The sequence below is a fragment of the Trueperaceae bacterium genome (assembly GCA_036381035.1).
In the GTDB taxonomy this organism is placed as follows: domain Bacteria; phylum Deinococcota; class Deinococci; order Deinococcales; family Trueperaceae; genus DASRWD01.
The window spans coordinates 1-57,671 of record DASVDQ010000130.1 but is presented as its reverse complement, the minus strand read 5'-3'; the positions used below and the strand labels follow the sequence as shown (position 1 = coordinate 57,671).

At 71.8% G+C, this 57,671-nt stretch carries 46 protein-coding genes and 1 pseudogene (1 of these 47 running past the window's edge); 26 read left to right on the top strand and 21 right to left on the bottom strand.

The genetic code is table 11. The annotated features are described in order from the left end of the window. Positions 1-23 carry the start of a hypothetical protein gene (locus VF202_14625; protein ID HEX7041348.1) on the bottom strand. Its footprint begins 676 nt before the window's first position, so the window shows 23 of its 699 coding nt (coding positions 1-23); its start codon is at positions 21-23; the stop codon falls past the left edge of the window. Positions 24-170: 147 nt separating this feature from the next. On the opposite strand from VF202_14625, the gene VF202_14620 reads away from it, so the two are divergent. From VF202_14620 to VF202_14605, 4 genes are all read left to right on the top strand, one after another. Then, positions 171-617 carry a helix-turn-helix transcriptional regulator gene (locus VF202_14620; protein ID HEX7041347.1) on the top strand — a complete coding sequence of 149 codons (447 nt, stop codon included), beginning with the start codon at positions 171-173 and terminating at the stop codon, positions 615-617. A gap of 8 nt (positions 618-625) precedes the next feature. Continuing rightward, positions 626-1,036, top strand: a complete 411-nt coding sequence (locus VF202_14615; protein ID HEX7041346.1) for a VOC family protein — start codon at positions 626-628, stop codon at positions 1,034-1,036. Between the two features lie 115 nt (positions 1,037-1,151). After that, positions 1,152-1,640, top strand: coding sequence for a DUF1801 domain-containing protein (locus VF202_14610; GenBank protein ID HEX7041345.1), 489 nt, complete (start codon positions 1,152-1,154; stop codon positions 1,638-1,640). 97 nt (positions 1,641-1,737) lie between these two features. Then, positions 1,738-4,152 carry an excinuclease ABC subunit UvrA gene (locus VF202_14605; GenBank protein ID HEX7041344.1) on the top strand — a complete coding sequence of 805 codons (2,415 nt, stop codon included), beginning with the start codon at positions 1,738-1,740 and terminating at the stop codon, positions 4,150-4,152. Positions 4,153-4,199: 47 nt separating this feature from the next. Here VF202_14605 and VF202_14600 read toward each other — a convergent pair whose 3' ends face one another. From VF202_14600 to VF202_14580, 5 genes are all read right to left on the bottom strand, one after another. Further along, positions 4,200-5,369, bottom strand: coding sequence for an ABC transporter permease (locus VF202_14600; protein HEX7041343.1), 1,170 nt, complete (start codon positions 5,367-5,369; stop codon positions 4,200-4,202). Further along, positions 5,369-6,541, bottom strand: coding sequence for an ABC transporter permease (locus tag VF202_14595; GenBank protein HEX7041342.1), 1,173 nt, complete (start codon positions 6,539-6,541; stop codon positions 5,369-5,371). Before VF202_14595 ends, VF202_14600 begins: the two co-directional genes overlap by 1 nt. After that, on the bottom strand, positions 6,541-7,482 hold the full coding sequence (locus VF202_14590) for an ABC transporter ATP-binding protein (protein HEX7041341.1): 942 nt from the start codon (positions 7,480-7,482) through the stop codon (positions 6,541-6,543). The genes VF202_14595 and VF202_14590 overlap by 1 nt, the downstream gene beginning before the upstream one ends. 30 nt (positions 7,483-7,512) lie before the next feature. Next, the gene (locus tag VF202_14585; GenBank protein HEX7041340.1) at positions 7,513-8,544 is read right to left on the bottom strand and encodes a hypothetical protein; all 1,032 of its coding nucleotides are present in this window, start codon (positions 8,542-8,544) and stop codon (positions 7,513-7,515) included. Positions 8,545-8,763: 219 nt separating this feature from the next. Continuing rightward, complete coding sequence (locus VF202_14580; GenBank protein ID HEX7041339.1) at positions 8,764-9,504, bottom strand: bacterial transcriptional activator domain-containing protein; 741 nt, start codon at positions 9,502-9,504, stop codon at positions 8,764-8,766. A 1,157-nt stretch (positions 9,505-10,661) separates the two neighbouring features. On the opposite strand from VF202_14580, the gene legP reads away from it, so the two are divergent. From legP to VF202_14565, 3 genes are read left to right on the top strand one after another with little or no spacing between them, the layout of a single operon-like run. Then, positions 10,662-12,089 (top strand): Dot/Icm T4SS effector Zinc-dependent metalloprotease LegP, encoded by a 1,428-nt coding sequence (gene legP / locus VF202_14575; protein HEX7041338.1) that lies wholly within the window; start codon positions 10,662-10,664, stop codon positions 12,087-12,089. Positions 12,090-12,103: 14 nt separating this feature from the next. Beyond that, positions 12,104-13,072, top strand: a complete 969-nt coding sequence (locus tag VF202_14570; GenBank protein ID HEX7041337.1) for a hypothetical protein — start codon at positions 12,104-12,106, stop codon at positions 13,070-13,072. After that, positions 13,069-13,410, top strand: coding sequence for a YbaY family lipoprotein (locus VF202_14565; protein HEX7041336.1), 342 nt, complete (start codon positions 13,069-13,071; stop codon positions 13,408-13,410). Before VF202_14570 ends, VF202_14565 begins: the two co-directional genes overlap by 4 nt. 305 nt (positions 13,411-13,715) lie before the next feature. Here the strand turns inward: VF202_14565 and VF202_14560 are convergent, their stop codons facing one another. Next, positions 13,716-14,621 (bottom strand): c-type cytochrome, encoded by a 906-nt coding sequence (locus tag VF202_14560; GenBank protein HEX7041335.1) that lies wholly within the window; start codon positions 14,619-14,621, stop codon positions 13,716-13,718. Positions 14,622-14,688: 67 nt separating this feature from the next. On the opposite strand from VF202_14560, the pseudogene VF202_14555 reads away from it, so the two are divergent. Further along, positions 14,689-14,886, top strand: a pseudogene (locus VF202_14555) (Gfo/Idh/MocA family oxidoreductase). A 62-nt stretch (positions 14,887-14,948) separates the two neighbouring features. Then, positions 14,949-15,311 (top strand): Gfo/Idh/MocA family oxidoreductase, encoded by a 363-nt coding sequence (locus tag VF202_14550; protein HEX7041334.1) that lies wholly within the window; start codon positions 14,949-14,951, stop codon positions 15,309-15,311. 73 nt (positions 15,312-15,384) lie between these two features. Here the strand turns inward: VF202_14550 and VF202_14545 are convergent, their stop codons facing one another. From VF202_14545 to VF202_14520, 6 genes are all read right to left on the bottom strand, one after another. Further along, positions 15,385-17,556 carry a S8 family serine peptidase gene (locus tag VF202_14545; protein HEX7041333.1) on the bottom strand — a complete coding sequence of 724 codons (2,172 nt, stop codon included), beginning with the start codon at positions 17,554-17,556 and terminating at the stop codon, positions 15,385-15,387. Positions 17,557-17,748: 192 nt separating this feature from the next. Beyond that, positions 17,749-19,392: a PDZ domain-containing protein gene (locus tag VF202_14540; GenBank protein ID HEX7041332.1), complete on the bottom strand. Its 1,644-nt coding sequence runs from the start codon at positions 19,390-19,392 to the stop codon at positions 17,749-17,751. Between the two features lie 169 nt (positions 19,393-19,561). Further along, positions 19,562-21,307, bottom strand: coding sequence for a M28 family peptidase (locus VF202_14535; GenBank protein HEX7041331.1), 1,746 nt, complete (start codon positions 21,305-21,307; stop codon positions 19,562-19,564). A gap of 19 nt (positions 21,308-21,326) precedes the next feature. Continuing rightward, a complete protein-coding gene (locus VF202_14530) occupies positions 21,327-22,214 on the bottom strand; it encodes an ABC transporter permease (GenBank protein HEX7041330.1) in 888 nt (295 codons plus the stop codon). Continuing rightward, positions 22,211-23,128, bottom strand: coding sequence for an ABC transporter permease (locus tag VF202_14525; GenBank protein ID HEX7041329.1), 918 nt, complete (start codon positions 23,126-23,128; stop codon positions 22,211-22,213). The genes VF202_14530 and VF202_14525 overlap by 4 nt, the downstream gene beginning before the upstream one ends. A 79-nt stretch (positions 23,129-23,207) precedes the next feature. Beyond that, a complete protein-coding gene (locus VF202_14520; protein HEX7041328.1) occupies positions 23,208-24,770 on the bottom strand; it encodes an ABC transporter substrate-binding protein in 1,563 nt (520 codons plus the stop codon). A 311-nt stretch (positions 24,771-25,081) separates the two neighbouring features. Between VF202_14520 and VF202_14515 the strand changes: the two genes are divergently transcribed. Continuing rightward, positions 25,082-25,513 (top strand): hypothetical protein, encoded by a 432-nt coding sequence (locus tag VF202_14515; GenBank protein HEX7041327.1) that lies wholly within the window; start codon positions 25,082-25,084, stop codon positions 25,511-25,513. A 28-nt stretch (positions 25,514-25,541) separates the two neighbouring features. On the opposite strand, the gene VF202_14510 is transcribed toward VF202_14515, so the two are convergent. The 7 genes from VF202_14510 to VF202_14480 form a co-directional block, all read right to left on the bottom strand. Beyond that, positions 25,542-26,453 (bottom strand): glycosidase, encoded by a 912-nt coding sequence (locus VF202_14510; GenBank protein ID HEX7041326.1) that lies wholly within the window; start codon positions 26,451-26,453, stop codon positions 25,542-25,544. A gap of 5 nt (positions 26,454-26,458) precedes the next feature. Then, a complete protein-coding gene (locus tag VF202_14505) occupies positions 26,459-29,035 on the bottom strand; it encodes a hypothetical protein (GenBank protein ID HEX7041325.1) in 2,577 nt (858 codons plus the stop codon). Beyond that, positions 29,035-30,360 (bottom strand): hypothetical protein, encoded by a 1,326-nt coding sequence (locus tag VF202_14500; GenBank protein ID HEX7041324.1) that lies wholly within the window; start codon positions 30,358-30,360, stop codon positions 29,035-29,037. Before VF202_14500 ends, VF202_14505 begins: the two co-directional genes overlap by 1 nt. Before the next feature lie 67 nt (positions 30,361-30,427). Then, complete coding sequence (locus tag VF202_14495; GenBank protein ID HEX7041323.1) at positions 30,428-31,753, bottom strand: sugar ABC transporter substrate-binding protein; 1,326 nt, start codon at positions 31,751-31,753, stop codon at positions 30,428-30,430. Between the two features lie 107 nt (positions 31,754-31,860). Further along, positions 31,861-32,715, bottom strand: a complete 855-nt coding sequence (locus VF202_14490) for a carbohydrate ABC transporter permease (GenBank protein HEX7041322.1) — start codon at positions 32,713-32,715, stop codon at positions 31,861-31,863. After that, a complete protein-coding gene (locus VF202_14485) occupies positions 32,715-33,668 on the bottom strand; it encodes a sugar ABC transporter permease (protein ID HEX7041321.1) in 954 nt (317 codons plus the stop codon). Before VF202_14485 ends, VF202_14490 begins: the two co-directional genes overlap by 1 nt. A 49-nt stretch (positions 33,669-33,717) precedes the next feature. Further along, positions 33,718-34,782, bottom strand: coding sequence for a LacI family DNA-binding transcriptional regulator (locus VF202_14480; GenBank protein ID HEX7041320.1), 1,065 nt, complete (start codon positions 34,780-34,782; stop codon positions 33,718-33,720). A 276-nt stretch (positions 34,783-35,058) separates the two neighbouring features. Between VF202_14480 and VF202_14475 the strand changes: the two genes are divergently transcribed. From VF202_14475 to VF202_14420, 12 genes are all read left to right on the top strand, one after another. Beyond that, complete coding sequence (locus VF202_14475; GenBank protein HEX7041319.1) at positions 35,059-35,637, top strand: hypothetical protein; 579 nt, start codon at positions 35,059-35,061, stop codon at positions 35,635-35,637. Between the two features lie 198 nt (positions 35,638-35,835). Continuing rightward, positions 35,836-36,453, top strand: coding sequence for a hypothetical protein (locus VF202_14470; protein HEX7041318.1), 618 nt, complete (start codon positions 35,836-35,838; stop codon positions 36,451-36,453). 91 nt (positions 36,454-36,544) lie between these two features. Beyond that, a complete protein-coding gene (locus VF202_14465; GenBank protein HEX7041317.1) occupies positions 36,545-37,468 on the top strand; it encodes a metallophosphoesterase in 924 nt (307 codons plus the stop codon). Positions 37,469-37,477: 9 nt separating this feature from the next. After that, on the top strand, positions 37,478-38,740 hold the full coding sequence (locus VF202_14460; protein ID HEX7041316.1) for an ABC transporter substrate-binding protein: 1,263 nt from the start codon (positions 37,478-37,480) through the stop codon (positions 38,738-38,740). Positions 38,741-38,822: 82 nt separating this feature from the next. Further along, on the top strand, positions 38,823-39,680 hold the full coding sequence (locus tag VF202_14455) for a sugar ABC transporter permease (GenBank protein ID HEX7041315.1): 858 nt from the start codon (positions 38,823-38,825) through the stop codon (positions 39,678-39,680). A 3-nt stretch (positions 39,681-39,683) separates the two neighbouring features. Further along, positions 39,684-40,526, top strand: a complete 843-nt coding sequence (locus tag VF202_14450) for a carbohydrate ABC transporter permease (protein HEX7041314.1) — start codon at positions 39,684-39,686, stop codon at positions 40,524-40,526. A gap of 15 nt (positions 40,527-40,541) precedes the next feature. Beyond that, positions 40,542-42,839 carry a hypothetical protein gene (locus tag VF202_14445; protein ID HEX7041313.1) on the top strand — a complete coding sequence of 766 codons (2,298 nt, stop codon included), beginning with the start codon at positions 40,542-40,544 and terminating at the stop codon, positions 42,837-42,839. Positions 42,840-42,922: 83 nt separating this feature from the next. Then, entirely contained in the window at positions 42,923-43,933 is a 1,011-nt protein-coding gene (locus VF202_14440) for an ROK family protein (GenBank protein ID HEX7041312.1), read from the top strand. Between the two features lie 126 nt (positions 43,934-44,059). Further along, entirely contained in the window at positions 44,060-45,154 is a 1,095-nt protein-coding gene (locus VF202_14435) for a hypothetical protein (GenBank protein ID HEX7041311.1), read from the top strand. Further along, positions 45,151-46,923 (top strand): class I mannose-6-phosphate isomerase, encoded by a 1,773-nt coding sequence (locus VF202_14430; protein ID HEX7041310.1) that lies wholly within the window; start codon positions 45,151-45,153, stop codon positions 46,921-46,923. Before VF202_14435 ends, VF202_14430 begins: the two co-directional genes overlap by 4 nt. Before the next feature lie 67 nt (positions 46,924-46,990). Then, positions 46,991-47,791 carry an alpha/beta hydrolase gene (locus VF202_14425; protein ID HEX7041309.1) on the top strand — a complete coding sequence of 267 codons (801 nt, stop codon included), beginning with the start codon at positions 46,991-46,993 and terminating at the stop codon, positions 47,789-47,791. Positions 47,792-47,850: 59 nt separating this feature from the next. Further along, entirely contained in the window at positions 47,851-51,297 is a 3,447-nt protein-coding gene (locus VF202_14420; GenBank protein ID HEX7041308.1) for a choice-of-anchor Q domain-containing protein, read from the top strand. A 134-nt stretch (positions 51,298-51,431) separates the two neighbouring features. On the opposite strand, the gene VF202_14415 is transcribed toward VF202_14420, so the two are convergent. Beyond that, a complete protein-coding gene (locus VF202_14415; GenBank protein ID HEX7041307.1) occupies positions 51,432-52,022 on the bottom strand; it encodes a peroxidase-related enzyme in 591 nt (196 codons plus the stop codon). 364 nt (positions 52,023-52,386) lie between these two features. Here VF202_14415 and VF202_14410 point away from each other — a divergent pair, with 364 nt between their 5' ends. The 4 genes from VF202_14410 to VF202_14395 form a co-directional block, all read left to right on the top strand. Then, complete coding sequence (locus VF202_14410; GenBank protein ID HEX7041306.1) at positions 52,387-53,889, top strand: hypothetical protein; 1,503 nt, start codon at positions 52,387-52,389, stop codon at positions 53,887-53,889. Positions 53,890-54,208: 319 nt separating this feature from the next. Beyond that, complete coding sequence (locus VF202_14405; protein HEX7041305.1) at positions 54,209-55,738, top strand: hypothetical protein; 1,530 nt, start codon at positions 54,209-54,211, stop codon at positions 55,736-55,738. Positions 55,739-55,897: 159 nt separating this feature from the next. Continuing rightward, positions 55,898-57,367, top strand: a complete 1,470-nt coding sequence (locus tag VF202_14400) for a hypothetical protein (protein ID HEX7041304.1) — start codon at positions 55,898-55,900, stop codon at positions 57,365-57,367. An 18-nt stretch (positions 57,368-57,385) separates the two neighbouring features. Continuing rightward, the coding region (locus VF202_14395) for a hypothetical protein (protein HEX7041303.1) at positions 57,386-57,671 on the top strand (286 nt) is incomplete at its 3' end.

Here is a 57,671-nt window from a genome sequence, read left to right as displayed (position 1 = left end):
ATGACGATGCGAGGCAGGTTCATGCAGCCCCATCCCCTCTCCCCGAGGCCGTGGGCGAGACGCGGTGCAGGTTGGCGGGGTGGGAGGAGCCTAGAGCCTCGGCGTCACGATCTGCTGTGCCGGCGGTCGCTGCGCTGGACTTGGCTGGCGGTCCGTGGCACCATCGCCGCATGGCACGGAGCCCGGCCGAGGCCGACCGCCTGCGCGAGCTCGTCGTGCTGCGCCGCGTGCGCGACCGCATCGACAGGGAGTACGCCCGGCCCCTCAACGTCGAGACGCTCGCCCGCGACGCGAGCATGTCCGCCGGCCACCTGAGCCGGCGGTTCAAGGCGGCGTTCGGCGAGTCGCCCTACTCCTACCTGATGACGCGGCGCATCGAGCGGGCGATGGCCCTGCTCCGCCGCGGCGACATGAGCGTGACCGACGTCTGCTTCGAGGTCGGCTGCTCGTCCCTCGGCACCTTCAGCACGCGCTTCACCGAGCTCGTCGGCGTGCCGCCCAGCGTGTACAGGCAGCGCTTCGCCGGGCAGATGCACGGCGTGCCGCCCTGCGTGGCGAAGCAGGTCACGCGGCCGATCAGGAATCGAGAAGCGCGGGAGGCGACCCCGACCCTATAGTCGCGGGCATGGACATAACCATCCACTCCGCGATGCTCCCGCAAGACGACCCAGAGGCCGCCCTGAGGTTCTACCGCGACGGGCTGGGCTTCGAGGTCCGCAACGACGTCGAGTACCAGGGCATGCACTGGATCACGGTGGGGCCGGCGGGCCAGCCCGAGACCTCGATAGTCCTCTACCCGCCCGAGGCGACGCCCGGGCTCACCGAGGACGAGCGACGCGTCGTGGCCGAGATGATGGCCAAGGGCACCTACGCCAGCATCAACCTGGCGGCGCGCGACCTCGACGCCGTGTTCGCGCGGCTCGAAGCCAGCGGCGCCGAGGTCGTGCAGGAGCCCACGAACCAGCCCTACGGCGTGCGAGACTGCGCCTTCCGCGACCCCGCCGGCAACCTGGTGAGGATCCAGGAGCGCCGGTAGGGGCCGGCGCGAGCCCTAAGGGAGAGGCCCCGACGAGGCGCGTCCCCCGCGGCCCCAGCCGGGCGCCACGCGGGTCGCACCGCGCCCGCGCCGAGAGGTGAGCGAGGAGGACGACATGGCCGCCAAGGACGCTGTCAAGACCGCCCCGAAGCGGAGCGCCGACAAGAGGATCCAGCGCGGTGCCGGCACCGGCTTCACCGCCGAGGAGAAGGCCGCGATGAGGGAGCGCGCCGCCGAGCTGAGGGCCGAAGCGCGCCGCGACGGGAAGAGGGCCGACGGCGAGCAGGACCTGCTGGCCAAGGTCGCCGAGCTGCCGCAGCCCGACCGCGCGATGGCCGAGAGGCTCCACGCCGCCGTCATGAAGGCGGCGCCGGAGCTGGAGCCGAGGACCTGGTACGGCATGCCGGCCTGGGCCAAGGACGGCAAGGTCCTCTGCTTCCTGCAGCCGGCGGCCAAGTTCGGCACCAGGTACGCGACGTTCGGGTTCAACGACATCGCCAGGCTCGACGACGGGCCGATGTGGCCCGCCTCCTACGCCGTCACGGAGCTGACGCCGGAGGTCGAGGAGAGGCTCGCGGCGCTGGTGAAGCGGGCGGTGAGCTGAGTCCCGACCCGGGCCTCCGGGTTATGATGGCTGGTTCGCCTGGCCAAGGCGACAGGTAGCAGAGAGCGAGCCGACGACCGCGGACCACGGAGGCCAGATGACCACCGCCACGAGGACCGAGCCGGAGCGCCGTGCCGAGGACCGCCACCCGGCCGACAGGCACGACCTGATCCGCGTGCAGGGCGCGCGGGAGAACAACCTCAAGGACGTCAGCGTCGCCATACCCAAGCGCCGGCTGACCGTGTTCACCGGCGTCTCGGGTTCCGGCAAGAGCTCGCTGGTGTTCGACACCATCGCCGCCGAGTCGCAGCGGATGATCAACGAGACCTACTCGGCGTTCGTGCAGGGCTTCATGCCCGCCCTCGCCCGGCCGGACGTCGACGTCCTCGAGGGCCTCACCACGGCGATCATCGTCGACCAGGAGCGCATGGGCGCGAACGCCCGCTCCACGGTGGGCACGGCCACCGACGCGAACGCGCTGCTGCGCATCCTGTTCAGCCGCCTGGGCGAGCCGCACATCGGGCCCGCGCAGGCCTTCTCGTTCAACATCGCCTCGGCCTCGGGCGGCGGCTCCATCACCGTGGAGAAGGGCGGCGGCAAGGTCACGGAGAGCCGCACCTTCACCGTCACCGGCGGGATGTGCCCGCGCTGCGAGGGCCTCGGGCGCGTCACCGACATCGACCTCACGCAGCTCTTCGACGCCTCGAAGTCGCTCAACGAGGGCGCGCTCAAGGTCCCCGGCTACACCATGGACGGCTGGTACGGGCGCATCTACCGCGCCGCCGGCTTCCTCGACCCGGACAAGCCCATCCGCGACTACAGCGAGCGCGAGCTCCACGACCTGCTCTACAAGGAGCCGACGAAGGTCAAGGTCGAGGGCATCAACGTCACCTACGAGGGCCTGATCTCGCGCCTGCACAAGTCGACGTTCTCCAAGGACCCCGAGTCGCTGCAGCCGCACGTGCGGGCCTTCGTGGAGCGCGCCGTGACGTTCGTGCCCTGCCCGGACTGCGGCGGCACCAGGCTGAACGAGGCGGCGCGCTCGTCGAAGATCCGCGGGGTCAGCATCGCCGACGCCTGCGCGATGCAGGTCAGCGACCTCGCCGAGTGGGTCCGCGGCCTGGACGAGCCGTCGGTGGCGCCGCTGTTGGCCAAGCTGCAGGACGTCCTCGACGCGTTCGTGGCGATCGGCCTCAGCTACCTCTCGCTCGACCGCGCGGCCGGCACCCTGTCGGGCGGCGAGGCGCAGCGGACGAAGATGATCAGGCACCTGGGCTCGGCGCTGACCGACGTCACCTACGTCTTCGACGAGCCGACCGTGGGCCTCCACCCGCACGACGTCCAGCGGATGAACGAGCTGCTCCTGTCCCTGCGCGACAAGGGCAACACGGTGCTCGTCGTCGAGCACAAGCCGGAGGTCATCGCCATCGCCGACCACGTCGTCGACCTCGGCCCCGGCGCCGGCTCGGCCGGCGGCGAGGTCGTCTACGAGGGCAGCGTCAAGGGCCTGCGCGCGAGCGGCACGCTCACGGGCCGCCACCTCGAGTACCGCGCCGCGCTCAAGGAGGAGGTGCGGCGGCCCAAGGGCGCGCTCGAGGTGCGCGGCGCGAACACGAACAACCTCAAGGACGTCGACGTCGACATACCCCTCGGGGTGCTGGTCGTCGTCACCGGCGTGGCCGGCTCTGGCAAGAGCTCCCTGATCCACGGCTCGGTCGCCGGCAGGGACGGCGTGGTCGTCGTCGACCAGGGCGCGATCAAGGGCTCGCGGCGCAGCAACCCCGCCACCTACACGGGCCTCCTCGACCCCATCCGCAAGGCGTTCGCGAAGGCGAACGGCGTGAAGCCCTCCCTCTTCAGCCCGAACTCGGAGGGGGCCTGCCCGAACTGCAACGGCGCCGGAGTGGTCTACATGGACCTGGCGATGATGGCGGGCGTGGTGACGACCTGCGAGGTCTGCGAGGGCAGGAGGTTCCAGGCCGAGGTGCTCGAGTACCGGCTCGGCGGCCGGGACATCAGCCAGGTACTCGAGATGCCCGTGGCCGAGGCGCTGGAGTTCTTCGGCGCCGGCGAGGCGCGCACGCCGGCCGCGCACGCGGTCCTCGAGCGCCTCGCGGACGTCGGCCTCGGCTACCTGGCGCTCGGCCAGCCCCTCACCACGCTCTCAGGCGGCGAGCGCCAGCGCCTGAAGCTGGCCACGCACATGGGCGAGAAGGGCGGCGTCTACGTCCTCGACGAGCCCACCAGCGGCCTGCACCTCGCCGACGTCGAGCAGCTCCTCAGGCTCCTCGACAGGCTCGTCGACTCCGGCAAGTCGGTGATCGTCATCGAGCACCACCAGGCCGTCATGGCGCACGCCGACTGGATCATCGACCTCGGCCCCGGCGCCGGCCACGACGGCGGACGCGTGGTGTTCGAGGGCACGCCGGCCGACCTCGTCGCCCAGCGCTCGACGCTCACGGGCCGGCACCTGGCCGCGTACGTGGGGGCGGTGGCCGGCGAACGGCCCTAGGAGCCGGGGCTCTCGGGTACGGCCGAGGGCTCGACGCCGAGGCGCCCTCACCCCTCCAGCAGCCGCGCGCGGAAGCGCCACGCCGCCAGGGCGAACAGGACGACGGCGAACGCAGCGAGCACGCCGAGGTGCGGCAGGACGTCGAGGAGCCCGCCGCCGTGGCGCAGCAGCGCGGCGTAGCCCTCCACCGCCCAGGAGTGGGGCACGACCTTGGCCACGCTGCGCATCGTCGGGCCGAAGATCTCGAGGGGCACCATCGCGCCGCCGAGCGCGGCCAGGCCCAGGCCGAGCATGATCGAGACGCCCGAGGCGGCCTGGTCGTTCGCGAACGTCGACCCCACGAGCATGGCGGCGCCGGCCGCCACGGCGGCGAAGACGGCGAGCAGCGCCACGGCCGCCGCGAGGTCGCCCCACTCGACGCCGAACAGGAGCCGCGTGGCCGCCATGATGTAAACGCCCTGGAACAGGGCGGTCGCGTAGCGGCCCAGCGCCTCGCCGACCACGATCGTCGCCGGGGACGTCGGCGAGCCGAGCATGCGCCGGCTCACGCCGAGCTGGCGGCTCTGGATCAGGGGCGCGGCGCCGGTGAGGCCGGTGAGGAACACGAAGAGGACGAGCTGGGAGCCGGCGGCGACGTCGAAGGTCTGGACGTCGTCGCCGAACGAGCTCTCGCCGACCCACTCACGGGCGACCCTCAGCGCCGGCCCCCGGGCGGCGGCGTCGTCGACGCGCGCGAGGGCCTCCTCCAGGGGCAGTCCCGCTCGGTCGGCCACGAACCGGGCGGCCCTGAGGCGCTCGGCGACGTCGCTCACGGCGGCCGCCACGACCACCTGGTACTGGCCGCCGGCGGCGCCCGCCAGGAACGTCAGCTCGGGCCCCTCGCCCGCCGCCAGGCTCTCCGCCAGGCCCGCGGGCACCACCACGCCGGCCGTCAGCCCGCCGCGCTCGACGCGCTCCCTCAGCTCGGCCTGGTCGTCCACGCGCACCACGGCCACGTCAGGACGCGCCTCGAGCGCGGTCACGAAACGCTGCGCCAGCGGCTCTCGGCCGGCGCTGACGCCGATGACCACGCCCTCGTCGCCGCCGAACGTGAGGCCGAAGATCAGGATCAGGCCGATGGGGAAGAGGAAGACGAAGAAGTAGTTCGAGCGGTCGCGCAGGAACCGCGTGAGGTTCGCTCGCGCGATCGCGAGGGCCTTGGCCACGCCCCCTGGCATCAGCGGTTCAGCCGCCTCTCGAGGGCGACCCAGCCGACGCCGCCGGCGACCAGCGCGAACGCGGCCAGGGCGAGCAGCTCGGTGCCGAGCGCGCCCACCCCGCCGCCCCCCGCGAGGTCGCCCAGGCCCTGCAGGAACCAGTGGTGCGGCGCGGCGCCCTGCAGCCAGCGCAGCAGGCCCTCCCGGGCCGGCAGCTGGAAGAACGACCCGCCCACGCTGCCCAGCGTGATCGCGATGATCGACTGGAGGTTGCCCGCCGCGTCGGCCGTGCGCGCCAGGCCCGCCACGAGCATCAGCACGCCGGCCGCGGCGGCCACGAGCGCGAGGATGAGCAGCGCCACGCCGAGCGGGTCGCCCCACTCGGCTCCCATGACCAGGGTGCTCGCCGCGGCCAGGACCGCCATGCTGAGCACGCCGATGGCGACGCTCGCGAGGACCTTGCCGAGCAGCACGGCGCGGCGCGGGACCGGGGCGGCCAGCAGCCGCGCCAGGGTGCCGTCGCGCTCCTCGTCGAGGAGCCCGGCGACGCCGAGCTGGACGATGAAGAACACGAAGAACGCGGCCAGGCCCGCGGCGTAGTAGGTCGTGACGTCGAGCTGCCGCGGCGAGGTGGGCGCGGCCGTGAGCGTCAGGGGGTCGGGCGCGGCGGCGACCTGCGCGAGGACGAGGCCCGGGACGGCCGTGACGCCCGCGTCGGCCAGCGCCGCGCTGGCCAGCCCGGCGGCGCTCAGGCGGCCGACGTACGCGGCGGCGACGCCCTCTGCCACCTGGGCGGCGATGCCCTCGTCGGGGTCGCCGATCACAGTGACCTCGGAGGGCGAGCCCGACAGCACCGCGGCGCCGAAGCCGGCCGGCACGACGATAGCGGCACCCAGGTCCCCGGCGCCGACGCGGTCGCGGGCCGCCCCTGGATCGGGCAGCTCCTCCCACGTGACGACGCCGGCCTCGGCGGCGGCGTCCAGGGCGGTGCGCATCCCGCGCGACACCAGGGAGCCGTCGAGGTCGACGAGCCCCAGGTGGGCCGTGAAGGGCGCGTCGCCGGTGACGGGGCCGAGCAGAAGGTCGAAGATGAAGGTCAGCACGAAGGGCACGAGGGCGCCGAAGATGAACAGCGAGCGGTCGCGCAGCCGCTGGCGCAGGTCCTTGGCGGCCACGAGGAGGGCGGCGCGCATCAGTCCCTCAGGGCCTTGCCGGTGAGGTGCAGGAACACCGACTCGAGGTCCGGCTCGCTGACCTCGACGCGCGCGACGCTGGCCCCGGCGTCGGCGACGGTGCGCACGATGCCTGGCAGCAGGCGCCCGGCGCCCGCCGCCATCACCTGCAGGGCGCCGCCCTTGACGTCGACCCTCTTCACCCCGTCGAGCTCCTGCAGCGCCGCCGCGGCCGCGTCGAGCTCGCCCGCGGCCTCGAGCCGCACGACGTCCTCGCCGCCGACGAGGTCGACGAGCTCGCGCCGGGTGCCCTCGGCCTTCAGCTCGCCCTCGTCGATGATGCCCACGCGGTCACAGAGCCTCTCGGCCTCCTCCATGTAGTGCGTCGTGTAGAGCACGGCCACGCCCTCGCCCGCGAGCAGCTCGACGCTCTCCAGGATCGCGTTGCGCGACTGCGGGTCGACGCCCACGGTCGGCTCGTCGAGGATCAGCAGCTTGGGCCGGTGCAGCAGCCCCACGGCGATGTTGAGGCGCCGCTTCATGCCGCCCGAGTAGGTGCGCGCCAGCGACCGTCCGCGGTCGGCGAGGCCGACGAGGTCGAGGACCTCGTCCACGCGCCGGGCCAGCTCGGCGCCCGCCAGGCCGTAGAGGCGCCCGAAGAAGGCGAGGTTCTCGCGGCCCGTGAGGTCGGGGTAGATCGCCAGGTCCTGCGGCACCAGGCCTATGGCGGCGCGCCCGGCGGTGTCCGTCGCCCGCACGGGCACCCCGTCCAGCCTGACCTCGCCGGCGTCGCGGCGCAGCACGCCGGACACCATCGAGATCGTCGTCGTCTTGCCAGCGCCGTTGGGACCGAGCAGCCCGTACGTCTCGCCCTCGTGGATCGTGAACGAGACGTCCTTGACGGCCTTCAGTTCCCCGAAGCTGCGGCTCAGGTGTGAGACCTCGAGCAGCGGCCGAGCCATGGCGACCTCCCCACGCACTCAGCGAGCACGTTATCGCGTCGCCAGCGCCTCCGCTCGGGCCAGGACCGCGCCCTCGGCGCCCAGGTCCACCGAACCTCGTGTGGCGCCCCGGTGTTCGCCGAGCAGCACCGCCGCCCGCTTGCGCGTCGGCGCCGTTGCGGCCGGGCTCTCGGCGACTAGGCGCAGCAGGGGCCACAGCTCGTCGGTAGGCTCGAGCAGGGAGGCGGTCACGAAGGCGTCGAGCGCCACCGGGACGAACCTGTGCCGGTGCGATATGCGCAGGGTCTCGACCAGGTGACCGCGCGCCGTCGTCGGCTCGTCCGCCATCGCCTCCGCCAGGAGCAGCCTGGCCCCGCCCCCGAAGTTGAGCCTGTCCTTGACCGCGATGCCCGCGTGCGCACTCTGCAGGGCGGCGTGCGCCAGACGGCGGGGAGCCCGCGTGTCGGACCCGTCCAGCGCCAGCCTGGCGCGCAGGTCTGCGCCGCCCGCCTCGTCGAGCTCGCAGAGGCTCGCGAGCGCCGCCGTTGCGCCGGCCACGTCGTCGCGCAGGTAGTGGAGCAGCGCCCGGTTCTCGAGCAGCTCGAGGCGGTAGCCGTGGACCGCCCTATGGTCCTGCCCCTCCAGCAGCGGGTGCTGGGCGAACAGGCCGGACGCGTCCAGAGCCAGGTACGACGTGTTCCGCAGGACGAGCAGCAGGGGCAGTCCGGCGCCGGCGACCTCGTTTGCGGTCTCGCGCGTGAAGCCGCCTCGGAACACCGAGAGCGCGCGCAGAGCGCGGCTCTCGGCACCGCAGAGACACTCCCAGGACCCTCGGGAGGTGGCCCTCACGCTGCGATGCCTGGCCTTGCCGGGCGTATCCGTCGTCTCCAGCAGCTCGATGCCGCGGTCCAGCTCGTCGGCGACCTGCGAGACGGTCAGCACCCGCAGCCAGCTCGTCGCCAGCTCCAGCGCCGGGAGCAGACCACCCGTCAGCCGGCAGACGCGGGCGACGCTGGAGGCGTTCGCCGCGGTGAGCGCGAAGGCATCGTGGGCCCGTGTCGCGGTATCGACGAACAGCGCCACGGAGTCGTAGTCGGCGACGTCGCCGCCCCTGAGGCGGGATTGACAGGCCCTCGACGTCGTGGAGGTTCTCGGCCGGCAGGCCGAGCCTCTCGCGGCTCGTGCCGAGCAACGTCACGCGGGGCGCCCTGTATATGAGCGCGGCGAGTACCGCCGGCACGCCCGCGAGGTGCTCGAGGTCGTCGAGGACCAGCAGCAGCTCCCGGTCCTCGAGGTGCGACGTCACCTGTCCGAGCGGGTCGCCCTGGGGACCGACGAGCATCCCCAGCGCACCGGCGAGGGCGGGAGTGACATCGTCGACCGTCCCACCCCCGCCCGCGGCGCGTATGCGACGCCCCCGGGGAACGCGTCCTGCAGCCGGGACACCAGCTCGAGCGCCGGCCGCGTCTTGCCCATCCCGCCCGGTCCGAGCAGCGTGAAGACGCGGCAGGTCGCCGTCCGCAGGCGCGCCGCCAGGAGCTCGAGCTCCGTGGCGCGGCCCACGAAGGGCGTGGGATGGGCCGGTGGACGCGGCTGCTGCCGGCCTCGGGACGGGCGCGCCGCCGCGGTCGCCGGGGCCATCGAGACCTCCCCGTTGCGCACGGCCTCCAACAGCTCGAGGGTGCGTTCCTCGGGCTCCCCGTCCATCTCCTCGGCCAGTCGGGCGCGGAAGCGCTCGAAGCTGGCCAGGGCCTCGCCTGGACCGTGGGCGGCGGCCAGCGCGCGCAGCCGGGAGCGCACGACCTCCTCGTCGAACTGGTCCGCGCGCAGCACCGGCCCGAGCAGGTCGGCGGCCTTCGCGGGGCGGCCCTCGCCGAGCCGCTCCTCCGCGAGCTCGAGCGCGGCCCGACGCCAGCGTCCGTGCAGGCTCTCGCGCTCCAGCTCGAGCCAGCTCTCGAACTCCGGCGCCTCGGGGGCGCGGAACCCGGAGAGCAGCGGACCTACGTAGCGAGCGACGGCCGCGGCGTGGTCACCTCGCGACAAGGCGTCCTGGAATGCGCGGACGTCGGTGGAGATGTCCGACCTCAGTCGGGTGGGCTCGGCGGCGAGGACGGCCGCGTGTGACAGGCGCCGCAGACTGGCGATGAGCTGACGGAGGCTGCTGCGAGCGTGGTTCTAGCCCTTGTCGGGCCACAGAGGCAGCAGGAGGTCCTCGCGCCCCACCCAGTCCCATTGTGGTGGGCGAGGTAGCAGAGAACTGCCGTGCACTTGCCGGGTGGGAGCGAGGTGGCCTCGACGCCGTCGACGACGGCCGGCGGGCCCAGGAGCCTCGCTCGGTCTACCACGGCGCAGTATATGGGTGGACTCTCGTGTCGGTACGGTCTCGCTTCGGCGAAGGCAGCTAGTTGGCACAACGACTGGAGGTATCCAGGCACGGCCAGCTTGAGTCCTCACCACACCTTCGCTGGCGGGCAGTCCTCAGGCAGGGCTGTGGACTCCTAGCCTTCTCGAAAGGTCAGTCACGCGCCCGACGGCTGGCCGGCGGTTCGCCCCAGCGCAGCACCTCTTCACCAGCTTCCGACCATCTGGGCGACATTGCCCGGGCCGACCGTGACAGACGCCGCTCGATCACCTCAATGGGCCGGCAGTTCGCGAGAGCACCAGTAATGATTGCGAGAACCTCTTCAAGCACCTCCGTACAGGCTGTCCCCGTGATGGGTGGACCTCTTCAGCGATCTCATCGTTCACGGGGCACTCGCGGTTTCGGATCGGTTCAGCGGAAGTCTTAGGTGGAGCTGTATCGCACTGACAGCTAGGCTGGCTCAGGCGACTGGCACTTGACCTTAGCTATCTTACCGACAGCACATTGGGTCGGCATCCGAGTGCCTCGGGCCCCAGCGCGACCCTGGCCATCGCGCGCATCGGTATTGATTGCACGTAGTAGATGTGCTAACGTCCCAGTAGGCATTCGCATACTGCACTAGAGCCATCGCGATCTTGCCAACCGTTCTTTAGACAATCTTTTTTGCGTCCTGATGAGCCTTCGGGTGCCCTGCGTTGCTCTCTGGCAGGGGGGAGGACCTCAAGGATTGGCCCGCGTGTAGCCAGATAGCGCTTCTGCAGCTATAGCTTCGACACTAGCCATAGCACTTTGCAACTCTGTTGTGGTGCTAGTAGTCCAGTCCGTTAGGGGGTTGGAGATGGCCCAGGGTTCGGGAAAGCGAAGCACCAAGCGGACGACGGCGCAAGACCGGGGCGAAGCGATGGGCGGTGGCGAGTTCAGGTCCGGCCCCGTTGCCGGCACCGCCTTGATCCAGGGCGTGACGTTTGCCCGCAAAGCCCTGCAGTACGCGAACGTCGACGGGTTAGCGATCTTCGAGGGCGACATCGTCTTGGGCACCGTTGAGGAAGTGGAGTCGGACGCAGGGGCCGCATTGCGTTCGATCGGGATTACCGGCCAACAGTTCCGTTGGCCCAATGCCACGATTCCATACGAGATCGATCCTGCACTTCCAAACCCCAAACGTGTGACTGACGCGATCGCACACTGGGTGGCGAACACGCGTATCAACTTCGTCGAGCGTACGCCAGCAAATTCGAACCAATACAGCGATTTCGTTCGCTTCGTTCCGGGTGCTGGTTGCTCATCTAAAGTCGGCCGGCGCGGAGGGCCACAGGACATCACTTTGGAGAGCGGATGCGGTACTGGCAACGTGATTCATGAGATCGGCCATGCCGTGGGTTTGTGGCATGAGCACAGCCGCGAAGACAGAGATGTCTTCGTAGAGATTCGGTGGGAGAACATCGAACCGGCTATGCAGCACAACTTCGCGCAGCACATAGCCGATGGGGACGACCTCGGTCCGTACGACTACGGATCGATCATGCATTATCCCCCAGACGCCTTCTCCATGAACGGCCAACCGACTATCGTTCCGCGGCAGCCGATTCCGGTCGGGGTGACGATGGGCCAAAGGTCTGGCCTGTCGCAAGGCGACATCCAAGGCGTCCATATGATGTATCCGCTTGGTCCGAGTTGGAAGGCTCTCCCGAAGGAGCCGGTGAAAGAACCCATCCAGGAACCAGTCAAGGGGCTCCCGAAGGACCCACTGGGGGAAACCATTAAGGAGATCCGAAAGGACCCGATTCCGGAGACGATCAAGGAGCTCCCCAAAGACCCGATACCTGAGACGATCAAAGAGCTCCCCAAAGACCCGATACCTGAGACGATCAAGGAGCTAACCAAGGACCCGATTCAGGACACGTTCAAGGAGGTCTATTACGACCCGACTTTGAAGGAGGCCGGTAGGGATCCGATCGAGCCGGTCAAGGGCCTGGGCTCTGACCCCCTGCCGATTACGATCCCAGGACTGGAGATCATCCTCGGCCAAATACAGCAGGGGTTGTCTCCCTTCGTCGTTGGAGCCCCCAGTCGAGCGCCCGCGGCGCTTGCCATGGCCGGCTCCGGGCTCCCCATGAACGCGATGCCTACCTACGCTGCGTCAGCGCTGGAGGGGCAGGTCCAGCAGATGGCCGAAGCACTTGCCCTTCTAGACCAGCAGAGATCGCAGCTGGCCTCGACCTACGAGAACGCGCTTGCTCAGCTGGCGATGCTAAGGCGAGGCTAGGGTTAAGTGCCCAAGTGATCCTGGTCATCTCATATCCAGAAGAGGACCACACGGTCGAAGTAGTGCGCCGGCTGGAGGCTAGAGGGCGGGACGTTGCCATACTTGATCTCGGGACCTTGCCGGCGTCGGGAATGCAGCTGACGTGGTCGGTCGACGAACGTCCCGAGTTCCTCGTCGGGGACCTGCCGGTCCAACGGGAGCTTCTCGAGGCCAAAGTGTGCTGGTGGCGACGAGTGCGTCCGTTCGTCGTCGAGCCTAGGATGCCCTCACCGCACGACAGGGCGTTTGCGGAGAGCGAGACGTCTCAGGCTGTGAACGGCATGCTCGATTCCCTACGCAGTACTTGGGTAAATGACCGGTCTGCCGATGCGGCTGCGCACCACAAGCCGTTGCAGTGGACCAGGGCCCTGGAACTAGGGTTCAAGATTCCTCGCACGCTGGTAACCAACCGTCCGGACGCGGCACGGATGTTCATCGCGTCCAATGGAGGGAGAAGGACGGTATTCAAGGCCTTCCTCGCATCGTATGAAGCGTGGCGCGAGACGCGGCTCGTCGAGAAAGAGGACCTGGAGCGACTGGAGAGTGTCCGCCTGGCCCCGGTGATCTTCCAGGAATACATACCAGGGGTCGATTTGCGTATTACTGTCGTCGGCGAGTCGATCTTTGCCGCTGAGATCGATGCCAGGAGCGCGTCCTACCCTGTAGACATGCGGATGGTGATCGGTGAGGCCGACGTCCGGCCCATAAGACTCCCACACAGCCTGGAGCAAGCCATCCTATTGCTTCAGCGCCGGCTGGGATTGACCTATGGCGCGATCGATATGCGCCGCACTAGTGATGGTGAGTACTACTTCTTCGAAGTCAACCCAGCCGGGCAGTGGCTCTTCGTCGAGCACCGAACCGGCCTGCCTATCAGCGACGCCGTGGCCGAACTCCTTGCCAAACTGGACGAATCCGGTTCGTCAATTGGCGCTTCGGCATGAGGCGAGTCTTCGGTGAACTGCTTCTGCCGGGCAATGTTCCAACCACCACGGCCAAGCTCGTGCTCGTCGAAGTCAGGGACACCACGCTCATGGACGTCGCCTCGGAAGTGGTCGCGGAGCAACGGATACAGAACGTAACGCTGGTGCCGAACGGGCGCATACGGTTCGATCTGGAGGTGCCTGAGGTGGACCCGTCCCAGATTCTGACGCTACGCGCTCACGTGGACATCGCGGGCGAGGGCCGAGTCAGTTCCGGTGACCTTCTCACCGTCACGCTAGACGAGGTACCGAGCCGAGGCGACTTCGGGCCCGTTGAGCTCTCTTTGGGAACCATCTAGCGGGTAACGCTCGACCAATGTGATGCACGCAGGGACGTCCGCGGAGCAGCGGACTCTGTGCGACTAACCATGACCAAAGGGTCGAAACGCCCTCAGCAATGCGCTGCGAGCTACCCGACCAGAACGCAGCAGCCCGCTAGCAGCTTGACTTCTGGTAGGCGAGACCAACTGGGACGGAATCGGGACTGCTCTCTCGCCCTGACTCTCGCCCAAGGCTGGCTCTTAGCTGAACAACAAGCTCCTCGAGAAGTGGAGCCTCGGCCTGGCGGCCGTTCGTGAGGGCGGACGCGAGTACACGGGCGCCCTCAGAAGCCGTTGCCGAAGCTGGACCTCACGTGGTCGACGACGGCCTCGATCTCCTCCTGCGAGAGCGAGCGCCGGAACGCCGGCATGATGCCCTCGCCCTCGCTGACGCGGCGCAGCACGAAGCCGCGGTCCGCCAGGGCGCGGTTGCCGGCGAGGCGCGGACCGATGCGCCCCTCGCCCCGCGAGCCGTGGCAGCCCGCGCAGTTCTCGGCGAAGACGCGCGCGCCGAGGGCGGCGTCGGCGGCGTCGCGTTCCCCGGTGGAGCGGTCCCCGGCCACGGCCTCGCCGGCGACGGTCGGCGGAGTGTCGGCCGCCCGGCCGGCCGTCCCCTGGTTCGCCATCACGCTGGCGACGCCGATGAAGACCGCCGTCAGGCCCGCGACCGCGAGGCCCAGCCGCGCGTCCGGGCCGGTTGGCGACGCCTGCGCGGGAGAGGCCGCCTCGTCGACCGCCAGCAGCGCTGACGACCGCTTGGCGAGCACCCAGCTCACCGCGAACAGCACGAACGCGTTGACGGCGTGGAGCGCGCGCACGGGGCCGTCGGAGCCGTGGATGAGCGCGTACTGCGCGAGGATCAGCAGGAGCGGCGCGGCGCTGAGGGCCACGAGGGCGCCGCCGCGGCGCGCCGCGACGCCGAGGACGATGAGCGCGATCGCCGCCGCCTCGATGACGTGCACGAACGCCGAGTGCCAGGCGAGGTAGCCGGGGTCCACAAGCAGGCCGAGCCCGGCGAGGAACACCTGGGTGACCACGGCGGCGCAGATTGCCGCCGCCAGCGTGGCGAGGGCGAGCAGGGCGCGGCGCGGGGGCAGGGCGACGCCCAGCCCCGGGAGGGTCGCGGGCGCGCCGGCTGACCGCGAGCCGGCGCCCGCCCCGCGTTCGGTGGGGGTCTCGTCTCCGGGCATGGTCGAGAACCTATGGCACCGGCGCCCGAGCCCGCCTCCGCCGGTCGTATGACGCCGCGGTCCGACCTTGGGTCCCGCGCGGGACCGCACGTCGTACGGCAGCTACGAGGCGCTCCTCGCCGACCCCGACGTCGACGTCGTCTACGTACCGCTCCCGAACCACCTCCACGTCCCCTGGGCGATCGCGGTGCTCGAGGCCGGCAAGCACGTGCTGGTCGAGAAGCCACTGGGCCTCTCCGTCGCGGACGCCCGCCGCCTGGTAGCGGCGTCGAACGCGCGGCCGCACCTGAAGGTGATGGAGGCGTTCATGTACCGCTTCCATCCCCAGTGGGAGCGGACCCTGTCGCTCGTCGCGGACGGCGGGATCGGCGACCTGCGCACGGTCCACTCGTTCTTCTCCTACGCGAACCTCGACCCGGCGGACATCCGCGACCAGCCGGCGCTGGGCGGCGGCGGGCTGATGGACATCGGCTGCTACTGCGTCACCAGACGGGGAGGACGACGACCACGGAGACGGTCTTCGACCGCCAGGACCAGTACCGGCTGCAGGCCGAGGCGCTCACCGCCGCCATCCTCGAGGACCGGCCGGTGCCCCTGCCGCTAGAGGACTCCGTCGCGAACCTGGCGGTGATCGAGGCGATCCGCGCCAGCGCGGAGCAGGGCCGCTGGGTCGAGGTCGGGGTCGGCTAGGACCCGCTTCCTGAGCACCCTGTCACCCTCGTTGCCGGGCCCCCGAGGCGCCGCTCCGGTTGCCCCATGCGGCTCAGAAGATCAGCTGGTAGGGGAGCGTTACGGCGTCGGTGCCCACGTTCCCCTCGCTGTCGGTGACGTTGACCCTGACCTCGATCGTCCAGTTGCCCTCCTGGTCGAACGCGTAGGTGTCCCTGGGCGTCCACGCCATGCTGGCGGCGTCGCCGACCACGATGGCCGCGTCGCTGCCGAGCTTCACGGTCCACTCGTAGGTGAGCGGGGTGTCGCCCTCGGGGTCCGCGGCCGCCGCGGACAGGGTCACGGGCTCGTCCACCGGCGGCGTGGAGCCGTCCACCGGGCTCGTGATCACGACGCTCGGCGGCAGGTTCGGCGGCGCCTCGACCACGGCGATCGTCACGCTGTCGCTCCCGGTGGCGCCCATGCCGTCGGTGCCCGTGAGCGTGAGCGTGCGCCCGCCCACGGTGTCGAAGGTCACCTGCAGCTCGCAGCCGCTGGCGGGGAAGTCGTCGTCGCCCGCGACGCTCGACGTCCACTCGAGGCTCTCGCAGGCCAGCTCCCCTCCCGGCTCGTTGCGGTCGTCGGCCGAGCCGCGCAGCACGACCGCGGCGCCCTGGAACACCTCGGCGCCGTCGGAGGGCGCGCCGATCGTCACGTCCGGCTGGTCGTTGACGACGTTGAGCACCACGCTGGCCGTGCTGCTGGCGCCGTCCTGATCGGTGGCGGTGGCCGTGATCGTCCGGGGGCCCAGCGTCGTGAACGTGACCTCGAGCTGGAAGCCGCTGCCGGCGAGCGGTACGTCGACGTCGGAGGTCCAGGTGACGGTGCAGCACGGGAACGGGTCCTCGAGGTCGGTGACTGTGGCTGAGACCGTCAGCGGCACGTTCACGGGCACGTCGCCGCCGCCCGAGAGGGTGATCGACGGCGGCACGTTGCCGAGCACCGCCGTCACCGCGGCGTAGGCGTCCACGTGGCGCTTCACCCGGTCGTCGTTGTTCGGGTGGGCATTGTCCATCAGCGCCGACTCGACGTCGTCGGCGCTCTGGCCCGGGTCGGCGGCCCATATCAGGGCGGCCACGCCCGCCACGAACGGCGAGGAGAAGCTGGTGCCGTTCTTCACGCGTGCGCGGTTGTCCGGCGCGTCGGGGTCGGGTCCGAGCCACAGCGTGTACGGGGCGAAGATGTCGACCTGCTCGCCGCCGTAGTTCGAGCCCTGAGCCTTGAACGTCGAGTCGCCCTCGAGCCCGCCGACGCAGATCACGCCGCCGTTCTCGCAGGGGGTCACCCACGTGCGCTCCCAGCAGACGCCGAGCGTGCAGCCCTCGCCGTCGACGTTCTTCCCCTCGTTGCCGGCGGCCGCGAACAGCAGCATGCCGGTCTCGCGGAACGCGATCGTGGCGGCCTCGAACGGCAGTACGCTCCAGGCCAGGTACCACGGCACCGGCGCCGAGTAACTCATGTTCGCGATGCGTGCGCCTAGGACCCTGGCCTCGCCCAGCGCCGTTATCGAGGTGAAGAAGTCGTAGAGCGTGAAGACCAGGACCGGCTGCGCGACGGGCCCGCCCGAGCCCGCCGAGCCGAAGCCGTTGTCGGCCACGGCCATGGCCGCGCTCATGACGTTGGTGCCGTGCCAGGGACAGTCGCTGCCGCCGCTGCACGACAGGAGGTTCTCGGTGCCGATGGCGTCGTTGAGGGGGACGTTCGAGATCGCGTCCCAGCCCGAAGGCGTGTCGTCGTCGGGCTGGAAGCCCATGTCGAGGACAGCCAGCTTGACCCTGTTGCCGAGCCTCCCGGCGAGGTCGAGCGCCCGCCACGCCTCGGCCACGCCTATCTCCTGCTCGGAGAACCGGGCGTGCGAGGGCCATGTGAACGCGTCGGGGTTGTAGGCCACCCCGGCGAGCGTACCGCCCGTGGGCGCCTCCATCGAGGTGCGGTCGGTGAACGGACCGTCGCCGCTGCCGACCCAGTTGATGCCCACGTCGAGTCCGTCCGCGGCCTCCGAGCTCGTGAGGCCGAGCAGCTCGAAGCCCTGCTGGCTCGACACGCCGTGCCTGCCGGTCGCGTGCGCGTCGAGCTTCCTCAGGTCCTCCGCCAGGCTCGCCGCCGGGTCGTCGACGCTGGAGGTGTCGACGCGGACCAGGTACTGCGTGGCGAGGCCCTGCACCCCGGACGCGCTCGGGTCGAAGGTGCGCTCCCGGTCGCAGGCGCAGGTGGACGGCCTTGCCACGACGGTGATACGCGCGGGCCATGGCGTTCCTCCTGGCGACGTTGTGACGTCGCGCCAACGCTACTCCCGCGCTTCATAAGTCTGATATGTGGGCCGCCCTCCCAGTCCGACGCCGGGCGCGGGCGCCCGCGGCGGTCGTGGGGGACGGGCCGGACGGCGCCGGCGGCGACCGCGCGCCGGCCCGGGCGCTCCCTACTCCTCGCGGTCCTCCGCGATCGCCGTGGCGACCACCGCCGCCGCGGCGCGGAGCCTCTCGACGTCCGCCGCCAGGTAGGCGGCGCCGCGGCGGCGGGCGGCCAGCCGCACGCACCCGAACGTGCGGCCCGAGGTCTCGACCGGCACCGTGACGACGCTCTCCCCGGTCCACACGCCCACGGTGCCCAGCGTGCGCGACTCGCCGCCGGCCTCGAGCTCGGCGGCGCCGCCCACCGCGTCGAAGGCGCGCACGGCGTGCTCGAGCAGCCGCCTCATCGCCGGGCCGGCGTCGACCTCGTGGAGCCGCGAGGTCACCTGCGCCTCGAGGTCCTTGAGCGCGCGGTCGGCCCGCGAGGAGTAGCCGAAGCGCGCGTCCACGGCCTTCTGCAGGGCGTCCTTCACCGGCGTGAGCAGGGCGACGACGAGGATGCTGGAGAGCACCGGCGCCGCGCCAGAAGACGCTCCCAGCAGGCTGTCGAAGAGGCCGCGGAGCAGCGTGACCGAGGCCGCGAACACGCCCGCCAGGATGGCCGTGAGCGGCACGTACACCAGCGTGCGGTTGATGATCAGGTCGATGTCGTAGAGGCGGTGCCGCAGCACCGCGTAGGTGAAGGCGACGGGGACCCCCAGCATGAGGACGTGGTTGACGATCGAGCCGGCGAACTCGTAGACCGACCGGCTCTGGAACGTGCTCACGAACTCCAGCGGGATGTAGTAGGCGTACTGCACCAGGAAGGCCGTGACGAGCCCGTACACCAGCCACTTCGTCTGCTGCCTGGCGGCGGGGTCCGTCGACCGCCTGAAGCGGGCGACCTGGGCGGTCACGGCGATGCCGAACACCAGGAAGTCGATGAGCACCCAGAACGGGGTGGCCATCAGCGCGTACGACGCCGGCAGCGGGGCGACCTTGAAGGCGATCCAGGCGAGGCCGACGAACAGGTACCAGCGGGCCCAGCGCGGGGACAGGCGGCCGTCGGGGAAGACCAGCAGCACCAGGAGGACGGCCACGTGGTAGGCGGCGGTGACGGCTAGCCCGAGCGGTCCGTCGGCGAAGGTCAGGGCCGCGTTGGCGCGGGAGTTGAACACGGCGATCAGCACCAGCGTCAGCCAGACCAGGGCCGCGACCCAGTTGTCCGGGCGGCGCAGCGCGATGATCCCCGCGGGCACGATGTAGGCCGCCACGAACAGCGCGCCGACGACGATGAGGATGAGCGCGTAGGTCCGGGGGGAGATGCCGAGCCGCTCCGACGCGGGGTGCGTGCGCACGAGCTCCACGTCGGCGGTCCCGCCGTCGGCCCTCTCGACGGTGAGCGTCATCGGCTCGCCCGGCGCGCCCCGCATGCGCGCCACGAGCGCCGCCGTGGCGGACGACCCGACCGGCTCGCCGTCCACGGCGAGCAGCACGTCCCCAGCTCGCACGCCGGCGGACGCGGCGGGGCGCCCGGGGATGGGCTGCAGGGCGACCCGCCCCTGGAGGTCCTGCTTCAGCAGGACCCCTACCGTGCCGGAGCTGAGGAGGCGGTAGCTGGCCGGCACGCTCGACGCGAACAGCGCCGCGATCGCGAGGAGGGCGGCGTACCAGGACAGCCGCAGCAACGTCGGCAGCCAGGAGCTACCGGGCCTCAGGAGGCGGGTTCCCATGGGTTGGACCGCCCCGGGGCGGCCCGGCTGGGCGTGCATCATCGGCGTCGGGGACGCGCGCTCTCGGGCGGGCATGCGGCTGGCCAGGCCGACCCGGGCCCCCGCAACGACCCGCTGCGCAGCTTCCTCGCCGCCAGCATAGGGGACGGGAGGCGTCCCCGCGCGCCGCTCACCGCTCCGTGGGGGCGGCTGCCTTCCCTAGCTGTTCCGCGGCCTCGCTGGCGACCCCGGTCGCGTTCCGCAGCGCGAAGCGGACGCGGTTCACTGTCCTGTGCAGCCGCGTGGCCATGGCGTGGGCCAGGGGGTCGCCCTCCGCCAGTTCCGCCAGGCGCTCCAGGTCACGCAGCGCGGGCACCGGCACCAGAGGCTCGGCGAGGTCGCGCTCGAAGCGTCCGCTCTCGTGGAAGGCCACGGGGACGAGGTGGCGCGACAGCGCCAGGAGGGCCCGGTTCGCGACATCGTCGGCCTCGGCGCCGGACCCGTCGAGGGCCTCGTGGAAGGCGTAGACGGCGTCCCGGGCCCGGGCGACGTCGCCTAAGAGCCCGCGCAGGTCGAGGTGCCTCTCCGCGGACGCGGCCCGGGCCCGGATCGTCGAGGCGATCTCGTCGATCGCCGGCCGGTAGTCGAAGGGCAGGCGCGGCGCGGTGAGCAGGCGGTGCAGGGCCGAGAGGTAGATCTTCGTGTCCCTGACGAGGAAGGCCTCGTCGACCTTGTCGACGGTGTCGTCGGGCGTGTGCCACCACCAGCCCAGCCCGCCGGCGCGCCTGCCGCCGGTCTTGAAGCTGATCGCGTCCGCAGAGGAAGACGCCTCCTGCTCGGAGAGCGTCCCGAACACGGAGTTGAGGCCGATGGCGTAGAACGACTGGTCGGCGAAGCGGCCGATGCGCTTGCCGTCGAACTCCTCGCCGGTCACGGCCGTCACGGACGCGGCCGCCAACGCCTTCGTCTGCGGCATGACGGGCGCCTCGGTGACGACCGTCGCGCCCATACCGCCCGTCGAGTCGACGAACACGTGGGCCACGCAGTGCTCGTACAGGTCGAGCCAGCGGTCGTCGGCGTACCAGGCCGACCCCGCGAAGCGCCCGTGCGAGTGGCCCGACCAGAAGGCCACCCTCAGGCCGCGGCGCAGCTCGCCGGCGCTCTCGGCGAGCAGCCGCGCGACCTCCAGCGTGGTCGCGTTGGCGCTGCCGTTGTCCATGGCGCCGTGGTACCAGGAGTCGATGTGGCTCGAGAGGAGCACGTAAGGCTCCCGCGGCGCCGACGGGAGCTCGGCCGTGAGGAGCGGGACCTCGCGCCACTCGGTGAGGACCTCGGTGTGGACGGTCACCTCGACGGGTCCCGCGGCCAGCAGCTCCCGCAGCCAGGCCGCGTCCGAGCGCCTGATCGCCAGGCTGGGCGTGCACGGCATCAGCGCCAGGCCCTCCTCGGTGGGGTTGCCCCACACCGGCGACACGCTGGTCTCGTGGAGGTGGTCGTCGTGCACGTGGACCTGCCCGACCGTGCCGCGGCCCTCCCACTCGCGCACCGAGACCCCGCTCGCCATGCCGTCGACGAGCACGATCGCGCCCGCGCAAGACCCCGCGGCCTCACGCTCGCGCGCGTCGACGAGCCGGGCGGTGAGCCCGTCGGGGGGAGTGCTCGCGGCGAAAGCGTGGCTGATGCCCGCGATGGTCCGCTCCTGGCCCGCGACGCGCAGCACGGCCGGTCCCGGGAGGCTTATGTAGGCGCGGTGGTGGGTGAGCTCGGTCTCGTAGCCGTACTCCCTCAGCCGGTCCCGCACCCACTCGAAGCTGGCGAGCTCGTCCGGCTCTCCCGACAGCCGGACCCACCGCGCGATGGCCCTCGTGGCCTCCATCAACCTGGGCCCGGAGACCTGGGAGAGCAGGCGCGCCTCTGAGGGATGGGGTTCGCTCATGTCTTGCCTTTCTCGCGGCCTAGCCGCGGTGCGCCCTGGGGTCGAGCGCGTCGCGCAGGCCGTCGCCGAAGAGGTTGAACGCGAGGATCGCGATCACGATCACGGTGCCGGGGAAGATCGAGACGTGCGGCGCGCTGCGCAGGTAGCGCCGCCCCTCGTTGAGCATGGCGCCCCACTCGGGCGTGGGCGGCTGCGCGCCCAGCCCGAGGAAGCCGAGGTACGAGGCCGAGAGGATCGCCGTGGCCATGCTGAGCGTGACCTGGACGATGATCGGCGGCAGGGAGTTCGGGAGGATGTGCACCCACAGGACCCTAGGGTGCGGCGCCCCCAGCGCTCGCACGGCCTCGACGTAGACCTCCTCGCGTACGCGCAGCACCTCGGCCCTGATCAGGCGCGCGAAGACCGGCACGAGCGAGACGCCTATCGCGATCATCGCGTTGCGCAGGCCAGGGCCGAAGATCGCGATGACGAGGATCGCCAGCAGGAGCGGCGGGAACGAGAGCAGGAAGTCGATCACGGCCGAGAGGACGCGGTCGACGCGCCCGCCGGCGTAGCCGGCGGCCATCCCCAGGGGCATCCCGCCGAGGAGGGCGATCCCCACCGAGATCACGCCGATCAGCACCGAGATGCGGGCGCCGTAGATGGCGCGCGAGAACAGGTCGCGCCCCAGGTGGTCCATGCCGAACCAGTGCTCCCACGACGGCGGGGCGAGGCGCAGCCTCAGGTCGGTGGCGTTCGGGTCGTAGGGCGCGATGAGCGGCGCGAGCAGGCCGGCCAGGAGCAGCAGGAGCAGCAGCGCCAGGCCCGCCTGCGCGGCGCGGTGGCGACGGAAGCGCCTCAGCGCCCTGGCCGACGGGCGCTGCCTCCCGACGGTGGCCGCCGCCTCCGCGCCGGCGTCGGCGCTCACTGGCTCACCTGCGGGTTCACGAGCGGGTAGAGGAGGTCGGTGACGAGGTTCACGAGCGTGAACGACAGCGCCATGACCATGACGATGCCCTGTATCACCGGGTAGTCGCGCTGCGCGATCGCCGTGACCAGGTAGCTGCCGAGGCCGGGCAGGCTGAACACGGTCTCGGTGAGGATCGCCCCGGCGAGCATGCGGCCGAACTGCAGCCCGGTGATCGTGATGATGGGGATGAGGCTCGCCTTGAACGCGTGCTTCAGCACGACCCGGTGTGGCGGCAGGCCCTTGGAGCGCGCCGTGCGGACGAAGTCCGTGGCCAGGCTCTCGAGCATGGCGCTGCGTGTCTGCCGCGCCACCACGCCGGCCGAGAAGACGCCGAGGCTCAGGCACGGCAGCACGTAGTGCCTCCAGGTGCCGATGCCGCCGGTCGGGAACCAGTCGAGCCGCAGGGCGAAGACGATTATCAGTATCAACCCCGACCAGAAGATGGGCATGCTGACGCCGAGGAGCGAGACGACCGTGGACGCGTAGTCGACGACGGTGTAGGGGCGGACGGCGCTGGCGATGCCGGCGAGCAGGCCGATGAGGAGGGTCACCGCTATGCTCCCCAGCGCCAGCGTGAAGGTCACGCCCAGGCGGGAGGCGAGCTCGCGCACGACCGGCTGTCGCGAGCGGATCGAGTCGCCCAGGTCGCCCCTGACCAGGTTCGACACGAAGACGCCGAACTGTACGGGGAGCGGGCGGTCCAGGCCCCACTCGCGGCGCAGCCGGTCGAGCGTCGCGGCGTCGGCGAAGTCGCCGGCCATGATCACCGCGGGGTCCCCGGGCACGAGGCGTATGGCCACGAAGACGAAGGCCACGACCGCCAGGACCGTGGGGACGGCCAGGACCAGCTTCTGAACGGCGTAGCGCCACATTCTCGGGGGCTCGGGGGCTGCCGGCCGCGGCCCGTGGGCGGGGGCGCCCCGCGGGCCGCGGCCTTCGCGGTGTCGTCGGCTACTCGATCGACACGGTGTAGAGGGGCCGCAGGGTGCTGAGCGGGGTGATCACGTCCTCCATGCCCACCACGTCGCTGCGCGCCGCCCAGAGCTGCGGCTGCTGGTACATCGGGACGGCCGGCAGGTCCTCCATCAGCACCCGCTGCAGGTCCCTGAGGAGCTCGCGCCGCGCGTCGGGGTCCGGCTCCGTCTGCTGGGCCGCGTAGAGGCGCTCGAACTCCTCGCTCACGTAGTAGGTGGGGTTGTTGCCCGCCGGCGGCATCTCGGCGGCGGTGAACACGCCGATCGCGCTGTCGGGGTCGCCGTTCACCGAGCGCCACCAGGTGAGGTTCATCTGCGTCTGCGACTCCTCGGGCGGCTGGCGGATGTACTCGGAGAACTGCGCCCACTCCATCGCCCTGATGTTCGCGGTCACGCCGATCTCGGCGAGCTGGGCCTGGACGATCGCGACGACCTCGCTGTCGAGGAGGTAGCGCCCGGCGCCGTAGGCCAGCTCGAAGGTGAGGTCCGGGACCCCGGCCTCGGCCAGCAGCTCCTTGGCCTTCTCGGGGTCGTACTGGTAGACGTCGAACTCGTCCGTGTAGGCGAACGTGCCCGCCGGCACCAGCGAGTGCGACACGGGCGCCGTGCCGAGGAAGATCGCCTCGTCGATGGCCTCGCGGTCGATGGCGTAGGCCATCGCCTGGCGCACGCGCGGGTCGTCGAACGGCGGCCGCGAGGTGTTCATGTTCAGGCGGATGAAGCCGGCGGACGGCGGGTTGATGACGGTGACGTCGGGGTTCGAGGACAGGCGCTCGGCCTCGATGGGCGCGAAGGCGTGTATGACGTCGACCTCGCCGGCCTCGAGCGCCGCCACGCGCGCGGCCTCGTCGAGGATCACGCGGAACTCGACGGTCTTGACCTTCGGCGCGCCGGCCCAGTAGTCCTCGAACGCCTCCAGCACGAGCCTTTGGCCGGGCACCCACTCGACGAACTGGTAGGGGCCGGGCCCGACGGGGTGGAGGGAGAACGCCTCGTCGCTGCCGGCCGCGTCGTAGGCGTCCTTCGAGTAGACGCCGATGAGCGTGTAGGAGAAAGTCGCCAGCAGCGGCGCGAACGGCTCCTCGGTGGAGACCTGCACGTGGTAGTCGTCGAGGGCCGTGACGTCGGTGACGACGGCCAGTGACGAGCGACCTATCGATATCTCGCGGAAGCGGTTGATGCTCCACGCCACGTCCTCGGCGGTGATGTCGGTGCCGTCGTGGGCCTTCACGCCCTCGCGGATCTTGAAGATGAGGTTGCGGCCGCCGTCGGTGTACTCCCAGGACTCGGCCAGCCACGGGATGATCTCGCCGTCGCGCTCGAGCACGAGCGGGTCCGCGATCTGGGCGACGGCGCCGAACGCCGGCAGGCCGCTGCCCTTGTGTAGGTCAGGGATCGTGATGTCTATGGGCAGCGCGATGACCAGGCGGTCTCGCGACTGGGCCGTCGCGGTGCTCAGCATCGCGCCGACGGCCAGCAGCAGGGCCAACACGAGCTTGTGCGGGAGAGGGAGCCTACGCGCGGACAGGGACTGCGTCACTCGAACACCCTCCTTGCCCTCTGGCCGTCCCCCGTGCTGATGCACGGGGAGGACCGATGCGCTGTGCAGCGGCAGCCAGAGCTAGCGAGAGCAGAATCATATACGGCCCCGCTCAGGGACGCGACGGGCGGGCCGGCTGGGTTGGGCGGGCCGGTCCCTGAAGGGCGCCGTCGGTCGGTGGTCTCCGCGGGTACCACCCGATCCGCCCTTGTGGAACCCCCGACTTCGCGGGTCACCGGTCCGCGGTTAGACTCGGGCGCCCGCGCCCCGGGCCTCCTCGGGGCTGCGGCGCAGCGAGAGGCTACGCACGCATGCACACCGGCGCCCCGTCCACGGGCAGCCCGCAGCAGGCTGACTCCTGGGCCACGAACCCCCTCAACCCGCACCGCATCCGCGACTCCCGCCTCGCCGAGGAGGTAGAGCTGTTCCGCGAGCTCGAGGCGCACGCCGCGCAGGACGCCGAGCTGAGGCTCGCGTTCCGCGCCGCCAGGGCGCTCGCCGAGGACCTCCAGGCCGCGCGGCGGGAGTTCTGCCGGGCGGCCCCGCCCGGCACGCTCATCGAGCGGGAGCTGCTCGCGCTCGAGCGCCTCTCGCCGTGGGGCGGCGACCCGGCGTTCGACGCCGGCGAGTACGCCGCCGCGCTCCGCGCCGCGTCGACGCCGCTGGAGCGGGCGCGCGGGGCCTACTTGCGCGCGATCGCGGCGGCGCACGAGGCGTACGCCGCCGCCTTCAGGGAGCTGTAGGGGGCGGGTCCCGGCCAGCCCGCGCTCCTCACCCCTCCGCGATCGTCCACGCGAGCAGGTCCTCAAGCGGCGCCGTGGCCAGGCCGATGACCCTGTCGGCGCCGCCGTAGTAGAGGTAGACCTCGCCGTCCACCACCGGGTTCGCGGTGCCGAAGACGACGTTGGGGACGTCGCCCTTCATCTCCCATGTCTCCTGCGGCTCGAGCACCGGCTCCCGGGGCCGCTTCAGCACGCGCCGAGGGTCCTCGAGGTCGAGCAGCGCCGTTCCCATCTTGTAGACGTGCGACTCGTCGTAGCCGTGGTAGATGATCAGCCAGCCCTCGTCGGTGCGTATGGGCGGCCCGCCCGCCCCGATGCGCTTGCCGTCCCAGCTCCCCGGTCGCGGACGCATGACCTCGGCGTGGTCGACCCACCTGCGCATGTCCTCCGAGAACGCCAGCCATATCGACGGCGGTCGGCGGTGGAACGTCACGTACCTACCGCCCACGAGCTCGGGGAAGAGAGCGTGGTCCTTGTTGTCCTCGCCCACCACGACGGGCCCGATGCGCTCCCAGGTGATGAGGTTGTCGCTCACCGCGTACATGGGCGTGATGCCGGTGGCGGTCTGCCCGACGCCGGGGTGAGCGCCGGCACGTCCGTACGCGGTGTAGGCCATGTAGAAGCGCCCGCCCAGCTCGGTGACGCGGGGGTCCTCGACGCCCCTGGCCTCGTACTCCGCCTCCGGCTCGAGCACCGGTCGCTGGAGCCGGTTCCAGTGCACGCCGTCCTTCGACACGGCGTAGCCGATGCGCGAGACGTAGTCCGTGCCCTGGGCCCGGTAGTGCATGTGGAAGAGGCCGCCGTGCACCACCACCGACGGGTTGAAGACGTTGAGCGCCTCCCAGTCGTTGAGGACGTTGGGCTTGAGGACGGGGTTGGCCGGGTGGCGTGTCAGCTTCATCTGGCTCACTCCTGGGCTGGCGCCGCCAGCGTCAGCGCGAAGAGGTGCATGGTCTCGCGGTCGGGCAGGTCGACGCGCACGAGCACGCGCTCGGGGTCCACGGGCACGACCTGGTGGAGGATGCGGCAGGTGATGCGCTCGAACATGCCGCTGGTGCCGCGTCGCTGCGCGAACTCCACGCCCACGGCCTCGCCGTACCGCGGCGGCTGGCACCAGTCGGAGAGGCCGAGGGTCACGGACGCGCTCGAGCCGTCCTCGTACACCAGCGTCACGTCGGCCTGGTAGTTGCCCTGGTCGGACGAGCCGAGGAGGTGCACCTCGCCGTAGCGTCCCGGCGGCACCTCGAGCCTCTGGCCGAGCATGACGACGTTGTTCAGCAGCGTGTCGGTGGGCGGGAAGACGAAGGGCACGCCGCCGGCGTCGAAGCGCGACGAAGGGTCGGGCGCGAACTCGGCGGGGAACGTGGCGCCGTAGACGCCCGAGCGGTTGTCGAAGTTGCCGCGCTGCGGGCGAGAAGGGGTGGAGAAGGCGTCGGCGTTGAAGGCCGGGGTGAGGTCGAGGGCCAGGTAGGCGCCGTCCGCGAACGCCGTATCGAGGGCCAGCAGCGGTCCCACCCTGGCGGTGGCCATGCCCAGGTCGGGCAGTGGTGAAGCGTCGGGCCACTCGAGCAGCGCGAAGCCGTAGGGCGGCAGGAGCAGGCCGCCGGCTGCGCCGCTCGCCACCCGGTTCGCGCGGGCGTCGTAGGCCTCCACGGCGGCGCCCTCCGCCGCGGCCAGCGGCGGGACGAGCTCGGCGGCGACGGGCTCCTCCGCCGGCGACCAGCTCTTGACGAGGAGCAGGCGCGAGCCCTCGCGCCCGTAGAGCTTCCACTCGATCACCGGCCTGAACACCAAGGCGTCGAAGCGCAGGTCGCGCCCGGCCTCGTGGCTGACTGTGAGGCTCAGCGGTCCCTGCGGGAGGCCCACCGTGCCCAGCTCCCTCATCACGAACCGCGACTCCCGAGACGGCGTGGTGGCGACGGTCCCCAGGCGCTCGCGGCCGACGAAGACGGTCGCGCTGGCCTCCCAGGGGTCGTCGCGGTAGAGCGCGTAGACGACGTAGCGGCCCGCCGCGGGCACCTCGGCGCGCAGCGACAGGCTGGCGCCCGGCTTCAGCACGGCGGCGAGCTGGCCGCTGGCGGTGGCGTCGACCTCGGTGGCGGGAGCCTCGCCGAAGTCGGTGCCGCTCTCGGCCTCGACGGTCAGCTCGGCGTGGGACTCCAGCCAGACGTAGTCGAGCATCGCCCGCGCCGCCGGACGCGCCTCGGCCTGGGTGAGGGCGAGGATGCCGGTGATCGTGGACTCCGCGCCGGCGTTGCGGTTGATCACCCCCCGCTCCAGCCCGTCGTAGACGCGCCCCGTCTGCGGGTCGTACATCGCCTGGCGCAGGCCGTTGTTGCCTAGCAGCCAGCCGGTCGTCAGCCCGCCGAGCCTGTCGTAGACGTCCTTGCCCGTGGCGTCGGCGAGCGCGAAGTAGCCGCTGGCGATCGCCTCCATGCCGTAGGCGATCTGCGGGTAGACGCGCACGGCCGGGTTCATGCTCGTGTAGGGCCCCCTGTCCACGAGCAGGTGGACGAAGAAGTGGCCTGCCTCGGCCTCCGCCGAGGCCAGGTAGGTCGCCGACGCGTCGGGTTCTACCTCGGCCGCGGACTCCGCCGCTCGCGCCAGCGCCTGCGTCTGGCGGCTGCCCCAGGCGTGCCAGTCGAGCGGGTCGCGGGCGAACGGCATGTGGGCGAGGAACGGATAGGTGCCCTCGGGGCCGTACTGGAGGGCCAGGAGGCCCTCGGCGACCATGCGCTGCAGGCGCCTCACGCCCTCGTGCTCCTCGGACCGCAGGAAGATAGAGAGACCCAAGAGAAGGTTCGACGCCACGTCGGCGCCGTCGTCCGGCAGCCAGGCCGGGGCCTCGAGGCCGTGGCGCGCGACGTAGGTGCCGTAGGCGGGGGCGACCTCGGCCTCGAAGGGCGCGACGCCGCGCAGGAACGCCTCGCGCAGCTCGGCGGCGAAGGCCGGGTCCGCCTCGGCGAAGGACCTCATCCCCTCGGCCAGCGCCCACAGGGCCCTGGCGGACCAGAACCCGGCGCCCTTGCGACTGGTGATGCCCAGCCTGTTGATCGTGCCGTCGGCGAGCACGAAGTTGTAGAACTCGCCGTCCTCGGCCTGCATGGCCAGCACGTAGCCGAGCAGGCCCCTCGCCAGCTCGAGCGAGCGCTGCGAGCCCGTGGCCTCGTGGTGCCTCAGGTACGCCACGACGGCGCGCGCCACGTCGTCGAGGTCGGTGACGCCCTCGCCGGGCGCCTCGCGCCCCACGTAGGCGTCGGGGTCGGTGGGGCTCGGCTCGGCGTAGACCCACACGCCCAGGTGGCGCTCCCCCTCGACGTCGAACTCGGTGGTGAGCGACTCGAGGTGGGAGAGGTTCGTCAGCGGCTCCTCCGGCCAGCCGGGCGCCTGCGCGGCGGCCGTGGCCAACGCCAGCAGCGCCGCGGCCAGCACGCGTGAGGCGGGGGCGCGCCGGAGCGCGCCCCCTTCGCCTTCAGCCGGCATCACTCCAGGGCGACCGAAGCCAGCTCGGCCTGGCGGTCGCGCGCGAAGCGGATCGCGTCCTCGGTCGAGCCGGCGCCGAACGCGCTGTACGCCATATGGAACGTGGCGGTGTCGCCCGGCAGGTAGTGGTTCGGCGTGCTCGGCGTGACGTTCGCGGTGGCCTCGTAGCCGGCGAACTCGTCGGCGGTCCACTTGAACACGCCGGTGCGGAACTCCTGCGACTCGAAGACCCAGGTGCTGCCGGAGAGCCAGGCGTCGTAGTCCTCGATGACCTCGGGGGTCCGGTAGGAGAGCTCGGCCACGCCCACGCCCAGGCTCGGGCTGTAGTTCGCGCGCCACGGCTCGGCCGAGGCGAAGATGTAGGTCGCGCCCCAGTAGAGCGGGCTGAGCGTGTCGTTGGCGGGGAAGGCGAGGTAGGTCTGGCCGTCGACGGTGGTCGTGGCGTTCCGCTCGGCGAAGTAGCCCTCGGGCGTCGTGCCGAGCTGGTCGGCCCAGATCAGGCGCCGGAACACGGGCAGGACGTGCACCGAGTCGAGGTCGGCCTGGGTCATCACGGCCGTGGCCATGCTCTGCAGCTTCATCATGTCGCTGTAGCCGCCGAAGCTCACGTCGTTCTGCACCTCGACGTCGCCCGTCGCCCAGACGTGCGTGACGAGGCGCTGCCTCAGGCCCACGAAGCGGTCGCTGGCGTACTCGGCGACGACCGTCACGCGGGCCGGCCCGGCCGGCAGGACGGTGGTGCCGACGTGGCGCATGCCGCCCGCCTCGAGGTTCGTGTACTCCTCGTGCGGGCCGAGCTGCTCGTTCGCCCACCAGGTGCTCTCGGGGTAGCCGCTGAAGCGCAGGATGCCGATCTCGTTCGCCATCAGCGCCTGCGTGTCGCCGAAGCCGACGATGCGCGCCAGGCCGTGCGCCGGCACCTCGACGACGAAGCCATCGGCGAGCGAGGAGGTGATCACGGCGGGGTCATCGCCCGCGACCGAGAGGGCCGGCTCGTAGCTCGCGCCCTCGCCCGGGGCGTCGGCGATCTCGATCGTGGCCGGTCCGGTGGCGAGGAAGCCGAGCTGGTCGCCGGCCGAGAGGCGTCCGTTGAGGTCGACGTCGTCGATCTGGTAGGGCACCTCGGCGCCGTCCACGCTGACCTTCAGGCTGGTCCAGTCCATGGGGAACTCGGCGCCGATGGCGTCGCGCAGCGTGAGCAGGTCGATGCTAACCGGCACGGGGCGCCCGGTGAGGGACTCCAGGTTCACCGTCACCGTGCGCGTCTCGGCGAGTGCCGTCGCGCAGAGCGCGAGGGCTGCCAACGTTGCGAGGGTCCTTCTCATCCACTGCCTCCTTGGTCCGTCTGCGCCGGTCCTCGCCCGGCGCGGTGGGTCCTCGATGCGAAGCCGTTCAGTAGAAGCCGCTGATGATGTCGCGGGCCCGCTGCGCGGCGCGGCGCAGGCCCTCCTCGGGTGACCTCACCCCCTGCACCACCGCCGCCTCGTACTCGCGGCTGATGGCGCTGTAGATCTCGATCAGGTACGGGGTGTCGTCGACGCCCCGCGTGCGCTGGGCCTGCTCCAGGAACGGCGGGAGGTGCGGCTGGCTCGCGATGATGTCGGCGAACAGCGGGTCCTCCTCCATGCCCAGCCGGTAGGGGATCTGGCCGGTGATCTCGAGGAACAGCGCGTCGTTCTCGGGCGAGAGGATGAACTGGATGAAGCGCCACGCGTCCTCGGGGACCTGGCTGTTCGTGAAGATCGCGATGTTCTTCGGGTCGCCGTAGGTGTAGACGGGCTTGCCGGCCAGGCGGTCCGGCACCGGCGGCGGTATGAGCCCGAACCTGAAGCCCTCCGGCGCGTTGTTCTCGTAGAAGGGCATCGTGAACGGCCCGGCCTGCTCGACGAGCACCGTGCCCTGGAAGAAGCGGTTCTGCGCCGACTGACCCTTCGCCGCCAGGCCCTCGCGGAACAGGGTGGCGAGGAACTCGAACACCTCGAGCCCGGCCTGGTTGTCGAAGATCACCCTGCCCTCGTCGTCGAGCAGGGTCTGCCCCTCGGACGCGGCGATGTAGAGCGTGTAGAAGTCGAAGAAGCGCTGCCACCAGGTGACGTCGACGGTGGGCGAGTAGAGGTACTTCTCGCCGCCCCACTTCTCCTTGACCTTGCGGGCGGCCTCGAGGAACCCGGAGTAGGTGGCGAGGTCCTCTGGCTCGATGCCGGCCTCGGCCAGCAGGTCGACGTTGTAGGCGAACATCACGGGGTTCGACTTCCACGGCACCTGGTAGACGTGGCCGCTCGGGTGCGTGTAGAGGTCGAGGACGTCCTGGCCGGAGCGCGCGACCATGAAGTCGACGAACCCCGGCAGGGTCTCGTGCTCGTAGAGGCCACCGGCCTCGACGTACTGGCTGATCGCGCCGGGGTAGATGTTCGCCGCCACGTCTGGCGTGGTCCTCGCCGCGATGGCCGCCAGCAGCACCTCCTCGGTGGAGCGGCTGGCCGGCAGCGGCTGCATGCGCACCTGCAGGTCGGGGTTCGCGGCGTTCCACTCGTCCACGATCCGGCGCGCGAACTCGATCTCCTCGGGGTTGGACGACGGCCAGAACGTCAGCGTCCTCTGCGCCGCGGCCAGGCCCGGCAGCGCCAGGGCGGCGGTCGCCGCCAGGGCCGCCAGGGCCGGCCACGGACCGCGCCTGGTCCGGGCCCCTGTGCCTGCTCCCTCTCTCACGTGTGTCACCAGGTCCTCCTCCGTCCTCGGTCCCCCGGGGGTCGTGCGCGGCAGGCCCGCGGTCCGCGCGGCCGCATGCGCGCGCCGGGTCGCGCGCCTCGGCCCGAGCGGCGCCCTCACCCCTTCACCCCCGTGCCCGCGATGCCCTGCAGGTAGTAGCGCTGGAACACCAGGTAGACGACGACCATGGGCAGGACGGCGATGAGGCTCGAGGCCATCACCGCCCCCACCTGGCCGCCCGCCTGGCCGCCGATGCCGTAGAGCGTGACCATCTGCGTGAGCGTCTGGAAGCGGATGTCGCGGTTGACCAGCGACGGCCACAGGAAGTCGTTCCAGCCGCCCATGAACGTGAAGATCCCGACCGTGATGAGCACCGGCGCGGACAGCGGCCAGATGATGCGGAACAGGATCGTGAGCTCGGAGGCGCCGTCGACGCGCGCGGCGTCGATGAGCTCCTGGGGGATCGTCTTGAAGTTCTGGCGGAACATGAAGATGCCGAAGGCGCTCACCGCCCCGGGCACGATCAGCCCCTGGTACGAGTCGGTCCAGCCGAACCTCACGATGAGCAGGTAGAGCGGGATGAGCAGGAGCTGGCCGGGGATCATCATCGTGAGCAGTATCACGTTGAAGACGAACTCGCGTCCGAAGAACCTCAGGCGCGACAGCGCGTACCCGACGATCGAGGAGAACACGAGCACGCTCGCCGTCTGCAGGAGGTAGACGAACGCCGAGTTGAAGAGGGCCCTGCCTATGGGTATCTGCGTGAACACCGCGCGGAAGTGGTCGAGCGTCGGCTCGCGCGGGACGAGGTTCAGGTCGAAGAGCTCGCGCGGCCCCTTGAACGCCGTCGAGAGCATGTAGAGGAAGGGCAGCAGGAAGCCGAGCGCGCCGAGGGTCAGGAGCAGGTAGAAGAGCAGCCGCCTGGCGGCGCCGCCCAAGCCTTCGAGCCGGCTGCCGACGTAGCCGGTCATCAGTACCCCACCTCCCGCTCGAGGAAGCGTCGCTGGATCAGCGTGACGACGAAGATCAGCAGCGCCAGCACGACGCCGATCGTCGCCGCGTAGCCCATGCGCAGGAACTGGAAGGCCTGCTGGTAGAGGTAGAGGACGAGGCTGAGGGTCGCGTCGAGCGGTCCGCCGCCCGTCATCACGAAAGGCTCTACGAACAGCGAGAAGCCGCCGATCGTCGAGAGGACCACGACGAGGATGAACGCCGGGTTCAGCATGGGGAAGGTGATGTAGCGGAAGCGCTGCCAGGCGTTGGCGCCGTTGAGGTACGACTCCTCGTAGAGCTGCGAGGGGATCGCCTGGAGCGAGGCCAGGAAGATCATCAGGTAGTACCCGACGTTCTTCCAGGTGGCCATCACGGCGATGCTCGGCATCGCGACCCTGGGGTCTGACAGCCAGCCCACGTGCCCCAGCCCGAGCGACGCGAGCGCCTGGTTGAGGAGGCCGTCGTCGGCGTAGAGGCGCAGCCAGACGAGGCTGACGATGGCGCCGGACGTGACGAACGGCAGGAAGTAGGCGGTGCGGAACAGGCCGCGGGCCCTCAGCGGCTGGTTGAGGACCACGGCCAGCAGCAGGGCGATCGCGATCTGCAGGGGTATGTGCACGGCCAGGAACACGGCCGTGTTGCCGAGGGCCTTCCAGAACAGCGGGTCGCTGAAGAGGATCTCGAAGTTGCGGGTGCCGACGAACGGCTTCTCCGGCCTGACGATGTTCCAGTTGTGAACGGTGAGGAAGAACGCGAAGCCGAACGGGTAGGCGACGAAGACGGCGAAGAAGAGCACGTACGGCAGCACGAAGAGGTAGCCGACGGGGTTCGACCGCCTGATCTCGCGCCACACGCGGCGCGGGCTCAGCGTGGAGGCGAGGCGGCCCAGCCAGCCGACCGCGGGCTCCGCCCTGCCGAGCGACGCGCTCACCGGCGACCTCCCGCACGCGGGGGCGGGGTCACCGGTTCCACCGCGGCCGTCACCGACCGCCCCCTGCGCCCCCGGTCCGCGCGACGCCGCCAGGGGAAGCCGCGCGCGTCGTGCCCCTGACTACGAGCTCGGTGGGGAGCGTGGTCCTCTCGGGCACCTCGCGGCCCTCCAGGCGTGCGAGCAGCAGCCGCGCGCCCGTCCGGCCCAGTCCCAGCTTGTCGACCCTCACGGTGGTGAGAGGCGGGTCGTGGTAGGCGGCGAGGTGGATGTCGTCGACGCCGACGACCGCGACGTCGCCCGGCGTGCCGAGGCCGCGCGCGGCCAGCGCCTTGACCGCGCTCATCGCGGCGGGGTCGTTGGCGGCGCAGACCGCGTCGGGAGGCTCAGGCAGCCGCCTGAGCACCTCCTCCATGGCGTAGAAGCCGCCGTCCCAGGCGTCGCCGCCCGCGGCCACGGCGCGCTCGTCGAGCTCGACCCCGGCGGCGGCCAGCTCGTCCCTGAAGCCGGCGAGGCGCGCCCCGAAGTTCGGGTTGTCGAGGTTCTCGCTCACGAAGGCGTAGCGCGTGCCGCCGCCCTCGAGCAGGTGGCGGGCGGCGAGCCTGCCGGCCTGGTCGTGGTCGGTGACGACGGAAGGCAGGCCGGGGAACTCGTGGTCGATGAGCACCACGGGCACGCGGCGCTCGCGCAGGGCGCCGAGGATCTCGTCGCTGACGTCGCAGCCCACGACGAGAAGGCCGTCGACGCGCCCCTCGCGGGCCAGGTCGAGGAGGTCCTCGCGCCGCTTGAGGCTGCTGAGGACGAGGTGCTTGTCGGCCTCCTCCAGCACCTCCTCGATGCCGCCGATGACCTCCATGTAGAAGGGGTTGAGGACCACGGGCGCATGGCGCGACATCACGGCCACGCCGATGTTGTCGGTGGTGCCGCGCTTGAGCCCGAGGGCGACGGAGGAGCGCCGGTAGCCGAGGGCGCTCGCGGCCTCGAGCACGCGCCGACGCGTGGCCTCGGAGACCTCGGGCTCGTCGTTGAGGGCGCGGGACGCGGTCGCGATGCCGACGCCCGCCTCGGCGGCGACCTCGCGGATCGTGACCTTGGCCTCCCGCGACCTGCTGCCCATCCCCCGCCTCCCTGTGGCCGCGCCCCTCTGCCGGAATCGATTCCGGGCCTGGGCGCCGGCCGCGTACCTGCCTCCGGTGGTCCCTTCCGGTAACGTTTCCGGCATCGTAGCACGGGCGCGGCCGCCTGAGGGCCACCGCGAGCTGGGCCCGGTCGCTCATGAACCCCTCGGCGGGCGTTCATGGGCAGGGGCAAAGGTGCCGTACGGGCGCGCCCCGCGCCGGTCGTCGAGGGTCGGCGGCCCGGCCGCGCGGGACGACGTCACGAGGAGGAGCCCATGCGCCTGACCGGTGTCCCAAGCGTCCTCGTCGCCAGCCTGGCGGTGCTCGGCCTCGCCGCCTGCTCGGCCCTACCGCTCCCGCACGAGGTGGACCTGAAGGCCCAGATCTCCGACCCCAAGGGGGAGATCACGACGGAGGTGGGGGCCGGAGAGGTCGAGGAGCTGGACCTCCGCGTGCCCACCGACGAGGGCGAGTGCTTCGTCTTCGAGGACGTCGCCCCCGGCGCCACGGTCCACTCCGCCCAGCTCCAGTGGATCGTCGACGTCCACTACGAGGGCCCAGAGCTCTCCGGCAAGGTCCAGGGCCGGGCGTACGTCGCCGGCGAGGGCGAGGACGTCTTCCAGGCGTCGAACACGCTCGGGCCCGTGATCACGGTGGACCTCTCCCGCACGTCGCAGCGGCTGGCGGGCGCGGCGAACCTCAACCCCGACCAGCTCGCCGCCATCAACGACCGCGTGATCTGCTGGGGCGCCCACCTCACGGGCCAGGACGTGACCGCCCAGGAGGACGGCACGGCGACGATCGGCTACGCGATCGAGCGCCTGCGGCTGAGGGTCACCTTCAGCGTGATCTAGCGGGAGCGCGCCCGGGTCTCGGCCGGGCCCGACCGGCCCCTGCCGGGGTCGCCGGTCCGCGGCCCAGCTCTTCCATGCCACCTCAGGGCAGCCCTGTCAACCCGCGGTTGACAACCGCGCGGCCGTCAACCTATGGTTGACAGAGCGGCGCCGCACGCCTCGCCCGGCCACGTGCCGGCGGGCGGCACGGAGGTGAGCATGACGGAAGGCACGAAGATCGACGACGCGCGCCTGGCCGGCAGCCTCGCCGCGGCCTTGGCCGAGGCGGGCCCCGACCTCGAGGCGCGCATGGCCACCGACCCCGAGGCGTACCTCGACCTGGTGACGATCGCGGCCAAGGCCGAACGCCAGACCGAGGAGCTGCTGAGGTCGGCCGTCGCCGCGGCGCGGTCGGCGGGGCAGAGCTGGGAGGCCATCGGCGCGCGCCTGGGCATCTCGCGCCAGGCGGCGCAGAAGCGCTTCGGGCGCGCGGACGAGGACGAGGCCCCCGAGGGGGGCGTCGGAGCGCCCGCGGGGGCCGGCGAGGTGCGCGTGGTCTCGGGCCTCACGGCCTTCAACGAGATGAGGGTCCTCGAGCGTCTCGGCCGGCACGGCTGGCACTCGATCGGCTACGGGATGCTGCACCACGTGGTGCGCAGGTCCGACAGGCAGTGGGAGCACGTCAGGCTGATGGCAGGCTCAGACGCCGTGGAACCTCTGCTCGAAGCGGGCTGGCAGCGCGTGGGCAGGAGCTGGTTCCCCTGGGTCTACCTCAAGCGGCAGCTCGACCTCCCCGCGCTGCCGGAGGAGGGCGCCGGCCCCGCTTCCGCTACCTAGCCGGCGGGAGCGGTTATCGTGCCGGGACCGCGGCGCCGTGCGGCCCGCGGTCCCGGCACCTGGCGGGACCGCTGGTCCCGCCGCGCAGGACATGGCCGAAGCCCTCGAGCTGCTCCTCCTCACCGACGTGCACCACGGACCTTCCCGGGTGGCGAGGGACGCTCCGCCGGCGCTCGACGGGCTGACGTCGGTGCTCCGGCGGCTCGAGCGCGAGCCGGCGACGCTGCTCCTCGACCTCGGCGACCGGATCAACGACGTCGGCCCAGAGCAGGACCTCCGCCACCTGGAGGAGGTCGCGTCCGCGTTCGCGCTCTCGACCAAGGAGCGCCACCACCTGCTGGGCAACCACGACGTGAAGCTGCTGAGCCAGGAGGAGAACGCCCGGGTGCTGGGCGGCCCCGTGGGCCACACGGTCCTGCGGCGGGCCGGCTGGACCCTGCTGCTGTGGAGCCCGCCGCCGCTGTACCGGCGCGACGGCTGCCTGGTGCCGGAGGACGACGTGGCGTGGCTCGTCCGCGCCCTCGACGAGCTCGACGGTCCCGCCGCCCTCTTCACGCACGTCCCCTTCCACGCCGGAAGCATGCTCGGCAACTACTACTTCGAGGGCGACCACGCCGGCGGTGCCGTCTACCGCGACGCCGAGCGGCTGCTCCCGCTGCTGCTGGCCAACGACCACGTCAAGGTGGCGGTGGCCGGCCACGTGCACTGGAACAGCGTCAACGTCGTCGACGGCGTCCCGTTCCTCACCGTGCAGTCGGTGAGCGAGCTCGCCACCACCGCACCGCGCCCCGCCGGCGCCTGGGCGCGGCTCAGGCTGGAGCCGGACGCGGTCGCGCTGCACGTGCACGGCCTCGACGGGTTCCAGGTGCGGTTGCAGCTGCGCGAGGCCGGCCGCCACTGGCTGAGGCGGCGCGGCCTGCCGTCCTGGAGCGCCACCCCGCCAGCCTCGCGGGCGGACGCGGAGGGAACGGCCTCTGATAAGATTCGCGAGTCCGCAAGCCCCGGCACGGAGTAGGAGAGACGCATGCGAATCGCCATCCGTAAGGCGCGAGCCCTGCTGGTCGCGCTCCTCGTCACCACGTGCGCGGCGAGCGCCGCCGCCCAGACCGAGATCACGTTCTGGCACATCTTCGACGCCGGCCCCGCCGCCGAGTTCATCGACCAGGTGATCCAGGACTTCAACGACGCCAACCCCGACGTCCACGTCACCCACCTGGGGACGAACTTCTTCGACTACTGGACGCGCCTCACCACCGCCACGGCGGGCGGCATCGGGCCAGACGTCGCGATGAACGACCTGGGCAACGTGCCCAGCCGCGCCGAGTCGGGCGTGATCCTGCCGCTGGACGACCTGCTGGGCGAGTCGGGCCTCGACGCCTACTGGCCGGCGACGCGCGCCGCCGTCACCTGGGACGGCCACGTCTGGGCGCTGCCCATGGAGACCGACGTGCGCGTCCTCTACTACAACAAGGACCTGTTCCGCGCCGCGGGCCTCGACCCGGAGGACCCGCCTCAGACGTGGGACGAGCTCGTCGAGTACGCCGACGCGCTCACCGTCGTCGAGAACGGCCGCATCCAGCAGCTCGGCTTCGGCCCCACGCTCGGCAACACCTACTTCCCGCTCTACGCCATGCTCAACGGCGAGGACTTCCTGGCCGAGGACGGCACGCTCGAGCTGAACACGCCCGCCGCCGTCGAGGCGCTGCAGTGGATGGTCGACAGGCAGAACGCCTACGGCAGCAGGGAGATGACCTCGTTCGCGGCCACCTTCGGTTCGGGCGCCAGCGACCCGTTCATCTCCGGCAAGGTCGCGATGATCATCCAGAACAACACGTTCCCCGGCCAGATCGCGCAGTACGCGCCGGACCTCGACTACGGGGTGGCGCCCCTGCCGCACAACGGCACGCCGGCGAGCTGGAGCAACGGCTTCTCCCTGGAGATCAGCTCCTCGACCGAGGCCCCCGAGGCGGCCTACCGGCTCGTCGAGTACCTGATGTCCGACGAGGTGCAGGCGGCGTACGCGCAGCTGAACTTCTCGATGGTGGGGAACATGGCCGCCGCCCAAGCGGACGAGCTGATGGCCGACCCGAACTGGCAGGTGTTCGTAGAGCAGATGGCGACCTCGCAGTTCCGCGCCTTCTCGCTCGAGGCCCCCACCTGGTACGACACCGCCCTGCAGCCCGAGGTCGACGCCGCGCTGCTCGGCACCAAGACGCCGCAGCAGGCGCTCGACGACGCGCAGCGGTCGTACGAGAACGAGGTCAGGCGGTATCGCGAGACCCACTGAAGCCATCGGGGCCCGCCGAGCGAGCGGCGGGCCCGCCCGCACTTCGCGCCGACCCCGCCTGAGCCCCCTCGCCCGCCGCGAGATGTTCACGGCGTGGCTCTTCATCTCGCCGTGGGTGCTGGGCTTCGTGATCTTCTCGGCCCTGCCCATCGGGCTGTCGATCTACTACAGCTTCTCCAGCTACAACGTCTTCCAGCCCCCCAGGTGGATCGGCCTCGCCAACTACCGCGCGCTGACGACCGACCCGCTGTTCTGGAAGGCGCTCTACAACACCGCCTACTACACGTTCCTCTCGGTCCCCCTGATGATGGCGATCAGCCTCGCGGTCGCCATGCTGCTCAACTCCAAGCTCAGGGGCATGCGGGTCTTCCGCACGATCTTCTTCCTGCCCTCAGTGCTCTCGGGTGTGGGCGTGGCCCTGCTGTGGCTGTGGATCTTCAATCCCGACTACGGGCTCATCAACCTGGCCCTCGGTTACCTGGGCATCGAGGGGCCGCTGTGGCTGTTCTCGCCGGCGTGGTCGAAGCCCGCGATGGTGATCATGAGCCTGTGGGGCATGGGCGGCGTGATGGTCATCAACCTCGCCGGCCTCCAGAACATCCCGCCGCAGCTCTACGAGGCCGCGCGCGTCGACGGCGCCACGGCCCTGGCGCAGTTCCGCTACGTGACCCTGCCGATGCTCTCGCCGACCCTGTTCTTCAACTTCGTCACGCTCACGATCGGCTCGTTCCAGGTGTTCACCCAGGCCTACGTCATGACCGACGGCGGGCCCGTGCACTCGACGCTGTTCTACGTCTTCTACCTGTTCCAGACGGCGTTCGAGGGCCTGCGCATGGGCTACGCGTCGGCGATGGCCTGGGTCCTGTTCGTCATCATCGTCGGTGTCAGCCTGTTCCAGATCGCCGTCTCGCGGCGGCTCGTCTACTACGAGGAGAGCTAGCCCGTGCGTTCGCTCAAGGCCGCCAAGACCGCCTACGCCGTCACCGTCTACGTCCTGCTCGGGCTCGGCTCGCTGGCGTTCCTGCTCCCGCTGGTCTGGATGCTGACGACGGCGCTCAAGCCGGACACGCAGCTCTTCGCCTACCCGCCCCAGTGGATCCCGAAGCCGCCGCAGTGGCGCAACTTCGTCGAGGCCATCCAGTACTTCCCGTTCTGGCGCTACTTCCTGAACTCGACGATCGTGACGATCCTGGCCGTCTTCGGGCAGGTGTTCTCGGCCTCGATCGTGGCGTACGGGTTCGCCAGGCTGCGCTGGCCGGGGCGCGAGGTCGTCTTCTTCCTCGTCCTCGCCACGCTGATGATCCCCGCCCAGGTGACGATGATCCCGCAGTTCGTGATCTTCACCTGGCTGGGCTGGGTGGACACGCTGCTGCCGCTGATCGTGCCGAGCTTCTTCGGCGGCGGCGCCTTCAACGTCTTCCTGTTCAGGCAGTACTACCGCACGATCCCGCGGGAGTACAACGACGCCGCGCGCATCGACGGCGCCTCGGAGTGGCGGATCTTCTGGCAGATCATCCTGCCGCAGTCGAAGCCGGTGATCGCCACGGCGGCGATCTTCGCGTTCCTGTGGACGTGGAACGACTTCATGGGCCCCGTGATCTACCTGCACAGCCCCGAGAACTTCACGCTGCCCATCGGACTGCGCGCCTTCCAGCAGCAGACGGGCACCGAGTGGGACCTCCTGATGGCGGCGTCGCTCATCGTGATGGTCCCCGTGATCGCCCTGTTCTTCCTGCTGCAGCGCTACTTCGTGCAGGGCATGGCGCTGTCCGGGCTCAACCGCTGAACGACTGGAGGAGCCTTGCCGCGTAGCACCACGACACGGCGCCTGCGACGCGCCGCCTTCGACCCCGGCGCCCTCGACCTCCTGCCCTCGGCCGAGTCCCTGGCCGGCGACCCCATCACGACCGACCCGCGCGACCCCGACTGGGCGCCGCCCGCGCTCACGAACCAGTGGGCCGGCCTCGTCGCCGGGCGCGGCGTGTTCTCGTACGCAGGCCTCAGCACGCCGGACCTCTACGCCGCGAGCGAGCACGGGCGTCTCTTCGCCGGCCTGGGCGGCGGGCCCCTCGAGGACCTCTCGTCCGCCGGCGAGGTCACCTACCGCTGGTACCCGAGCCGCGTCGAGCGCGGCCAGGAGTGGCGGGGTCTGCGCCTGCACGTCACGACCGTGATCCCCACGTTCGGCGCGGCGGCGGTGAACCTCTTGAACGTGAGCAACCCGGGCGGCGAGCGGGCGTCGCTCGACCTCTTCGCGCTGGTGGCGGCGGACACCGCGGCGAGCTGGGACACCTCGTGGCCCCCGCGCGACCCCGTGAGGGCGCGGGTACGGCTGGAGGGGGAGACGCTCCTGCTCGAGGACCGCGAGTCGGCGGCCGCGTCGGCGGTGGCGCTCAGCGTCCCGCTCGCCGGCGTCGCCGGCTTCGACAGGCAGGCGAGCGGCTGGGTCAGCGCCTTCGAGGCGGTGGGCGACCCGTTCGCGCCCCAGGAGCACGTCCTGACCGACCCCGCTCCCGACGACCCCAGGTGGCGGGAGGCGCTCGCCGCCGCGCGCTTGGACGGGCGCCTGGACCCCGGCTCCCGCTGGGTCGCGCTGCACTTGCGGCTCGAGCTCGAGCCGGGCGGCTCCGCCGACCTGGCGTGGGCCCACGCCCTGGGCGCGGACGCCGCGGAGGCGACCGCTCTGGCCCGGCGCTGCCTGCGCGAGGCCCCGGTGCTGGTCGAGAGGACGAGGGACGCGTGGGAGGAGGAGTGGCGCGCCGCCTTCGGCGCCAGCCCGGGTCGCTTCTCCGGGCACCTGCCGGTGCTGGAGTGCGACGAGGAGCCGGTGCGGCGCCTCTACCACGTGGGCGCGCTGAACCTCCTCTACTGCAAGCGCACGCCCGCGTGGGGCGGTCCCGCCGAGACCTACGTCACCGGCTTCCCGTCGTCGCTGGGCACGTTCCCCCACACCTGGGTCTTCCCGTGGGACACGATGATGGTCGCCGGGGTCCTGAGCCTGCTCGACCCCGCCGTGATGAGGCGCATGCTGCTGGCCTTCCTCGAAGCCGACCTGCACCGGGGCTGCGCGATCGACCTCAGGAGCGGCGGTCCCGTGGGCACCTGGTACGCCGTCAACGACCACGCGGCCGTGCACATGGCCTGGCAGTACGTGCGCTACACCGGCGACCTCGCGTTCCTCCACGAGGCCGTGAGGGGCAGGAGCGTCCTCGACGTGCTCGTGGAGCACGCGCGCTACTACCGCCGCCTGGCCGGCGACGACGGCCTCGCCGACTACGGCACCGCGGCGAACCTCCTCGAGTGCGTCAGCAGCTACACGCACAAGGTCGCCTCGTTCAACGCCGCGAACGTCTGGAACGGGCGCACCGTGGCCGCGATGCTGCGGCTCGCCGGGCGCGACGAGGAGGCGGGGGAGCTCGAGGGCACGGCGGGCGCGCTGGCCTCGGCCGTCCTCGAGCTCTACCTGCCGGGCGAGGGGTACTTCGGGTGCCGGCAGCCCGATGGCGAGCTCGTGCCTGTGCGGCACTGCTTAGACTTCTTCACGGTGCTGCAGTGCATGCCCGACGCGCTCTCCCCTGAGCAGGTCGAGGAGATGGTGGCGTTCTTCCTGCGCGAGCTCAAGACGCGGACGTGGATGCACGCCCTCTCGCCGCTGGACCCGGACGCCGCCTCCAGCTCCCGCACCGACCACCAGGACGAGGGCGCCTACACGACCTGGCCGGCGTACTCCCTCGAGGCGCTGCTGCAGACCGGTCACGTGCGCGAGGCGCTCGAGTGGGTCGGAACCGACGGCGCCCCGGGCCTCGCCGACGTCACCCGCCAGGGTCCGTTCGGCCAGGCGTACACGCACGGGGACGCGGGCAGCCCCACCGTGGGCGGCGTGGCGGCGAAGGCGCCGATGGAGTTCCCGCACATCGAGAAGCCCGTCCTGCTGCCGGGCGGGAGGTACGCCCAGCTGGTCGTCGAGTCGCTCGCCGGCGTGCGACCCGCCCTCGGGGGCGAGGTCGAGGTCGCCGGACGCGACCTGCCCCTGCGCCTGGGCCTCAAGAACCTGCTGCTGAGGGGCGAGGACCACGCCCTGGAGAGCGGCGCGGCCTGACCATGGCGGACGCGGCGCGCGCGCTCGCGGCTCGGGGCGGCGGTGGGCCGTCCGGCGGAGCGACCGGCGGGGGAGAGCCCGCCGTGCTGTGCCTCGACGTGGGGGGCAGCAGCGTGAAGAGCGGCGTCGTGCTCTCCGGTGGCGAGCTGATCGCGGGGCCCTTCCGGAAAGAGCTCGACAGCGCCGGTCCGGCGGGACGGATCGTCGCGTCCCTGGCGTCGTCCCTGGAGGGGCTCCTGCCCGCGGCCGCCGGACACGACGTGCGCGGCGTGGGCGTGTCGATGCCGGGCCCCACCGACTACGCGCGGGGCGTGCCCCTGATGCGCGGCCTGGGCAAGTTCGAGTCCGTCTACGGGCTCGACCTCGCCGCCGAGGTCGTGAGGCGCGCCCCGTCCCTCGCCGGCCTGCCGTGGCGCTGGCTGAACGACGCGCGGGCGTTCGCGCTCGGCGAGCTGCGCTTCGGGGCGGCGCGGGGAGCGCCCAAGGCCATGTTCCTCACCCTCGGTACGGGCTGCGGCTCCGCCTTCGCCGTCGACGGGAGGCTCGTCACCAGCGGGCCCGGCGTCCCTGAGGGCGGCTTCGTCTACGTCATGCGTCACGGGGAGAGCACCCTCGACGAGCTGCTCTCGGCCCGCGGCGTGCTGCGCCTGTGGCGGGAGGTGGCGGCGGAGCGCGGCCAGGGAGCGCGTGGCCGGGTCGAGGACCCGGCGGGCTTCCGGTCCGGCGAGCTCGGAGGCCTCACGGTCGTCCCGCCCGGCGACGTCGGGGGCCCGGCGGACGTCCCGCCAGGCGACGTCGGGGCCGCGCCCGAGGTCGAGAGCGCCCGCGACGTCGGGCTCCGCGCCGCGGCGGGCGATCCGGCGGCCCTCGAGGCGTTCGCGCGGTTCGGTGCGCTGCTGGCCGACGCGCTCGAGCCCGTGTTCGCAGCCTTCAGACCCGAGGTCGTCGTGCTCGGCGGCAAGGTGAGCGAGAGCCTGCGGTTCTTCGCGGCGGCCGCCCGGGAGGCCGGGGCGCCGCCGCTAGTGCCGGCCGCGGCGCCGGACGCGGCCGCGCTGCGGGGGGCGGCGGTGCACCTGCTCGAGAGGACGGGTTAGGGTGGGCGTTCGGCCGCGCCGACTTGGTACCGGGGGCGCCGCCGCTCGCGTCCGGGCGCGGTCGCCCGGGGGCGCCGGCGCTCGCGTCCGGGCGCGGTCGCTCCGGGAGACGAGATGAGGTCGAGGTTGACGTCGCTCTTGCTGCTCTCGTTGTCCGCCGCGGCCGCGGCGCAGGAGGGGGACTGCCGCGTGGCCGAGACCCTGCCCCCGCCGGGCAGCGCCGTCCCGGCGCCGGAACTGAACGCGCTCTTCGACGTGCGCGGACCCGGCTGGACCGGCGGCGACAGCACCTACTCGGTGCCGCTGCCCGACGGACGCACGGCCTGGCTGTTCTCCGACACCTTCCTCGGCGTCGTCGACGAGCGCGGCGGACGCGACCGCTTCTCCCCGCTGGTGAACAACACGATCGTCGTGCAGGACGGCGCTAGCCTCACGACCCTCCACGGCGGCGACCCGACGCTGCCCCGGTCGTTCTTCCCCTCGCCCACGGGCTCCAAGGACGACTGGTACTGGGTCTACGACGGCACCGTCGAGCCCACGCCCGAGGGCGACAAGCTCAGGGTCTTCCTCCTCCACTTCCGCCGCTCCGGCGCCGGCCAGTTCGGGTTCGAGTGGCGGGGCAACGCGCTGGCCACGCTGTCGCTGCCCGACCTGCGGCTGGAGTCGATCGCCTCTGTGACCGACGCCGGCGGCGTGAGCTGGGGCGCGGCGGTCCTCGAGACGCCCGACCACACCTACGTCTACGGGACCGAGGACCTGGGCGACGACAAGTACATGCACCTGGCCCGCGCCCCGCGCGGCGGGCTGACGGGACCCTGGGAGTTCTGGGACGGCGTCGGCTGGAACCCGGACCCCGCCGCCAGCGTCCGCCTGCTCCACGGCGTGGCCAACGAGTACAGCGTCACGCCCCACGCCGGCGGGTTCGTGCTCGTGACCATGGACACCCGCACCTCGTTCAGCCCCGACCTCGTCGCCTACACCTCCTGCGCCCCCGAGGGGCCCTGGGAGCACCGCGCGCTCCTCTACCGCACGCCCGAGAGCGGACAGGGCGACCTCATCACCTACAACGCCCACGCCCACCCGCAGCTCGCCGACGAGCGCGGCTGGGTCGTGAGCTACAACGTCAACAGCCGCACGTTCGCGGACCTGTTCCTCGACGCCACGATCTACCGGCCCCGCTTCGTGCGGGTGCCGTTCGGCGACGCCCCGGGCGGCGGATGAAGCGTTACGCCGACCCGCCCTACCGGCCCGCCGGCGTCTTCGACCCCGCGCCCGCCTACCCGCTCGAGCCCGGCCAGGTCTCCCGCGACCTCGCCGCGCTCGCGCGCCTGCTCGCCGAGCGGCGGGTGGTCGTCGTCGACGGCTACGTGGGCGTGCTGTGGGACGAGCTGCGCGCGGCGCTGAGCGAGCGGTTCGCCGCGGACGGCGTGGAGGTGACCTGGCTCGACGTACGCGACGCCCTGCGCCCGGCGGCGGAGGTGGAGGCGTACGTCGCCCCCTACCTGGGCGGCGACGACCCGGTGTTCGGCACGCGTTGCGACGGGCGCCTCGAGGACCTCTTCGACGCGGAGAGGCTGGCGGCGCTGCGTCCGGCGGAGGAGGGCGTGTCGGTCCTCTACGGCTGCGGCGCGGCCCTCGCCGGCTGGGACGCCTACCTCGCCTACGTGGACCTGCCCAAGGACGCGGTCCAGCAGCGGGCGCGGGCCGGCCGGGTCGCGAACCTCGGCCGCGCGGCGCCCGAGGACGCCAAGGCGATGTACAAGCGCTTCTACTTCGTCGACTGGCCGCTGCTGAACCGCCACAAGCGGGAGCTCCTCCCGCGCGTCGACCTCTTCCTCGACGGCCAGGAACCGCGCGAACCCAGCTACATCGCCGGGGACGACCTGAGGGCCGCCCTGACGCGGATGAGCCGCAGCTACCTCAGGACCCGCCCCTGGTTCACGCCCGGCCCGTGGGGCGGCCAGTGGCTGAAGGAGATCGTGCCGGGCCTGCCGGAGGCGCCGAACTACGCGTGGTCGTTCGAGCTGATCGCGCCGGAGGCCGGACTGACGCTGGCGAGCGGCGAAGAGCGCCTCGAGGTGTCGTTCGACGCGCTGATGTTCCTCGCCGCCGAGGCCGTCCTGGGCGAGCACGCCGCGCGCTTCGGCACCGACTTCCCCATACGCTTCGACTACCTGGACACGATGGGCGGGGGGAACCTCTCGGTGCAGGTGCACCCGTCGCCGCGGTACATCCGGGAGAGGTTCGGCGAGCCGTTCACCCAGGACGAGACCTACTACATCGTCGACCGCGTCCCGGGCGCGAAGGTCTACCTCGGCTTCCGGGAGGGCGTAGACCCGGCAGCGTTCAGGGCGGAGCTGGAGGAGAGCGCGCGCTCGGGGACGCCCGTGGACGTCGAGAGGTTCGTGCGCGCCGTCGCGTCCGAGCGCCACGGCCTCTACCTGATCCCGCACGGCACCGTCCACTGCTCCGGCGCCGGCAACATGGTGCTGGAGATCAGCGCCACGCCGTACATCTTCACGTTCAAGATGTACGACTGGCTGCGCCTCGACCTCGACGGCCGTCCGCGGCCCCTGAACGTCGAGCGCGCCTTCGACAACCTCGACTTCTCCCGGCAGGGCGCCGTGGTGGACGACCAGCTCGTATCGCGCCCGCGCGTGCTGGGCGAGGGCGAGGGCTGGCGGCTCGTGCACCTGCCCACCCACCGCGACCACTTCTACGACGTGCACCGCGTGGAGCTCTCGGGCCGGGTCGAGGTCGCCACCGAGGGCTCCCCGCACGTGCTGAACGTCGTCGAGGGCGGACCGGTGCGGCTGCGCACGGCGGGCGGCGAGGCGGTCTTCGCCTTCGCGGAGACCTTCGTGGTCCCCGCCGCCGCCGGCCGCTACGAGCTGGTGAACGAGGGGCCCGTCGAGTCGAAGGTCGTCAAGGCGTTCCTCAAGCCGGTCGCCGGTGGTGCCGCGGGCGGGGCCGCGGAGGCGGCCCGCTGATGGCCGCGCCCGCCCTCCCGATCCACGCGCTCGCGGACGCGGGCGCACGAGCGGGGTCGGCCCGCACATGACCGCGCCCGCGCTCTCCGGCCACCTGCCCGTCGCCGGCACGGAGATCCACTACGAGGTCCGCGGCGACGGTCCGCCGGTGCTGCTGGTGCACGGCGCCTTCGGCTCCACGCGGCAGTTCTCCGGCCTGCTCCCCGCGGTCACGAGGCGTCACCGGGCGGTCCTCGTCGACCTCCAGGGCCACGGGCGCACCGCCGACAGGGAAGAGCCGTTCAGCTACGAGCGCTTCGCCGACGACTGCGCCGCCGTGCTCGACCACCTGGACGTGGGACCCGCAGCGGTCGTCGGCTACTCGATGGGCGGCGGCACCGCGCTGCAGCTCGCCTTCCGCCACCCTCGCCTCGTGGCGAGGCTGGCCGTCCTGAGCGCGCCGTTCCGCAGCGCGGGCTGGCACCAGGACGTCATGGCCAGCTTCCGCGCCACCGGCTCCCACCAGTGGCCGTCCGTGAGGGACAGCTCCCTCTACCGCGACCACGCCGAGGTCGCGCCGCGCCCCGAGGAGTTCCCCGTGCTGCTCGACAAGCTCGGCTGGCTGCTCGGCGGCCACGAGTACGACTGGACCGACGAGGTGCGGGCGCTGAAGGTGCCCGTGCTGATCGCTCTGGGCGACGGCGACAGCCTCTCCCCGGCCCACGCCGCCGAGATGTTCGCCCTGCTGGGCGGCGGTCTGCGCGACGGCGGCTTGGGGGGCGAGTGCCTCTCGCGCTCGCGCCTCGCCGTGCTGCCGCGCACCACGCACTACGACCTGCTGGCGTCGCCGCTCCTCGAGCGCGTGCTGGTCGAGTTCCTGGAGGCGTAGCAGGACCGCGTGACGCCCGCGTAACGGCCCCCTCGCGAAGCTCCGACCAGGAGGACCGCATGAGGGCATGCTCCCACCGTCCCGCACGCCACGAGCCGGCGGTCGCGCACGGACCCGGCGGCCGTCCCGCGCACACCCGGCGGGCAGCGTCCCTGGCGCTACTGGCGACCCTGTGCGCCGCGCTGGCCGGCCTGGCGACGACGGCCCGGGCCGCGACGATCGCGGTCACGACCACGGCCGACGAGCTCGACTTCGTCCCCAACGGCGAGTGCTCCCTGCGCGAGGCCGTCGTCACGGTGAACGAGCAGCGCGCGCTCGGCGTAGGCGGCTGCACCGTGAGCGGGACGCTCGGCTCGAACGACACGATCGTCCTGCCGGCGGGCACGTACCGGCTCACCCGCATCACCGCGTTGCCGCTGACCCTCGTCGACCAGGACGCCGACAACATCGACGTCCTGGAGGACGTCACGATCCAGGGCGCCGGAGCAGGCAGCACGGTGATCGACGGGGGCGAGCTCTACTACCCGGCCTACGGCGTGGAGTGGCCGCTCTTCGAAGGGGGCGTCGTCCGCGTGGCCGCAGGCGTCACGGCGCGGATCGAGCGCGTGACGCTGCGCGGCGGCGAAGCCATGTCGGGCGGCGGCCTGTACGTGGCCGGCTCGCTCACCCTCGTCGACGCGGCCGTCGAGGGGAACAGGACCGAGGGGCCGGGTGCCGGCATCTACAACGAGGGCTCACTGACCCTGAGGCGCGTGACCGTGAGCGACAACGAGAGCGACCTGGTGGACGTCCCGCCAGCACGTGTCGGCGGCGGCATCTTCACGTCGGGCAGCCTCGACGCCCTCAACGTCACGATCAGCGGGAACCGGACGATAGCCGGGGGCGGGGTGTCGGTGCAACAGGGGGCCGGCCCGACGCTCCTCGACAGCGTGACCGTCACGGGGAACGTAGCGATCGGCTCGTCCGGCTTCACCTACTTGCCGACGGGAGGGATAGCCAACCTGGCGCCGGCCTCCACGGTGAGGATCCAGAACAGCATCGTCGCGGGCAACGAGGCGCCGGGCGACCCGGACTGCTACGGCGCCTTCGACTCGCGGGGCCACAACCTGATAGGCGACGCAGGCGACTGCACGGGCTTCTCCGCGGACGACCTGAGGGGGAACGCCGACGAACCCATCGACCCGCTGCTGGCCCCGCTGGCGAACTACGGCGGCCAGACGAAGACGCACGCCCTGCTGCCCGGCAGCCCGGCCGTCGACGCCGGCCCGCTCCCGGCGACCGGCGACTGCCCCGACACCGACCAGCGCGGCTTCCCACGGGGCCTGGACGGGGACGGCAACGGCCTCGTGGAGTGCGACGTCGGCGCCTACGAGGGGCCCGCAGGGACGAACGCCGACGCGAACCTGGAGGTGTCGCTGGCGCTGGGGCCGAACCCGGTCCCGGCGGGCGGCACGCTCGAGCTCGAGGTCACGGTGCGCAACAACGGCCCCGGACCGGCCGACGGCGTCGAGTTCACCCTCGCACTCCCTGCCGGCTCCGGGCCCGTCCTCAGCATGCCGGGCGGCTGCGGCGCCAGCAGCGGCACGGCGACCTGCGGCGTGGGTGACCTCGACCCCGGCGACGAGGTGAGCCGCCTGGTCACGGCCACCGCCCCGTCGACGCTGGGCGTGGTCATCGCCGAGGTCGCGGTGACCGGCGACTCGGAGGACCCCGAGCCGAGCGACGACACGGCCCAGGCGACCACGCTCGTGGTCGGCGCGCACACCGCCGACCTGTCGCTGACGATGACGGGCCCCACCGGGGTCGAGACGGGCGGGAGCATCGAGTACGTGCTGACGGCGCACAACGCCGGTCCCCAGGCCGCCGACGCCACGGCGCGCGTCTCGTACGCCCTGCCGGCGAACGCCGCGTTCGTGTCGGCCACGACCGGCTGCAGCCGCGTGTCGAGCATCGTGAACTGCCCGGTTCCCGGCCTGGGCGCGGGCCAGTCGCGGCAGGTGAGCGTCGTCCTCACGGCGCCGGCGCAGACGGGGCACGTGTACAGCACCGCCAGCGTCGTGGGCGAACCCGGCTCGGACGGCGACCTGAGCAACAACAACGCCTCCTTCACGACCCGCGTGGACCCGCCACCGCCGCCCAGCGCCGACCTCTTCATCCAGAAGCTCGGCCCGTCCACGGTCCAGGTGGGGACCGAGATCGCCTACAACCTCGTCGTCCACAACAACGGCCCCGACGCCGCCGAGGACGTGCGGGTGACCGACGAGCTCCCGCCCGGCGTGAGCGTGGTGTCGGTGCCCGAGGGGTGCAGCGTCTCGGGCGGCACCGTCACCTGCGACGTCGGCGTCATGGAGCCGTTCGGCACGACGGTCCAGTACCAGGTGGTGGTCGCCGCCCCCGCCGCGGCCGCTGTGATCAGGAACGAGGCGAGCATCGTCGACCTCGGAGACTCGCTCGACCCGTACCCAGCCAACGACGCCTCGGGCGTCACCACTACGGTCACCGAGGAGCCGCCCCCGCCCGGCGCCGACCTGGCCATGTCGAAGGACGGTCCGCAGCTCGTCCAGCCCGGGGCCGCGTTCTCCTACGCCCTCGCCGTCACGAACACTGGGCCCGACTCGGCCGCGAACGTCGTCGTCAGCGACGCGCTGCCCGCCGGGGTCACGCTGACCGGCGTGCCGAGCGGCTGCGCCGCGTCCGGCGGCACCGTGACGTGCGAGCTCGCGAGCCTGGCGGCGGGCGCGACGGCGGCATTCACCCTCGAGGTCACCGCGCCCGACGCCGAGGGCGAGCTGGTGAACACGGCGACGGTCGCCAGCGACACCGACGACGGCGTGCCCGGCAACGACAGCGACACGGTCACGACGGAGGTCTCGGCCGCGGCGCCGGACGAGGCCCCGACGCTGAGCCTGGCAGCGCACCCTTCCGCGGCTGCCAGCCGCTCCGCGCGTCCCGGAGACGACGGCGTCACCGCCCTCAGGCTCGTGGCCTCCGCGGGCGACGGCGAGGCCGTGGCGATCCGCACGCTGAGCATCAGCTACACCGTGGAGCGCGGCGCGGCGGGCATCGTCGGGGTGCACCTGTACGCCGACGCCGACGGCGACGGCGCTCCCGACGGCGAGGCCCTGGCCACCGGCAGCTTCGGCCAGGGCGCGAACGCTCTGGTGCTCGACGTCGCGGAGGAGGCCACGGTGCCCGCCGGCGCCTCGCGCGGCTACCTCGTGCTCGTGGACCTGAGCGCTCTCGCGGCCGTCGAGTTCGGCGGGCCTTGGGCCGCGCTGGCGGCCCTCGGCCTGGTGCCGCTCGGCCTCGTCGCCCGCCGCCGCGCCGGACGCCTCGCGGCCCTGTCGGTCGTCGTCCTCGCCCTCTGCCTCGTCTCCTGCCGCACCGCCGGGCCCGCCTACCGCCTCACGATCGAGGACGCCGCGGCCGTCGGCGCCGAGTCCGGGCTCGCGGCCGAGGTCTCGGGCCTCCCGCTAGCGGGGGCCAGGGTCACGGTCGAGAGGTGAGGCCCTCGCGAGGCCCCGGAGGGGCGCCCGGCTAGCCGTCGGCAGGCCCACGAGGGAGCCTGCCGACGGTCGTCGCGGCGGCCTCGGCGAGGGTTCGCCCCCAGGCCTGCAGGGTGTCGCCCCGGCACCTCCGACTACGGCTCCTCCACGGGCCTGCCCACGGCGAGGTCCTCGACGAGGCCGGGGAGCCGCGAGCGGAAGGCGGCGTCCGGCCGGGTGCCCACGGCGTCGCACAGGGCCGTGAAGAACAGTCGGGCCGCGGCGGCCGAGGCTACGTCGAAGATCTCGGCGTCGGTGAGACCGACCGACCGGAGGCGCTCGACGTCCTCCGACGTGACGGTGTGGGCGGCTTCGGCGACCTTGGCGGCGAAGTCGAAGATGGCCCTCTCGGTCTCGTCGAGGGGAGCGGACTCCGGCTCGCGGGCCAGGGCGCGCAGCTCGTCCTCGCTGGTGCCGAGGTCGAGCAGCCTCTCGCCGTGGGCGATGGTGCAGTAGCTGGAGCGGCGCCGCACCGCTGCCGCCAGGGTGGCGAGCTCGTAGCGCCTGGGGTCCATGACGCCCTTCACCGTCGAGTTGAGCGCGACCCACGCGCTGAACAGGGCCGGACGGTGGCTGAACGACCTGCCGTAGTTGGGCACGTAGCCCAGGCCCTCCCGGAGCGCCTGGTACATCCGCGCCACGCCGCCTTCCGCTCGCTCCTCGGGGACAGTGGCGATGAAGGCCATCGATCACCTCCTCGTTCGGTTGCCCAGGAGGTTATCGCCGCACGGGGCAGCGGTGCCGCGGGCCGGGGGCGAGACCCGCGGCGCCGCCTCCGTCTCGGGCCGCTCGTGTACGGGTGCCGCCTCCACGTATGGGCCCTTGCAGACGGATGCCGGAGCCTCGCCGCGGGCCCGTGGAGGGGTAGGCGCCGGCGCCCCGCCCTTGGTAGAAAGCTCCGTGACGCGGACTCACATGATCGGCCCGGCGCCCGCGGGAAAGGGTTCACCGATGCGTAGACGCCGTCTACTCGGGCTACTTGGCCCCCTTGCCCCTGCGAGGTTCCTGCCGCCGCGGGCGGCCGCGGTCGCTGGATGCCTCCTGCTCCTGGTGGCCTGCGGTGGTCCGCGTCCGGGCCTCGCGGTGTCCCTGGCCTCCGACGCCCTGCAGGTGCTCCGAGGCGGACAGGTCACCGTCGAGGTGACGCTCACGCGCCTCGGCGACGCGAGCGGCGACGTGACGCTGGAGGTCAGCGGGTTGCCGACGAAGGTGCAGGGTACCTTCAGCCCGACGGTTCTAAGCGGCGACGAGCTCACGAGCACGCTGACCCTGAGCGCCGACGCGTCGGCGCCCGAAGACGTGAGCATCGTGACCGTGACCGCCGCCGGGGCCGGGCTCGCATCCGAGGCGCAGCTCGCCCTGGAGGTGGAGAGCCTGACGGTCGCCGGCCACATGGTCGGGTTGTTGGGCGCTCCGCTCTCGGGAGCCACCGTGGTGAGCCAGGACGACCAGGCGGCCCTCGGCAGCGACGGCTCCTTCAAGCTGGTGGGCCTTTCGGTGCCTTACGACGTGACCGCTTTCAGCACCGCCGACGACAAGGTACATGTCTACCGCGGCCTGACGGCCAGCGAGATCGAGCTCAGCAGCACCGCACTGCTGCCCGTCACGACGCCGAGGAGCGCCGAGGTCACGGGCTCCGTGACAGGCGGCTCCGTGCCCATCGGCGCCAACCAGGTCGTGGTCGTCTGCGCCGAGGGCATGGACCGGATCGTCGATGGGTGCACGTCCGTCGACCCCACGACCTCGGGCTTCGATCTGACGGTGAACTGGTACGACCAGTTCGACCGCTCCGTGCGCCTGCACCTGCTGGAGCGCGAGACCGATACGGGCGGGCAGGTGGTCGGCTACCCCGGCTACGCGACCGTCGACCTGGAGCTGACCAACGGCGAGACCGTGAACCTGCCGGAGCCTATCGACCTCGGCGAAGCCTTGTACACGGAGACGGTGGAGCTGTCGGTGGACAGCCCGGTCCCGGTCACCTCGACGGTCGCCGCCGTCCAGGTCGGACCCAACCTCGCGATCGCCGTACAGGAGGACAACACCGCCGCCACAGACCTCACCGTGACCATGCCCGTGCTGCCGAACGCCACGTACCTGTTCGGCTCTGGCGTCAACATCGAGCGGGCCGCCTGGGTCATGACGTCCACCGGCGGCAGCGTGACCGTCGCGGTCCCCGAGCTGCCCACGCTCACGGCACCGGCGGACTCCGCATCCGACGTGACCACCGCGACCGAGTTCACGGTCTCGAACCCCACCGGCGGCGCGCTCACCTGGGTATGGTCAGGCGGGGGCGGCTACGTCTCCTCCCTCACGACCATGGCCACCTCGGTCACGATCCCCGACACCAGCGAGTACGGCGTTCCCTTGCCCGCGGCGGATACCGTCCAATGGCAGGTGGTGGCCTCGGGCGGGGAGACCGCCGAGGCCGGCAGCCACTGGATCAACGACCTCTTGAGCTGGGTGACGCTGTGGGGGAGCGGGGGCTCCCCCGGGTTCGGCGGCGACGGCTCCATCGCCATCAGCGATGTGCGGGACTTCACCACGGCCCCGTAGGCACGTCGAGAGCTCGTTCGGCGGCGGCGCCTTCCGAGAGCTCCGGGGGCGCCGCACCGTGCGTCGTGCGCCGGTACACGGGCAGCGGCGGCTCGCTTCTCGGGCGACGCACCGCCCTCGCGCCGTCGCCGCGGCCGCGGCTGGCCTCTGTGAAGGACCGTAAGGCACCGTCCCGCGCTCGGGGTAACGATATGTGGCACCTACACACAGGCCTGGTGCCGTTCGTGCCGGAAGGGGCGGACCCATGTACCGAAGAAGCGGATCCTCGTGTCCCGGTCTCCGTGCCGGCTCGGTCGTTCGAGGGGCGCGCGCCGCCGCGATGGCGGCCGCCCTCCTCGCCGTGGCCGCCTGCGGCGGCCCGCAGCCGAGCATCGTCCTGAGCCTCGGTTCCGACGCCGTCGTGCTGGTCCGCGGCGACGAGGCCAGCGTCGAGGTCACCCTCACGCGCGTCGGCGGCGTCGACGGGGCCGTCACGCTAGACGTCACCGGCCGGCCCGCGAACGTGGAGGCCAGCTTCGCCCCTGCCGTGCTCAGCGGCGACACGCTCACCAGCACGCTGACGCTGACCGCCGCCGCGGCCGCCGACGAGGGCGAGCACTCTCTCACCGTCGTCGCGACCGGCGGCGGACTCACCGCCGAGGCGACGCTGCAGCTCGAGGTCGTGAGCCTCACCGTGCAGGGGCGCCTCGTGGGCTCGCAGGGCCGTCCGCTGCCCGGCGTCGCCGTGGCCAGTCAGGGCCAGTCGACGGTGACCGACATAGATGGCGCGTTCGAGCTCAGCGGCCTGTCCGTGCCGTACGACCTGACGGCGTGGAGCGTGACCGACGAGGCGGCGATCGTCTACCAGGGCCTGCGGGAGAGCGAAGTGGTCTTGGGCGGCTTCTTGACCTCTGTCGGGCCGGTCGCGCGCTCCGCCACCGTCACGGGCACGCTCACGGGCGAGGCCATACCCGTGGGCACGAACCAGATCGTCGCGGTGTGCGCCGAGGGCCTCGATGGCCCGGCCCAGGGCTGCGACTTCGTGAGCCCCACGGAGACGGACTTCTCGGTGTTCGTCCAGTGGTGGGGGCCGGAGACGCGCTCCGTGCGCCTGCACCTGCTGCAGATCGAGAGGGACGTCAGCGGCGTCCCCGTCGCCTACCCCGGCTACGCCACCCACGACGTGGAGCTCACCGCCGGGACCACGCCGAGCGTGGCGGACCCGATCGACCTCGGTGCGGCGCTCGACACGACCGAGGTCGAGCTCACGGTCCTGTCGACGAGCGCGCTGTACGCGACCATCGGGGCCGTGCAGCTGGGACCGAACCTGGCGACGTCGGTGATGGTGAACAACGACGGGACGGCCGCCTTCGCCGTCGCGATGCCCGTCCTTCCCGGCGCCACCTACACCTTCCTGGCGGCGACGGGCACCGACGACATGGCCTGGGTGACGGGGCTGACGGGCGGCAGCGCGACGCTCATCGTCCCCGACGCACCGGCCCTGGTCGCTCCCGCGAACATGGCCACCGGCGTCACCACAGACACCGAGTTCACGGTCTCCAACCCAGGCGGCGGACCGTTGGTGTGGATCTGGAACGACACGGCCACCGACTACGGCCTGGCGCTCCTCACCACCTCGACGACCGTGACGATGCCCGACACGAGCTGGCTCGGCTTGCCGCTGCCCGCGGGGGCTACCTTCGATTGGCAGGTGATCGCCACGGGGGGAGACTCCGTGGAGTCGGCCGCCTACAGGCCCGCCGAAGGGCTCAACTTCGTGTCGATGCTGCTGGGCGGTTCGTCCCCAGGCTTCAAGGGTGACGGCACCATCATCAGCAGCAGCTCGCGGCAGTTCACCACGGCGCCGTGAGCACGGCGCCGGTCCGAAGGGAGATGGTCGATGCAAGGAAGCCGCCGACTCGAGCGAACTCGCACTCGTGCCCCAGCGAGGCTCCTGCCGGCGCGGCTGGCGCTCGCCGGAGGCCTGCTGTTCCTGGCGTCGTGCGGCGGTCCGCAGCCGAGCATAGCGGTGTCGCTGGCCGGGGACGTGCTGCAGGTGATCCGCGGCGGCCAGGCCACGGTCGAGGTGACGCTCACCCGCCTGGGCGGCGCCAGCGCGGACGTGACGCTGGAGGTCACGGGGCTGCCGGACGAGGTGCAGGCGGCGCTCAGCCCTGCCGTGCTTGCCGGTGACGTCCTCACCAGCACGCTCACCTTCAGCGCGGACGCCGCCGCGGACGAAGGGGTCCACATCCTCACCGTGTCCGCCACTGGCACGGGGCTCGCGGCCGAGGCGCAGCTCGTCCTGGAGGTGGAAAGCTTCGCTGTGACGGGTCGCCTGAACGGGATCCTCGGCGCTCCGATGTCCGATGTCATCCTGGCCAGCCAAGGCGACACCACTGTCACGGACGAGGACGGCTCCTTCAGGCTGGCGGGCCTGTCGTTGCCTTACGACGTCACCGCCTGGATCGCCGCCTCCCAACAGGTCCACGTCTACCGGGGCCTGACGGAGGGCGAGGTGGAGCTCAGCTCCTTCGTCCTGACGGCCAGCAGCCCCTCGAGGAGCGCCACGATCAACGGCTCAGTGACCGGCGGCTCCGTGCCGGTCGGAGCGAACCAGGTGATAAGGGTCTGCGCCGAGGGCCTGGACGGTTACGCTTTGGATTGCCTGGAGATCACCCCGGGCAACTCGAGCTTCTCGTTCAGCGTCTCCTGGCAAGGTAAGCCCGAACGCACCGTACGCCTGCACGCGCTCGAGATCGAGACCGACCCGGGCGGCGAGGTAGTCGGCTACCCCGGCTACGGGAGCGTCGAGGTGGAGCTGACCGATGGTGAGACCGTGAACCTGTCGGAACCGATCGACCTCGGCAGCGCCCTGGACACCGAGGAAGTGGAGCTGACCGTCGTCGCCCCCGAGACGCCTTCGCTGACGGTGGCGGCAGTCCAGGTAGGCCCGAACATGGCGTTGACGGTGATGCGGGACGACACCGGCGCGACCGACTTCTCTCTGGTCATGCCGGTCATCCCCGGCGCCGGCTACGTCTTCGCATCGGGCGACCTATTCGACCAGGCTGCCTGGGTCGCCGGCGCCACGGGCGGCAGCGTGACCGTGACGGTCCCGGAGCTGCCGACGTTGACGGAGCCCGCGGACCTCGCGACCGACGTCACCACGGCAACGGAGTTCACGGTCGCGAACACAGGGGGCGGCGCGGTGACCTGGACGTGGGAAGAGCTGGGCGTCTATAGGGCCGCCTTGACCACCACGGCCACCACGGTGACGATCCCCGACACCAGCGAACTGGGCATAACCCTCCCTGCGGGGCACACCCTCCAGTGGCGCGTGGTGGCTTCGGGGGGAGATGGCGTCGAGCCCGGCGCGCACTGGGACGGCGACGTGTTCAGCCTCGTGCTGCTGTACGCGCTCGGTGCCTCCCAAGGCTTCGACGAAGACGGCTACTTCGCCATCAGCGCGCAGCGGTCGTTCACCACCGCTCCTTAGGGAAGGCGGGGGTTCCCCATGCGCTCCACCACTCCGACAAGGGGACCCAGGTCCCGTCCCGCCACGCACTCACGCACGGCGCGCACTGCCCTGTTCGCCGCGGTCCTGCTGCCGTTGGCCGCGTGCGGGGGTCAGGCGAGCGTCGTCCTGACGCTGGGATCGGGCGTCGTCCAGCTGGTCCGCGGGAGCGACGCGACGGTCGAGGTTTCGCTCGCCCGCGTGGGGGGTGCCGGCGGCGACGTCGTGCTGGCCGTGACGGGCGAGCCCGAGGACGTGGCGTGGAGCTTCAGCCCGCCGGTCCTCG

Coding starts and splice junctions, on each gene's coding strand:
- VF202_14620 (HEX7041347.1), top strand. CDS start 171: ATGGCACGGAGCCCGGCCGAGGCCGACCGCCTGCGCGAGCTCGTCGTG.
- VF202_14615 (HEX7041346.1), top strand. CDS start 626: ATGGACATAACCATCCACTCCGCGATGCTCCCGCAAGACGACCCAGAG.
- VF202_14610 (HEX7041345.1), top strand. CDS start 1,152: ATGGCCGCCAAGGACGCTGTCAAGACCGCCCCGAAGCGGAGCGCCGAC.
- VF202_14605 (HEX7041344.1), top strand. CDS start 1,738: ATGACCACCGCCACGAGGACCGAGCCGGAGCGCCGTGCCGAGGACCGC.
- VF202_14600 (HEX7041343.1), bottom strand. CDS start 5,369: ATGCCAGGGGGCGTGGCCAAGGCCCTCGCGATCGCGCGAGCGAACCTC.
- VF202_14595 (HEX7041342.1), bottom strand. CDS start 6,541: ATGCGCGCCGCCCTCCTCGTGGCCGCCAAGGACCTGCGCCAGCGGCTG.
- VF202_14590 (HEX7041341.1), bottom strand. CDS start 7,482: ATGGCTCGGCCGCTGCTCGAGGTCTCACACCTGAGCCGCAGCTTCGGG.
- legP (HEX7041338.1), top strand. CDS start 10,662: ATGGCCCAGGGTTCGGGAAAGCGAAGCACCAAGCGGACGACGGCGCAA.
- VF202_14565 (HEX7041336.1), top strand. CDS start 13,069: ATGAGGCGAGTCTTCGGTGAACTGCTTCTGCCGGGCAATGTTCCAACC.
- VF202_14560 (HEX7041335.1), bottom strand. CDS start 14,621: ATGCCCGGAGACGAGACCCCCACCGAACGCGGGGCGGGCGCCGGCTCG.
- VF202_14540 (HEX7041332.1), bottom strand. CDS start 19,392: ATGGGAACCCGCCTCCTGAGGCCCGGTAGCTCCTGGCTGCCGACGTTG.
- VF202_14535 (HEX7041331.1), bottom strand. CDS start 21,307: ATGAGCGAACCCCATCCCTCAGAGGCGCGCCTGCTCTCCCAGGTCTCC.
- VF202_14525 (HEX7041329.1), bottom strand. CDS start 23,128: ATGTGGCGCTACGCCGTTCAGAAGCTGGTCCTGGCCGTCCCCACGGTC.
- VF202_14515 (HEX7041327.1), top strand. CDS start 25,082: ATGCACACCGGCGCCCCGTCCACGGGCAGCCCGCAGCAGGCTGACTCC.
- VF202_14510 (HEX7041326.1), bottom strand. CDS start 26,453: ATGAAGCTGACACGCCACCCGGCCAACCCCGTCCTCAAGCCCAACGTC.
- VF202_14505 (HEX7041325.1), bottom strand. CDS start 29,035: ATGCCGGCTGAAGGCGAAGGGGGCGCGCTCCGGCGCGCCCCCGCCTCA.
- VF202_14500 (HEX7041324.1), bottom strand. CDS start 30,360: ATGAGAAGGACCCTCGCAACGTTGGCAGCCCTCGCGCTCTGCGCGACG.
- VF202_14490 (HEX7041322.1), bottom strand. CDS start 32,715: ATGACCGGCTACGTCGGCAGCCGGCTCGAAGGCTTGGGCGGCGCCGCC.
- VF202_14480 (HEX7041320.1), bottom strand. CDS start 34,782: ATGGGCAGCAGGTCGCGGGAGGCCAAGGTCACGATCCGCGAGGTCGCC.
- VF202_14475 (HEX7041319.1), top strand. CDS start 35,059: ATGCGCCTGACCGGTGTCCCAAGCGTCCTCGTCGCCAGCCTGGCGGTG.
- VF202_14470 (HEX7041318.1), top strand. CDS start 35,836: ATGACGGAAGGCACGAAGATCGACGACGCGCGCCTGGCCGGCAGCCTC.
- VF202_14465 (HEX7041317.1), top strand. CDS start 36,545: ATGGCCGAAGCCCTCGAGCTGCTCCTCCTCACCGACGTGCACCACGGA.
- VF202_14460 (HEX7041316.1), top strand. CDS start 37,478: ATGCGAATCGCCATCCGTAAGGCGCGAGCCCTGCTGGTCGCGCTCCTC.
- VF202_14455 (HEX7041315.1), top strand. CDS start 38,823: ATGTTCACGGCGTGGCTCTTCATCTCGCCGTGGGTGCTGGGCTTCGTG.
- VF202_14430 (HEX7041310.1), top strand. CDS start 45,151: ATGAAGCGTTACGCCGACCCGCCCTACCGGCCCGCCGGCGTCTTCGAC.
- VF202_14425 (HEX7041309.1), top strand. CDS start 46,991: ATGACCGCGCCCGCGCTCTCCGGCCACCTGCCCGTCGCCGGCACGGAG.
- VF202_14420 (HEX7041308.1), top strand. CDS start 47,851: ATGAGGGCATGCTCCCACCGTCCCGCACGCCACGAGCCGGCGGTCGCG.
- VF202_14415 (HEX7041307.1), bottom strand. CDS start 52,022: ATGGCCTTCATCGCCACTGTCCCCGAGGAGCGAGCGGAAGGCGGCGTG.
- VF202_14405 (HEX7041305.1), top strand. CDS start 54,209: ATGGCGGCCGCCCTCCTCGCCGTGGCCGCCTGCGGCGGCCCGCAGCCG.